Annotated in this window: 46 protein-coding genes and 1 riboswitch (2 of these 47 cut by a window edge); of the genes, 19 read left to right on the plus strand and 27 right to left on the minus strand. The window is 34.6% G+C overall.

The window, feature by feature from the left end; genetic code table 11:
• The 17 genes from B6A10_RS04465 to B6A10_RS04545 all read right to left on the minus strand — a co-directional run.
• Nucleotides 1-699, minus strand: partial view of a SusC/RagA family TonB-linked outer membrane protein gene (locus B6A10_RS04465; RefSeq protein WP_188219873.1) — the 5' portion only. Its footprint begins 2,517 nt before the window's first position; only the first 699 of its 3,216 coding nucleotides appear in the window; it begins with the start codon at nt 697-699; its stop codon lies off the left edge, out of view.
• Nucleotides 700-1,567: 868 nt separating this feature from the next.
• Entirely contained in the window at nt 1,568-3,307 is a 1,740-nt protein-coding gene (locus B6A10_RS04470; protein ID WP_188219874.1) for a glycoside hydrolase family 43 protein, read from the minus strand.
• Nucleotides 3,308-3,450: 143 nt separating this feature from the next.
• Entirely contained in the window at nt 3,451-4,815 is a 1,365-nt protein-coding gene (locus B6A10_RS04475; protein WP_188219875.1) for a glycoside hydrolase family 43 protein, read from the minus strand.
• Nucleotides 4,816-4,821: 6 nt separating this feature from the next.
• Entirely contained in the window at nt 4,822-6,756 is a 1,935-nt protein-coding gene (locus B6A10_RS04480) for a glycoside hydrolase family 97 protein (RefSeq protein ID WP_188219876.1), read from the minus strand.
• Nucleotides 6,757-6,762: 6 nt separating this feature from the next.
• The gene (locus B6A10_RS04485; RefSeq protein ID WP_188219877.1) at nt 6,763-8,106 is read right to left on the minus strand and encodes a glycoside hydrolase family 43 protein; all 1,344 of its coding nucleotides are present in this window, start codon (nt 8,104-8,106) and stop codon (nt 6,763-6,765) included.
• Between the two features lie 12 nt (nt 8,107-8,118).
• Nucleotides 8,119-9,012, minus strand: a complete 894-nt coding sequence (locus B6A10_RS04490) for an alpha/beta hydrolase (protein WP_202986196.1) — start codon at nt 9,010-9,012, stop codon at nt 8,119-8,121.
• Between the two features lie 33 nt (nt 9,013-9,045).
• On the minus strand, nt 9,046-10,200 hold the full coding sequence (locus B6A10_RS04495; RefSeq protein WP_188219878.1) for an alpha/beta hydrolase-fold protein: 1,155 nt from the start codon (nt 10,198-10,200) through the stop codon (nt 9,046-9,048).
• A 12-nt stretch (nt 10,201-10,212) separates the two neighbouring features.
• Nucleotides 10,213-11,337, minus strand: coding sequence for an alpha/beta hydrolase-fold protein (locus tag B6A10_RS04500; RefSeq protein WP_188219879.1), 1,125 nt, complete (start codon nt 11,335-11,337; stop codon nt 10,213-10,215).
• Nucleotides 11,338-11,370: 33 nt separating this feature from the next.
• On the minus strand, nt 11,371-12,579 hold the full coding sequence (locus tag B6A10_RS04505) for a glycosyl hydrolase family 8 (protein ID WP_238929360.1): 1,209 nt from the start codon (nt 12,577-12,579) through the stop codon (nt 11,371-11,373).
• Nucleotides 12,580-12,679: 100 nt separating this feature from the next.
• On the minus strand, nt 12,680-14,239 hold the full coding sequence (locus B6A10_RS04510; RefSeq protein ID WP_188219881.1) for a glycoside hydrolase family 43 protein: 1,560 nt from the start codon (nt 14,237-14,239) through the stop codon (nt 12,680-12,682).
• A gap of 29 nt (nt 14,240-14,268) precedes the next feature.
• Nucleotides 14,269-15,228 carry a glycoside hydrolase family 43 protein gene (locus B6A10_RS04515; protein WP_188219882.1) on the minus strand — a complete coding sequence of 320 codons (960 nt, stop codon included), beginning with the start codon at nt 15,226-15,228 and terminating at the stop codon, nt 14,269-14,271.
• A gap of 53 nt (nt 15,229-15,281) precedes the next feature.
• Nucleotides 15,282-17,873 carry a glycoside hydrolase family 31 protein gene (locus tag B6A10_RS04520; RefSeq protein ID WP_188219883.1) on the minus strand — a complete coding sequence of 864 codons (2,592 nt, stop codon included), beginning with the start codon at nt 17,871-17,873 and terminating at the stop codon, nt 15,282-15,284.
• 18 nt (nt 17,874-17,891) lie between these two features.
• A complete protein-coding gene (locus B6A10_RS04525) occupies nt 17,892-19,829 on the minus strand; it encodes a glycoside hydrolase family 97 protein (protein ID WP_188219884.1) in 1,938 nt (645 codons plus the stop codon).
• A gap of 4 nt (nt 19,830-19,833) precedes the next feature.
• Nucleotides 19,834-20,676, minus strand: a complete 843-nt coding sequence (locus tag B6A10_RS04530; protein ID WP_188219885.1) for a sialate O-acetylesterase — start codon at nt 20,674-20,676, stop codon at nt 19,834-19,836.
• 32 nt (nt 20,677-20,708) lie between these two features.
• The gene (locus B6A10_RS04535) at nt 20,709-23,171 is read right to left on the minus strand and encodes a glycoside hydrolase family 95 protein (protein ID WP_238929361.1); all 2,463 of its coding nucleotides are present in this window, start codon (nt 23,169-23,171) and stop codon (nt 20,709-20,711) included.
• A gap of 304 nt (nt 23,172-23,475) precedes the next feature.
• The gene (locus B6A10_RS04540) at nt 23,476-25,425 is read right to left on the minus strand and encodes a RagB/SusD family nutrient uptake outer membrane protein (protein ID WP_188219886.1); all 1,950 of its coding nucleotides are present in this window, start codon (nt 25,423-25,425) and stop codon (nt 23,476-23,478) included.
• A 12-nt stretch (nt 25,426-25,437) separates the two neighbouring features.
• On the minus strand, nt 25,438-28,536 hold the full coding sequence (locus B6A10_RS04545) for a SusC/RagA family TonB-linked outer membrane protein (RefSeq protein WP_194431812.1): 3,099 nt from the start codon (nt 28,534-28,536) through the stop codon (nt 25,438-25,440).
• 491 nt (nt 28,537-29,027) lie between these two features.
• Here B6A10_RS04545 and B6A10_RS04550 point away from each other — a divergent pair, with 491 nt between their 5' ends.
• The gene (locus B6A10_RS04550; protein WP_188219888.1) at nt 29,028-29,750 is read left to right on the plus strand and encodes a hypothetical protein; all 723 of its coding nucleotides are present in this window, start codon (nt 29,028-29,030) and stop codon (nt 29,748-29,750) included.
• Between the two features lie 85 nt (nt 29,751-29,835).
• Here B6A10_RS04550 and B6A10_RS04555 read toward each other — a convergent pair whose 3' ends face one another.
• Complete coding sequence (locus B6A10_RS04555) at nt 29,836-30,501, minus strand: DUF3826 domain-containing protein (protein WP_188219889.1); 666 nt, start codon at nt 30,499-30,501, stop codon at nt 29,836-29,838.
• 197 nt (nt 30,502-30,698) lie between these two features.
• Between B6A10_RS04555 and B6A10_RS04560 the strand changes: the two genes are divergently transcribed.
• Nucleotides 30,699-31,199, plus strand: coding sequence for a tetratricopeptide repeat protein (locus tag B6A10_RS04560; protein WP_188219890.1), 501 nt, complete (start codon nt 30,699-30,701; stop codon nt 31,197-31,199).
• Between the two features lie 69 nt (nt 31,200-31,268).
• Here the strand turns inward: B6A10_RS04560 and B6A10_RS04565 are convergent, their stop codons facing one another.
• Nucleotides 31,269-31,796, minus strand: a complete 528-nt coding sequence (locus B6A10_RS04565; protein WP_055093559.1) for a DUF4252 domain-containing protein — start codon at nt 31,794-31,796, stop codon at nt 31,269-31,271.
• A gap of 196 nt (nt 31,797-31,992) precedes the next feature.
• Here B6A10_RS04565 and B6A10_RS04570 point away from each other — a divergent pair, with 196 nt between their 5' ends.
• Both B6A10_RS04570 and B6A10_RS04575 read left to right on the plus strand, forming a co-directional pair.
• Entirely contained in the window at nt 31,993-33,450 is a 1,458-nt protein-coding gene (locus tag B6A10_RS04570; RefSeq protein ID WP_188219891.1) for a S41 family peptidase, read from the plus strand.
• Nucleotides 33,451-33,504: 54 nt separating this feature from the next.
• Nucleotides 33,505-34,119: an N-acetylmuramoyl-L-alanine amidase family protein gene (locus tag B6A10_RS04575; RefSeq protein ID WP_055093331.1), complete on the plus strand. Its 615-nt coding sequence runs from the start codon at nt 33,505-33,507 to the stop codon at nt 34,117-34,119.
• Between the two features lie 67 nt (nt 34,120-34,186).
• On the opposite strand, the gene B6A10_RS04580 is transcribed toward B6A10_RS04575, so the two are convergent.
• From B6A10_RS04580 to B6A10_RS04610, 7 genes are all read right to left on the minus strand, one after another.
• Nucleotides 34,187-36,100, minus strand: a complete 1,914-nt coding sequence (locus B6A10_RS04580) for a TonB-dependent receptor plug domain-containing protein (RefSeq protein ID WP_055093333.1) — start codon at nt 36,098-36,100, stop codon at nt 34,187-34,189.
• A 99-nt stretch (nt 36,101-36,199) separates the two neighbouring features.
• A riboswitch (cobalamin riboswitch) is annotated at nt 36,200-36,530 on the minus strand.
• A gap of 98 nt (nt 36,531-36,628) precedes the next feature.
• Entirely contained in the window at nt 36,629-37,150 is a 522-nt protein-coding gene (gene cobC, locus B6A10_RS04585; RefSeq protein WP_055093336.1) for an alpha-ribazole phosphatase, read from the minus strand.
• Entirely contained in the window at nt 37,135-37,920 is a 786-nt protein-coding gene (locus tag B6A10_RS04590; RefSeq protein WP_055093338.1) for an adenosylcobinamide-GDP ribazoletransferase, read from the minus strand. The genes cobC and B6A10_RS04590 overlap by 16 nt, the downstream gene beginning before the upstream one ends.
• Before the next feature lie 24 nt (nt 37,921-37,944).
• Nucleotides 37,945-38,382 carry an IS200/IS605 family transposase gene (gene tnpA, locus B6A10_RS04595; RefSeq protein WP_055093340.1) on the minus strand — a complete coding sequence of 146 codons (438 nt, stop codon included), beginning with the start codon at nt 38,380-38,382 and terminating at the stop codon, nt 37,945-37,947.
• Nucleotides 38,383-38,588: 206 nt separating this feature from the next.
• Nucleotides 38,589-40,265, minus strand: coding sequence for a nicotinate-nucleotide--dimethylbenzimidazole phosphoribosyltransferase (cobT, locus tag B6A10_RS04600; protein WP_084817127.1), 1,677 nt, complete (start codon nt 40,263-40,265; stop codon nt 38,589-38,591).
• 40 nt (nt 40,266-40,305) lie between these two features.
• The gene (cobU, locus tag B6A10_RS04605; RefSeq protein ID WP_188219892.1) at nt 40,306-40,815 is read right to left on the minus strand and encodes a bifunctional adenosylcobinamide kinase/adenosylcobinamide-phosphate guanylyltransferase; all 510 of its coding nucleotides are present in this window, start codon (nt 40,813-40,815) and stop codon (nt 40,306-40,308) included.
• 105 nt (nt 40,816-40,920) lie between these two features.
• Nucleotides 40,921-41,307 carry a DUF5522 domain-containing protein gene (locus tag B6A10_RS04610; protein ID WP_238929362.1) on the minus strand — a complete coding sequence of 129 codons (387 nt, stop codon included), beginning with the start codon at nt 41,305-41,307 and terminating at the stop codon, nt 40,921-40,923.
• Nucleotides 41,308-41,382: 75 nt separating this feature from the next.
• Here B6A10_RS04610 and B6A10_RS04615 point away from each other — a divergent pair, with 75 nt between their 5' ends.
• From B6A10_RS04615 to B6A10_RS04660, 10 genes are all read left to right on the plus strand, one after another.
• Nucleotides 41,383-42,525: an ABC transporter substrate-binding protein gene (locus B6A10_RS04615; RefSeq protein WP_188219893.1), complete on the plus strand. Its 1,143-nt coding sequence runs from the start codon at nt 41,383-41,385 to the stop codon at nt 42,523-42,525.
• A gap of 6 nt (nt 42,526-42,531) precedes the next feature.
• The gene (locus B6A10_RS04620; protein WP_188219894.1) at nt 42,532-43,563 is read left to right on the plus strand and encodes an iron ABC transporter permease; all 1,032 of its coding nucleotides are present in this window, start codon (nt 42,532-42,534) and stop codon (nt 43,561-43,563) included.
• 366 nt (nt 43,564-43,929) lie between these two features.
• Nucleotides 43,930-45,318 carry a dihydrolipoyl dehydrogenase gene (lpdA, locus tag B6A10_RS04625; protein ID WP_188219895.1) on the plus strand — a complete coding sequence of 463 codons (1,389 nt, stop codon included), beginning with the start codon at nt 43,930-43,932 and terminating at the stop codon, nt 45,316-45,318.
• A 379-nt stretch (nt 45,319-45,697) separates the two neighbouring features.
• Complete coding sequence (locus B6A10_RS04630) at nt 45,698-46,543, plus strand: RES domain-containing protein (protein ID WP_188219896.1); 846 nt, start codon at nt 45,698-45,700, stop codon at nt 46,541-46,543.
• A gap of 81 nt (nt 46,544-46,624) precedes the next feature.
• Complete coding sequence (locus B6A10_RS04635) at nt 46,625-47,125, plus strand: hypothetical protein (protein ID WP_188219897.1); 501 nt, start codon at nt 46,625-46,627, stop codon at nt 47,123-47,125.
• Nucleotides 47,091-47,552: a hypothetical protein gene (locus B6A10_RS04640; RefSeq protein WP_188219898.1), complete on the plus strand. Its 462-nt coding sequence runs from the start codon at nt 47,091-47,093 to the stop codon at nt 47,550-47,552. Before B6A10_RS04635 ends, B6A10_RS04640 begins: the two co-directional genes overlap by 35 nt.
• Before the next feature lie 642 nt (nt 47,553-48,194).
• Nucleotides 48,195-50,924: an MG2 domain-containing protein gene (locus B6A10_RS04645; RefSeq protein WP_188219899.1), complete on the plus strand. Its 2,730-nt coding sequence runs from the start codon at nt 48,195-48,197 to the stop codon at nt 50,922-50,924.
• A gap of 395 nt (nt 50,925-51,319) precedes the next feature.
• On the plus strand, nt 51,320-51,595 hold the full coding sequence (locus B6A10_RS04650; RefSeq protein WP_055093352.1) for a hypothetical protein: 276 nt from the start codon (nt 51,320-51,322) through the stop codon (nt 51,593-51,595).
• Between the two features lie 124 nt (nt 51,596-51,719).
• Nucleotides 51,720-52,013, plus strand: coding sequence for a hypothetical protein (locus tag B6A10_RS04655; RefSeq protein ID WP_055093354.1), 294 nt, complete (start codon nt 51,720-51,722; stop codon nt 52,011-52,013).
• Nucleotides 52,014-52,068: 55 nt separating this feature from the next.
• Nucleotides 52,069-52,449, plus strand: a complete 381-nt coding sequence (locus tag B6A10_RS04660) for a group I truncated hemoglobin (protein WP_188219900.1) — start codon at nt 52,069-52,071, stop codon at nt 52,447-52,449.
• A 120-nt stretch (nt 52,450-52,569) separates the two neighbouring features.
• Here B6A10_RS04660 and B6A10_RS04665 read toward each other — a convergent pair whose 3' ends face one another.
• The gene (locus B6A10_RS04665) at nt 52,570-52,878 is read right to left on the minus strand and encodes a winged helix-turn-helix transcriptional regulator (protein ID WP_188219901.1); all 309 of its coding nucleotides are present in this window, start codon (nt 52,876-52,878) and stop codon (nt 52,570-52,572) included.
• A 181-nt stretch (nt 52,879-53,059) separates the two neighbouring features.
• On the opposite strand from B6A10_RS04665, the gene B6A10_RS04670 reads away from it, so the two are divergent.
• The 5 genes from B6A10_RS04670 to B6A10_RS04690 form a co-directional block, all read left to right on the plus strand.
• Complete coding sequence (locus B6A10_RS04670) at nt 53,060-53,971, plus strand: ClpXP adapter SpxH family protein (RefSeq protein ID WP_188219902.1); 912 nt, start codon at nt 53,060-53,062, stop codon at nt 53,969-53,971.
• Between the two features lie 203 nt (nt 53,972-54,174).
• Nucleotides 54,175-55,026: an energy transducer TonB gene (locus tag B6A10_RS04675; RefSeq protein WP_188219903.1), complete on the plus strand. Its 852-nt coding sequence runs from the start codon at nt 54,175-54,177 to the stop codon at nt 55,024-55,026.
• A 179-nt stretch (nt 55,027-55,205) separates the two neighbouring features.
• Nucleotides 55,206-56,105 (plus strand): lipoyl synthase, encoded by a 900-nt coding sequence (gene lipA / locus B6A10_RS04680; protein ID WP_194431813.1) that lies wholly within the window; start codon nt 55,206-55,208, stop codon nt 56,103-56,105.
• A gap of 66 nt (nt 56,106-56,171) precedes the next feature.
• Nucleotides 56,172-57,170 (plus strand): type I glyceraldehyde-3-phosphate dehydrogenase, encoded by a 999-nt coding sequence (gap, locus tag B6A10_RS04685; protein ID WP_188219904.1) that lies wholly within the window; start codon nt 56,172-56,174, stop codon nt 57,168-57,170.
• Between the two features lie 4 nt (nt 57,171-57,174).
• Nucleotides 57,175-57,671 carry the 5' end (the start) of a tetratricopeptide repeat-containing hybrid sensor histidine kinase/response regulator gene (locus B6A10_RS04690; RefSeq protein WP_194431814.1) on the plus strand. The gene runs 1,690 nt beyond the window's last position, so only the first 497 of its 2,187 coding nucleotides appear in the window; its start codon is at nt 57,175-57,177; its stop codon lies off the right edge, out of view.

Consider the following 57,671-nt stretch of genomic DNA (forward strand, 5'->3'; position numbering starts at 1 on the left):
AACAGAAACAGATTCAACTGATCCAATATCTACACTGTTCATTGGGCGCTCAATACCGTCAACTAAGATAAGTGGAGAGGAATCATTCCAAGTACCTGTTCCTCGTATTACAATTCTCGGATCTTCTTCTCCCGGCATACCTGTACTGGCAGTAGTAATCAAACCAGGAGCGTTACCTGTTAAAGCTGCACCAATACTTTGAACCCCTCCAGCTCGTTCTAGTGTAGATCCTGAAACCTGAGAAATGGCAGCAACTAAACTTTCCTTCTTTTGTTTACCATAACCTACAACCACTACCTCTTCTAAAGAAGTCTGATCAGTAGCCATTACAATATTAATCACAGTTTGCCCGCTTACTTTTTTCTCTACTGTTTTAAAACCAATACTACTAAATATTAAAACTGCATCCGAAGAAGGCAGGCTAATCTTATATTTCCCATCAAAATCGGTTATTACACCTAATTTAGTATTTCCCTTAACAGCTACAGTAACCCCTGGAATAGGCAACTTATCTTCGGCGGAAGTAATTGTTCCAGTTATAATTATCTGCTGGGTATTCTGATTATTCTTTGTTACTAAAAAAGGTAAAGAAGTACTCCCTTCACTAGCCAACAATACATTTGAAAACATAAACTGAAACAAAACTCCCATTACCACGAACTTACCTTTTCGCGGAATTTTAATTAATTGTTTTTTCATATTAATATTTTGACATTTTTTAATTTATTAAAAATTAGAATTTGACTTGATTTCACATAAGCTGCTTTTCTCTTTTAAATAAAAAAACAATTAAAACCATGCTTCTGAAAACTTTTATACAGTTTAATTTCATGATTTATATAACTAATTGTTTTTCTTCGCATTTCAGTATGCAAAAAGGATTAAAAAGCGATGCGATTTAGCTACTAAAAACAACTTTAACAATTTTTAATTTCTGTAAAAGAAATCTAATTTGAAAAGACCATATTTATCTCTTTCAAAACAATACAAGACAACTATATCTCGATTTTTTTTACAAAAAAACAAACCCTTATAAAAGCTGTTCTTCTTTGGTGTTTTATTCTTTCATAGGCGTTGTTATTGGTTGTTATTGGTTAGTTAATAGTGTTTATATGGTTATTTAGTTGATTCATTTTTTCAAATACCTCTCCATTTGCAGTTCCCAATATTTTGTTCAATACTAGCTCTTTATAGCTCATTTCTTTTTAACAAAAATCAATTACGCAATCGGTTGTTTGTTTTCGGAAAAATATTAGTGTCTTTAAGACACTAATATTTTTTAACACAGTATTTTGATTAAGTGTTAAGCAAATGTAAAATAAAAAAATGTAAAAACAACCGATTGTGATGTTTTTTTTTGCAATAAACGAAAAAATAATAGGTATAAAATATTTATTACATATTAATATACACCATTAAGTATCACAACCACAATAAAAGGCTTTTTTTATAAAAAAAAACAATAGTTAATTTTAACAAAAACTAATTGAAATGAGAAATCAATAAAATTAAAACTTTTGTATCCCAAACCAAAAATATGGTTTGGGATTATCATCATCATCTATAATTATTCTGGCAAAGCATCATTATTTGAAGTTGCATACAATCCTAATAAGCAACCTGTAAATCCTCCTGCTACATCAGTTGATAGTATATCCCCTGAAACAGGCCCTCCAAGGGTAACAAAATTGACTCCATCAAGAGAATAACTGAAGTTGTATTCGTCTCCTTTGGCTTTTATTTGTAATTGTATTGGTTTCTTAAGATCAATTTTAGCACTTGCCACAATGGTCGAATTTACTGCAGCATCCCTTCTTGTTTTTTGATTTTTTTGTAAAACCACATAATAGTCTTTGTCTTTCATCGTAATTCCAAAAACATAATTAGAACCTTCATTTTGCAAAGCCACAACACCTGCCAAATCTTTGTCTGATTTTGGTTTATAATCAATCGTAGTCGTCAATGAAAAACTATTATGTTGTTGACGATAAAACAAAGTAGAAGTTGGTTTCACTTCCTTGATATTAGTATCAAACGGATTAATTGTTAATCCTTTTTTCGAAGTTGTGATAAATTTTTCACGTGGACCTCTTAGACCAATCCAACGATAATCTAACTTAGTTGCGGTAAAATTATCATTGAATGTAAAATTTCCATTAGGGAAGAATCCTTCTTTTCCTGTTTTATTTTCGCTAACTCCTTTTGGCATTTTTAATTTTGGCTCTAATGGAATTAAACCATTTTCAAAAACCGGAAATTCTCCAGACCAATCTACAGGTAGAATAAAAGTTTCACGTCCTGTATTTACTCGGTTTTTTTCATTTGGTCTCACTGCCAGGAAAACTCCGTAGTATTTATCTCCAGGTCCTTTTACTAAATCTGCATGACCAGCCCAATCAACTTTATTGGCTCTGTCTCTTGGAAAGAAACGCTGAGTCAAAATTGGATTGCTTGGAGCAGGAATGAAAGGCCCTTTTGGACTATCACTTTTAAAAATAACTTCGGTATGATTCCCGCCTGTACCACCTTCAGCACACATTAAAAAATATTTTCCATCTTTTTTATACAGATGTGGTGCTTCGATCCAAATTGGCTTTTTAGCCGGATCTACTCCTCCATCCACAATAATTTTATCTGTTCCTGGAATGACCTTGTCATTTTCAACATCATATTCCCATACTTTAATCACACGGTGGCCATTGTAACGCTCTTTTCCTTGATCAGGAGCATCATTATGAACAATATATCCTTTTCCATCATCATCGAAAAAGATACAAGGATCTATTCCTCCAAATCCTAATTTTATAGGGTTACCCCAACCTTTCTTAGGATCTTTAGTTTTTACAATAATATTGTTCAAACCTCCGGAAAAAGCGGTTACAATCATATAAAAAGTATCATTGTGAGGATTATAAGTAATCCCAGGTGCATAAACACCTGCACTAATACCTGTATCGTGTGGATCAAATTGAGTAACATCATTTAGCACACCACCTAAATCTGTCCAGTTTACTAAATCTTTAGAATGAAATATTGGTACTCCGGGAAACATGGCAAAGGAAGAGCAAACCATATAATAATCATCCCCTTTTCTGGTAATGGCAGGATCAGGGTAGCAACCCTGCAAAATTGGAGTATAAAATTCATCCGATTTTAAGGGGTTATCTTTATATACCTGATCATCTCCTTGGTAGGTAAAATTCGAAAATAATGGTGCATTATTCTTTGATTTACTTTGACTGTTGGCTCCCATAAAAGAAAACAGTACTAACATTAATAACAATTGCTGCACTTGAGTTTTTTTCATTACATTAATTTTAATTGGTTTATTTATAATTCATTTATTAAAAAATAATTTTTAATAGCATTAATTTATGGTGGTTTAAAAAATCTAATTTATACTTTTTTCAATATAAAAACAACCGATTGCTTAAATATTTAAAAAGAGGATTATTTCGAAAACATCCAATAATCAAAGTACATGATTTGGTTCGTTGCTTTACCTTTGAAAATAAAATATAAATCGTGAATTCCCGTCACTTTTTTAATATCAATGGTTTGTAGCGACCAACGGTCATTACCTCCCGTCATAGGTACTTTTACCGTTCCCAATAGTTCTCCCTCTTTGCTGTCTAATCTTATTTCCATTGATACATTTCCATTATGAGTTGTACCAATTCGTGCAGTAAATTTTGAAGCTCCTTCTTTACGAAAATCTACGTCTTTGACTTTAGTATAAGCATCATTGTATTTTGCGGTAATAAAATTCCCCACAACATCATTTTTCATTGATTTTATTCCTTCCGACCAGGCAATAGTCTCAGCTTCATTTTTAGCATAAGGATTTAATAAACTTAAACTCTGCTTGATCCCTTCGGTCATATTCATTGGAATAATTGAACCATCTTTATTAAATTGAAGTTCTTCTACACATACCGAACGGTTAAAACCACTTCCTCCTGGCAAACCTGCATTATGATAGAAAAAATAACTTTTCCCTTTAAAATCGATAACACCGGGATGATTGGTAAATGATCCGCCTTGTGTAGGCATTACCACACCCTGATATTTCCAAGGTCCTGTGATACTTTTACTGGTTGAATATCCAATATGTTCCGATATTGGACCGGCAGCAAAAAATAAATAATACAGCTTATTGCGCTTATAAATCCAAGGACCTTCTTCATAAGTCGTTGGTCTTTGTTCGTTCACTTTTCCTTCTCGTTTACCAAATGCTTCTATAGTATTAGGAATTTGTTGGATATCACCTTTATAAGAAATCATATCTTCATTCAATTTCACATAGTGACAAACAGGATTTCCCCAAAATAAATACCCCTGTCCATCATCATCAATAAAAACGGTTGGATCAATATCGGCATTACTGTTTGAGATCAATGGTTTTCCTAAAGCATCTATAAAAGGCCCATAAGGACTATTAGAAACAGCGACACCAATACCATTTTTTCCCTGGCGATCGGTAATGGGTACATACATGTAAAATTTTCCATCGCGCTCGATACATTGCGGAGCCCAGGCATTCATTTTTGCCCAAGTAAATTCTTTATAAGACAAAACAGCTCCGTGATCCGTCCAATTGACCATATCTTCTGTGGTATATAATCGCCAATCATTCATAGTGAACCAAGTCGATTCATCTTCGTCGTGACTGGTGTATAAATATACTTTGCCATTATAGACCATCGGTGCAGGATCGGCCGTATAATTGGTTTGTACAATAGGATTTTGAGCTTCTCCTATTGTACATACCAAAAAAAATACAACTGTTACTATTACTTTATAGCTATTTTTCATTTTGTTTTAGTTTGTTAATACAAATCCTCCATTAGGTTGTATTGTAATTATAAGATCTCCTTTTTTAGAAACTTTCGCAGTAGTTGTATACGTTTCTTTATTTGCCTTATCATTATACATATTGATTGTTTGACCAGCAAGCATTGGCAATTTAAGTTTTAATACTTTAGCTGTTTTTTCGGCATTCACCCCGGCAACATACCATTTTTGATTATTTCTTCGGGCAATTACACTGTATTTACCCGGATAACCATCAATAAAAACAGTCTCATCCCAAGTGGTTGGAACTGATTTCAGAAAATCCAATTCGAATGCAGGTACATCTTGAAGGTTATTAGGAGTCAAACCAAACATTTGTACAGGATTTTGAAAAAGAACTGCCGTTGCCAACTGAAAAGCATCAGTGGTTAAACGTTCTTGTCCTTTTTTATTTCCTTTATTTAAAAATTTATTTAACAATACCCCACCAAATTCCATACTTCCAACCGCATTTCGAATAAAAGGATGTAATGACGCAAAATAAGCTTCTTTTTCGCGAACATCCTGCGAGAAAATTAGCATTTCGGAGGCAAGCACAGCTTCACTACCTACAAAATTGGGATACATTTTTTCCCAACCACGTGGAAGAGTTGTACCGTGAAAAATAATCATTAAACCATAATCATTCGCATCTGAAAGAATATCTTCGTACAATTTCATTGTTTCTTGCTTATCACCTCCAAAGAAATCTACTTTCAGTCCTTTTACACCTGCTTCTTTAAGCCACTTCATTTCATTTTTTCGGGCAATGGAAGTATTCATTTTATTGAGCGGGGTCTGAAACGCATCATTTGCAGAACCATTTGAATTGTACCACAAGAATACCTCTACATTTTTAGATTTAGCATACTGGATTAATTCCTTCATTTTTTCGTAGCCAATTCTTTCATCCCACCAGGCATCAATTAGAATATATTCGAGTTTCATTGCAGCTGCCAAATCAATATATTTCACCTGATCATCGTAGTTCATACTATTATCCTGCCATACAATCCAACTCCAACTTCCACGACCCATTTTATACTCTTGTGATGGTTTATAAAGTGGTTTTACAACATCAAAAGGGATTGTTGTTTCAACAATTGGCTTTAAAGTTTCACCAACAGTAATCGTTCTCCAAGGTGTTACTCCAGGAAGGCTTATTTGTGCTCCTGAGCTTCCAAAACCGTTATTTTGTTTCGGATTTGGATATTCTACAGTAAACAATCCATCTTTATACTTACTCAAATGTGAGCCTGTATATAAACTACTAACTCCTGTTTCGGATAACAAAACCCATGCTTTGTCTCCTAAATGGAAAAGTCCCGGAAATACATAACCTTCAGAAGATGTAGCCTTATCCAATGGCAAATCGGCTTCGTAACCACTTTCATAACTAGGTGCTGTACGTGCAAATCCAGTCATTGGTCGCATCATCGGAGAAAGAAATGTAGTTGTTGAAGATGGAAAGTTAAATCCTGTCTTTTCTTCAGTAACGACACAAACTTTAGTATCTCCCCAAGAAGGTAATTCGTATCGAAAAGCAATATTATTATTACTCACTTGAAACAAAACAGCTATTTTTTGTTCTTTAGCATTCGAAAACACACAATTTAAAGTATTTGCTTTATAGCTTACCTGCGATTGTTTAATTTTTGTTTGATTGTAATTTTCCTCCACTTTAGCTGTAGCTGAACTTACAAAATTCATATTAGCCGTAAAATCACCTGCATTAGTAATTAGTCCCAATGGAGAATCTTCTAGTACAATTCCTCCTTTATAGGTTACTGAATAAACAGCTTGACCACTTTTGACCAATACATTCAATATCAACTCTCCATCAGGACTAGAAACTGACATTGTGTTTTGCGAATAAACTGCCGAAGCTATTATCAAGCAGTATAAAACAATTATTTTTTTCATTTTTATCTATTTACTGAATTTCCATGCATCAAAATTAAACAACTCTCCTTCTCCTCCTTTAAAAATAAAAAACAAATCATGCACGCCCTTTACTTTTTTTACCTTGGTCTTAAAAGTTTTCCAATTTTGCCATCCACCAGTATTTTCAATTTTTAGTGTTCCAATAATTTCACCAACTTCATTATCCAAACGAACCTCAACCGTTCCCTCATTTAAAGAAGCAGCTATAATTTCTATTTTTTTAGCTCCTTTTGCAAAATCAACTCCTCTCACCTGAATGAAATCACCATTGTGAATTTGGGTGACATAAACTCCCGTATCCTCACTTTTATCTGTTTTAACGCCTTTACTCCAAGCCATCGTTTCGGCTTCAACACGTCTAAATGGATTGACTGTTTCTATTTGTTCTGGACCTTCATTTGTAAAATAAGAATGATTTTGAATGGTTCCGTCCTCGTTATAAATAATCCTGTCAGCATCTACAGAACGTCTTTCATAAAAGGTAGAAGTTTCACTTTTAATCAAATCATAACTGTGCCCAAAGACATAAGATTTCCCCTTATAATCAATAATTCCGGGATGATTTCCTCTTGTTTTTTCGCTTGCATCTATAATCATTCCTTTGTATTCCCAAGGTCCTGTAGCGGAATTACTCATTGCATACCCAATACCTTCCGGACAACAAGTAGAAGCATATGACAAATAATAATGATTCTTTCTTTTCCAAACCCACGGGCCTTCCTGATAATTTTTAGGTTTTGAATCTACTTTTACAACTTCCCCTGAAGTAGAAATCATATCTTCATTTAGTTTAACATAATACAAATGTGGATTCCCCCAGTATAAGTAAGCCTGACCATCATCGTCAATAAACGGACTTGGATCGATGTCGTCCCAAATATTATGATCAGAATACACTAGTCTTTTACCCAGAGGATCTTTAAATGGACCATAAGGACTATCCGAAACTAAAACTCCTATGCCTCCACCATGCATGGGACAATACAAATAAAATTTTCCATTGCGCTCAATACACTGCACTGCCCAAGCTCCATTATCCTGTCTGGCCCAGGAAAAATCTTTTAGAGAAGCAACAATTCCGTGCTCCGTCCAATTAACCATATCTGTTGATGTATACAATAACCAATTGAGCATTTTAAAACCTTTGGCATCATCTTCATCATGTGAAGTATAAAGAAATATGGTGTCATTGTGAACCATAGGCGCAGGATCGGCCGTATATTTAGTTTGAATTATTGGTTTTTGAGCCATTACTGCTGCAAAATTCAAAAGAAACAGAACTCCTAAAACCAGTATTTTTTTTGTGCTACATTCGAATAATTTAATCATAATTGATGTTTTTTACTCTCCTTTAGAGGTGTTATCTAAAATAGTGTATTTGTTTAATGAGGAAATATCAACAGGCTTGAACAAAAATTGAGAATACATGTATAAACCATTTTTCCAAACTTTAAAATCATGCCCCCCTGGCTCTAAGTAATACACATGAGGTACATTATTTTCCAATAAATAATCATGCAGACGCTTACCATAAGTAATTAGGTTGTCTTTATCTCCACAGGAAATCCAAAGTAAATTTAATTTCTTTTTCGTTTCTTCTGGATTAGGTACCAAAACCTCCGGCATTTTAGTATTTGGTGCGGAAGAAAAACCTCCTACCCAGGCAAATTTATCTAAGTTCCCCAAACCAAAATTCAGAGATTGTCCACCCCCCATAGAAAGTCCGGCAATGGCACGGTTTTCTCTATCGGTCAAGGTTGGATATGTTTTTTCGATAAACGGAATTAAATCATCCAAAAGATCTCTTTCAAAAGTGGCAAATCCCTGCACTTTATCAGGAGCCATTATATTTCCTGTAGCTCTATCGTCTTTAATGGCGCGACCATTTGGCATAACCACAATCATCGGTTTAATTTTTCCTTCAGCGAATAAATTATCCAATATTATTTGCGGAGAACCTCCTTTTAACCATTCTTTTTCATCACCACCAATACCGTGCAGCAAATAAAGAACAGGATATTTTTTACTTTTCGAAAAACCAGGAGTAGTATAAACCAAAGCTTTTCTGGTTGTGCCTACTGTTTTTGAATCATAAGAAATGGTGTCAATTTTACCGTGCGCAATAGCCGCTCTTTCCTGGTCAAATCCTTTTGGTCCTTCTTTTTCAATTTTTTGGGCAACAACAATTAGGTTGCACATAAAAAGCATGCTTGCTGTAGCGATAACTTTTCTCATTATTTTATTTTTAGATTGATTGATAATTTGTTTTTATTTAAAAATTTTAGCCGCAAATTGGTTCAAACACCTGCGCCAAGTTAGCCATTCATGAGCCGTTTCTGCTGACTCATAATAGGTGTATTTAATTCCTTGTTTTTCTAACATGTTTCTAAATGCACCCACAGAACCCGGAAACGGACTAGGTTCTTTAGTTCCCAATCCTAACCAAAAAAGCTTTATTTTTTCGTTAACCGATTTTCCATCTTTATATTTCCCATCCAAAAAAGTGTTCACATCAATGGCATCTGCACTCGGATAATTGGATGTTCCACTAAATCCTCCGTAATATGAAAAAACATTTAGATTATTCATCATAATTCTCATTGTTTGATTAGCACCCATAGAAAGCCCTGCAATAGCCCTATTCTCACGATTAGCGATAGTTCGAAACTTGGTATCTATCATTGGAATAATTTCATTGATTACCACTTCTTCAAAAACAGATTCAGGTCTAGAATTATCTACTTGAGGTTTGTATGCATATCCATTATCCATAACAACAATCATCGGATTCGCTTTTTGAGCAGCAATCAGGTTATCTAATATCAAATTGGCTTTTCCCTGAACAGACCATCCTGTTTCATCTTCAAAACTTCCGTGTTGTAGATAAAGTACAGGATATCGTTTGTTTTCATTTTGATAATATTCAGCAGGAGTATAAACAAAACAACGCCTAAAAGAATTCGTAATTTTTGAAAAATAAATATTTTCGCTAACAAGTCCGTGAGGAACATCTTTCAAGGCATAAAAATCCTGATCTACTGCAGGAATTTCAATACCACTTCCTAAACGACCAGCTCCGTAAAAATAAACTGTTCCCGGATCTGGGACAGAAGCCCCGTCAATATTCAGTTGATAGTAATGAAATCCTTCGTCTTGTGGGAGTGATTCACCAGTCCAAATTCCTTTAGCATCTTTAACCATATCATATTTAATACCGCCAAGATCTAACTGTACTTTATTAGCCTCTGGAGCAAGAATACTTGCTCTTACTCGTCCTTGTGAATTTACTTGTGGAAATAGTTTCCCTTGCTGATTAACTGAAGAAGGCTTGAAATCTTCTAAAACTTCTTGAGTTTTTGTTTGAGCCAAACTTATAGTAGCCGAACAAACAAAGGTTAAATAAACAATCCTTTTATAATTCATAACAAACTTTTATTAATTTTTGAAAAGCAAAGGAGCCAATTCTTTTAAGCTACGACGCCAAGTTTGAAACTCGTGCCCTGTTTGATCAGAAACATAAGATACAGCATTCAATCCAGCTTCTTTAAGCCCTTTTACAGCAGTTTGAACACGATCTGGATTTTCGCGGCTTCCACAGCTTATGAAAATTAGTTTTACTTTGGATTTATCTTTAATCTCTTCCGGAGTATAAATGCCTCCACTTAACAATGCATATTGAGAAAAAACATCTGGTTTATTCAACGTTATGGTGTGTGTTTCCATTCCTCCCATAGAAAGACCAGCCATTGCACGATTGGGTTGGTTAGCTATCGTACGAAAATTAGCGTCCACATAAGGAATTAATTCATCTACCAAAACCGTCTGAAATGGTTCAATCTTGAAACTTGCCATACCTCCCCATTTAATTTCATTAGTCATTCCGTAAGTCATCACAATAATGAAAGGTTTTATTTTACCTTCGGCAATTAAATTATCCATAATCAAATTAACTCGACCTTGGTTGCTCCAAGCCGTTTCGTCTTCTCCCCAACCATGTTGCAAATACAATACAGGAAAGCGTTTTGATTGTTCTTTTGAATAACTTGGTGGTGTATATACATAAGCTCTTCGAGAAGTATTGGTACTTTTTGATGGAAAAAGAATTTGCTGTACATGACCATGAGGTACATTTTTCAAAGCATAAAATTCCTGATCATGAGCCGGAATTTCGATACCACTTTCCCAACGAGTAGAGCCATAAAAATTTAGTGCTCCAGGATCATTAAAAACACCTCCATCAACTGTAACGTGATAATAATGAAACCCTTCATCCATAGACCCTGCAGTAGTTCCTGTCCAAAATCCATTTTCTCCTTTAAAAAGTTCAGTCCCTCCTTTAGCTCCACCCAATCCAAGACTTACCACAACCGATTTAGCATCGGGTGCCTTAATTTGGAATCGGGCATAGCCTTGAGAGTTCACTTGTGGATATTCTTGCCCCGGTTGATTGACTGTTGAAGGTTTGAAATCTTCAACAATGCTTATTTGACTTGTTTGTGCTGTACAGAATGCACCACAGGAAGTCAAAAATATAATTAAAATAGCGGAATACTTTTTCATATTTTTTTGTTTTTTTCTAGTTAATAGATAATTTTATTTTGGAGTAATAATTTGATATTTACCACTTAAGTGCATTAAACTAAATAGGTGCATCAAACCATCATAATAGGGATCAAAATAACCATCTTCATAAGGTTCTAATTTTGCATTCCAAATAGCGTGAACAAAATCCAAACTCGCTTTATCATTATTCATCAATGAAGCGGTTGCTGTGGTTGAAACCAATCCAACAGAATGTCTGAGCTTTTTCACCGGTCCTGCTTGTAGAATAAAATCGGGTGTAGAACCATCTAAATTAAACTGGTCGTCATAAACATCTAATCCCTTTGATCTCAGGAAATTTTGAAATTTCTTAGTATATTCTTCTTGCCATTTTTTGTCTTTTCCGTACCATAAATAATCCATAGCAATATTCATTGGCACACGCCATGAATCGTATCTAAAGGCTGCCGGCATCCAAGGTGTTGAATGTGGTGTTCCATCAAAATTTGTATAATCTGCATTTAAACCTGTTACAGGATGGCAAGCTTTATGCAAAAATTCGCGAGAAACTTCGGCACATTCTCTATAAAATTGTTCATGACCGTCTTTGGCATACAATGCCCAAATTTCATAAAAAGCAGGCAAATGATACGAAGGGTCAGTCCATAGGTACGCACCTCCTTCCGGCACAAAAGAAATTTGTTTGTGCTCTACATTAATTATATTATAAATGTTTCCAGTACCATCTTTTTTCCACATCGCATCCAAAATACGTCGGGCTTCTTTGTAATAATTAATCCCTGTATCATTTCCCCATCTGTTTGAAGCAAAAAGTAAACTCGTTATATAATACAATTCTCCATCAGAGGCTGAACCCGGTGAGTTTTGTTTTTTAGTTTCCGGATTTACACTCCAGGAAAAATAGGCTTCTCTAGGCCCTTTTTGATGTTGCATATATTTTACAGACCATCGCCAAAGACGATCAAAAACATCTTTTTTATCCAATTGAACTGCGACCATCATGCCATAGGACATACCTTCAGTACGGGAATCTTTATTTTTAACATCAGAAACATAACCTAAAGAATCTCCATCCTGAAAATAGACACGTGTTGGACCTTCAAAAACATCATAATAGGCTTTCGCTAATTTATTGTCTATTTCTTTTTGGCTATAGCCTGCTTCTTTAAAAAGGTTACGGTATTGAGGCCTTTTGGATTCCGATTTATCTTTCTTATTTTTATTTTGACTATTGCCCATAACTGGAACAATTACTAGCAAAAGCATTATCAAAACTCGCATTCTAACCAAGTATACACTCCTGAAATTTTTACCTACATTCATTTTTGTCTTTTAAAATTTAATTTTTAAACCTAAACCAATCAAAATCAACATATCCTCCTGGATTTTTAGTTGCATAATTAAATAATCCAAAACGATACCCCATGAAATGCGGAAGTGTATAAGGTAGGTTTATCGTGTTTCCAATAGGAGTCCATTTTTTTCCGTCAAGACTGTAATAAAACCGTCCTTTATCTGCTCTATTTTTAAAATCACATACTGCTTTAAAATATACTTTGTCCTGATTTAAAGGAACACTTTCGATTTCTTTTGGAATGTCTTGTGCGGCATCAATCATTACAATTTTTTTAGAACCGTTTTCAATTTTGACAGCAATCAAACCATATTGCTTTTGTAACAAAGAAAGTCCGGCAAGATCTCCTTCATTCATTTTAGAAACATCAACAAGTGTCGTTGCGGAACTTTCTGGTCCAAAAGTTCTTTGAGTTAAGGTATTTTTGGCTTGAACAAAACTACTGTCTATTCTTGATGTTTTTAATCTTAAATAGCCTTTTCGCTCTGTAACCGACCAAAGTGAATTATCCGGATTATGATTCCACTGCCAAACCAAAGGCAAAGCTGCATCTCCTTTTTTACGATTAAATTCATCAGAATTTACGATTCCAGGAATTAATCCTTTGCTAGTTGGCAAATCTAAATATTCAGGAACTTTCCCATTTTCTCCCAAAATTGGCCAACCATTTTCCCATTGTACAGGAACTAAGTATGGAATACGACCAACGCCTCCATTATCTTTAAATAAATACGAAAACCATCTGCCATCCGGAGTATCTATAAGTCCGCCTTGAGCCACACCCTGATCTTGTAATCCCACTTTTCCTTCCCAAGGACCATTGATGTTATCGGCACGATGGATAACTACAGTTCGCATTCCGCCACGAGGCCAACAAATATTAAATAAATAGTATTTCCCGTTTATCTTAAAAAGTTGAGAACCTTCAGAATTTAGCATAATGTTATTTCCAGCAGGTGCGCTGGCATTTTCAATCAAGACTCTTTTTGTTTCTTCTTTTACACCTGAAAGGTCTTTACTTAGCTCTATAATTTCAAGTTTTCCTGCTCCCCAAACCAGATAAACTTTTCCATCATCATCAAAAAGAATAGAGTGATCGTGATAAGAACTATTTAAAACTATTTCTTTCCAAGGTCCTTTTTCGATATCTTTTGTTGAATAAATATAAGTTCTACCTGTCGTTCCTGAAAAAGTACTGACATAATACATTCCGTTTTGGTAACGCAAACAACTAGCCCAAGAACCTCTGCCATAATCATTTTTACCGTTATCTAAATTGAGTCTATCGTTATTATCTTCCAATGTTTCATAGGCATAATTAACCAATTTCCAATTGACTAAATCAGTAGATTTCATAATTGGAACCCCTGGATTCACGTGCATGGTAGTGCTACTCATATAATACGTATCTCCTACTCTTATCATAGACATATCCGGAACATCAGCATAAATAATTGGATTTTGTGCTTTTTTTTCTTGTGCAAAAGCGACCATTTGGATAATTATAAACAAACATGAGAAGATAAACCTGTTCTTATGTATCATTGGATAAAAGATTTAAATTGAATTAATTATTACTCGATTTTTTTAACGCCATCAGTAGTTTGTATTACTTTTTGAATCGTTCCGTCCTCATTATAATACATATAATCTACACAAACAGAGCGTCTATAACTACCTCCAGTTGGTAAAGTTCCGTTGTGGTAAAAGAAATACGATTTTCCTTTATAGTCAATGATACCTGGATGAGTAGTAAAACTATTAGGTACATTTTCCTGAATAATTCCTTGATACGTCCAAGGTCCTGTAATGCTTGTTGCGGTACAATATTCTATCATTTCTGGTTTTGTACCAGCACTAGCATATACTAAATAATAAAGCCCTTTTCTTTTGTAAACCCATGGTCCTTCGATATAGTTTTTAGGTTTGAAAACAGTAATCGAACCGTCTATTTCAGTCATATTCTCTTTCAATTTCACCCATTTACAACTTCCATTTCCCCAAAACATATAAGCCTGTCCGTCATCATCTACAAAAACAGTAGGATCAATATCATCCCATGCATGCGGTAAATCTTTAGTCATTTCGTTAATAACAAGTGCTTTTCCGATGGCATCTTTGAAAGGTCCTGTAGGCCTATCTGAAACAGCAACTCCAATGGCAGCTCCGCCGCCACTAACATCATCTTTTTTATGAAAAGTAGAAACAAACCAGTAAAATTTACCATTTCGCTCTATACATTGAGCAGCATAAGCATCACCTGTAGCCCATGAAAAAGTACTTGGTGAAAGTGGTACTCCGTGATCTTTCCAAGTGGCCATATCCGTTGTTGAAAATACGTGCCAATCGGACATTTTATAATTGGTATCTGCTTCTGTTGCCACGTCATGACCAGTATACAAAAACAAAGTATCATTATGTACAATTGGAGCCGGATCAGCAGTAAAAATGTGTTTTATAATGGGATTTTGAGCTGTCATTTCAATCATTGGCAAACAACAAAATGCCAATACAATCTTAGTTTTCAATTTCATATTTATAATTATTTTAGGTTGGTTATAATAGTTATTACCTAATGGTATTTATTTTATTCTTTTGTTAGCACTACTTTCTTCGCTGAATATTTAATTGTTTTACTGACCGTTTCTTTTTCTGAAATCCATTTAATATTCATCGTATAAGTTCTTAATTGATTTTTATAATTTCCTTTTTGATCATCAATAGTTAACACTTGACTCTTTTCGTTCCAACTTATAGGTATTTCGATGTGTTTGCCCTTTTCGTAATTGTAATTATCTCCTTCATCATCATACAAAGTAAAAGTTGCATCTTTACCTGTATAAATTCGGATTTCAAGTTCATCTTGCTTCTCTTGAGTGCTTTGAATTACTTTGCCCATTGGAACAATAGAACCTTCTTTTACAAAAACCGGAATTTGATTTAATGGAGCAGCGGTTGCAATTGTTTGTCCTCCTTCAAATTGTTTTCCAGTCCAGAAATCATACCAAGCGGTTTGCTTTGGTAAATACACATTCCAGTTAGTAACATTAGCCTCAGTCACTGGTGCTACCAGAAATGCTTTTCCAAACATATATTCATAAGCTTGACTTACCGCTTTGGTATCTTCTTTAAAATCCATTAACAATGGTCGCATCAAAGTAGAATTATTACTGGAAATCTGCCAAGCTTCAGAATAGATATAAGGCATCAATTGGTACCTTAAATTCATCATTGACCTCATATTATTTTCCACTTTTTCTCCATATTTCCAAGGTTCCGTTTCCGTTTGATAGCCATGCATACGGAATATTGGATTGAAAACGGCCCACTGAAACCAACGCGTTAGTATTTCGTGATACTTTTCGTCTTTATATTGTCCTGGACCAGGACGGAAAAAGCCTCCAATATCAGTGGTCCAATAGGGCATTCCGGTAAGATTATAATTCAATCCCGCCACTATTTGACGTTTGTATGTATCCCAATCCCAGCCAATATCTCCTGACCAATTGATGGTACCAAAACGTTGTTGCCCTAAAAATGCCGAACGGGTCAGGGTAACCACCCTTTTGTCCGGATTCGTGTTTCTTTGTCCTTCATACACCGCTTTGCTGACAAATAATGGATACGTTAATCGATAAAAATCACCTAAACCAAAAAAGGTTTGTTTGCCTTTTAATGCATCATTTTCAGGTTCCGTTGCATCCATCCACCAAGAATCCACACCAAGAACAAACAGATTTTTGTCGAGTGCATTCCAATGTGTTTTTTGGGCTTCCGGATTATAAATATCGATCCAAGGACTATTCGGGATGAACAAATTTTTGGCTAAATAAGGTTTTGCAATTTCAGATTCTTTATTCAAATTTTCCCAAACAGAAATAGAAAAATGAGTGTTCAAATCGTGCAATTCTTTGATGAATTTTTCTGGTTTAGGATAATGAGTTTCATCAAATTTTGGAACTCCCCAACCGTATTTGCCCCAATATTGCCAATCCTGAACAATGACATCTACTGGTAAATTACGCTTTCTAAATTCTTTGATAGTAGAAACCAAATGCTCTCCAGAAGTATATCGTTCGCGACATTGCCAAAAACCAAAAGCCCATTTTGGTAACATAGGTACATTTCCTGAAAGATTTCGGTAATTCGCTATAATTTCATCCGTATTTTTCCCTGCAAAAACCACATAATCCAGTGATTTGGCATTGGGAGAATTAAAAACGGTTTCATTATTTGATAATTTTAAACCAAGTGTTGGTGTGTTACTCGATTTACAAACGACTTTTACGGTATGTTTTCCTGCTTTCAAATTCACTAATTTACTCACCGCCGGCGGAAGCCATAAATTAGATTGATTAATAACATCTATATCATCAATCAAAACCAAATGGCGGCTGTCCATATCTCCCAGATCAAGCATAACAGAATATTCTCCTTCTTTTGCTACTAAAAAACTACCCGTATAAATGGATTGCTGTTGGGAAACACGCTGTGTTCCAGAAGTAGTTGTTACTTCAACTTCGCGTTTTTCGCCGTCTTTTATATCATTTTTAACCAATGAAATGTTTTGGTTACTCGGATTAAAATTAGTCAAACCATATTGATGCCATAATAAACCATAGCCTTTATTAGAAACTAAAAATGGAATGGCAATTTGTGTATTGACCTGAATTAACTTTCTAGTAGTATTTTTTAAATTGTAAAAACCATCCTGAAATTGTCCTAATCCAAACAAATATTCATCTTGAGGCGATTCAAATCCTTGTTCAGCTACAAAACAAGATTCTCCCATAATGGTATTTGGTTTCAATGACCTTGTATTAGCTTTTTCGCTAAGGAATACTTTTCCAGATTTATCCAAATACTGAATTACTGTAGTTTTTTTATCGAATGTAACCGTAATTTCTTTTGTTGAAAGTTTTAAATCATTGGCACTTTCTTTTAATTTGAAAATTGGTGTTTTTGGTTTATTTATTAAAACAAACTGTTGCGTTTCTTTTGCATTTCCAATTTCATATTGTACTCTTACGGATTGATTTGTAAGAGGAATTATTTTTAAAACCCCCTCAGATAAATCTATAGACAATCCTTCTTTCGTTAAAGTGTGCTTTTTATACTGCTGGGCACTAATTGAAGTAGCCAGAAGGCTTAAAAACAATATATGTAGCAATCTTTTCATTCAGATTTATCGTTAATATTAATTTCGAATTGGATTTAAAGAAACTACAAAACCACCTCTACGGAGTAGTTTTACGTCAATAGTATTTGTTTTATCTACTACCATTACTTGTGAATTAAAATCCTTATCGTGCTTACCATCAGCAATGATAACGGCTCGATAACTCATCCCTTCTTTCAAAAAGTCCAACTTGATTTTCTTTGTTTTTTCCTGACGCTCAGAAGCACTAATTCCACCAATATACCAAGTATCCCCTTTTTGTCGTGCCATAGTAACTTCTTGCCCCGGATAACCATCAATAAGTTTGGTGTTATCCCAAGCTGTTGGCACGTCCTTCAAAAAAGTTTTGGCTTCATCAGGAAGTTCATAATAGCCTTCTGGTCTGTCTGCCAAATGTTGCAAAGGTGATTCGAAAATTACGGAAAGTGCCAATTCATGTCCGTAAGAAGTATGATGCGGAAATTGCGAATTGGTAAACGTAACAGGCGTATAATCCATTGCTCCAACAATATTTCTTGTAAAAGGTAAAATAGTATTATGCTCTGGTGCTGTTACACTGAATTCAGGGCCATTATTATACCATTCGGCTCCACGTACAGCTTCGTAAGTCATCAAATTAGGATAGGTTCGAGACCAACCACGAGGTACAATACATCCATGAAAATAAACCATCATTTCAAATTGGGCAGCATCTTCCAAAATATCAAGATAGTATTGTATCATATTTTGCTTTTCGCTTTCAAAAAAATCGATTTTAACCCCAGCAACACCTAATTTTTTCAATTTTGTAAATTCTTCCACTCGATTTTCATGGGTAAGCATACGGTCTTTTGGAGTAGAAGAAACCCAGGTATGATCTCCTCCGGAATTATACCACATCAACGGTTTTATACCTTTAGAATGAATGTATTTCAAGGCGTCTTCAAGATTTCCGCCGTTTGTCATTCCGTCCCATTCCCAGTCTAAAAGGGTATAAGGCCAATTCATTTTTACAGCCAAATCAGCAAACTCGCAAACAATTTTATAATCTTTCGTTCCGTGATTACTCGACCAATAATTCCAGGATACTTTTCCTGGTTTCACCCAATCTGTATTTTTAAAACGAGTAGGAGTCGATACATCTTCAACCAAAGTGCTTTCTACAATATCAGCCAAACTACCAATTGTAATGACCCTCCAAGGTGATTGCCATGGAAGCGTAATACTCGGATTTGATTCTCCTGTTCCTCTACCATCTCTGGGATCCGGAAAAGTAAGTTTATATGTATTTACATCCTGCGTATTACTTAATTTTGTTCCACAATAATTGCGGTCTAAATCAGCTTCGTGTAGCAAATACCAACAGGATTTGTCAACAGAATTGAATAAGGCAGGATAGCACCACTCTTGTTGCTGCAATTTATCTTCACTAGAAGCAGCATACAAACCTTCATTGGCAGAATTCCATTTTTCTAACCATCGCATACTTTTATTTGGAATTTCATACGCAGTAAATTCATCTTTTAAACTATAAGTTCCTTTTTTTTCAGGAAATTCATATCGAAAAGTAATTCCGTCATTATAAGCTCTAATGATAAGATTTAATTTAGCTTTGCTTGGATTTTCAAATGAGATCACCACTTCGTTGGCTTCATTATCACGCACTGCTTTTTTTCCAAAGGGAAGTTCATAATGTTCCTTTATGCTTTTTGATTTACTTGCCTTTAAAAAAAGAAGTTCTTTCGAAAAATCCTGATCATTTCGAGACAGTCCAAGATGTACTTTTGGAAGAATTTCAGATGTATTATTATCTGTATTGTAGGATACTTTCAGATACCATTCGCCTCTATTACCAGCATTCATAGAGAACAATTCCACCCTATTTTTTTTATTTGGGGATTGTAATTTTAATTGCTGGGAAAAAGCCGTAAGTATTCCAAAGAAAAATCCAATAAATACATATATTCTGAATTTCATACTCTTATTTATTTTTCGTTAATTCAAGCATTTTTGCAGCATATCGTTTTCCTAACATTCTATACCCTTCAGCCGTGAAATGAAGATTATCTTTAGCATCTGGACAACCGCTTGAAGAAATCACATAAGAATTTGGAATAACTTCTGGTAAAGTAGCAATGATTTTGTTCATGCTGGCACATACTCCCCCTTGATCTGCATGAACCACTTCTCCGGCTAATAATGGAGTCGATTCGGCTTTCAGATTTAAATCTTTCAACAAATTATCATACACCACTTTTACTTTTTTGGTCCAAAGTGTATCACCTGTATTAGATTCTCCCTGATGTAATAATATTCCTTTTATTACACCCGTTTTTTGAGCAATTTTAGCCATTTCCACTAATCTGGCATAAGGATTTCCATCATACTGTGCCACCGTGTTTTTTAACCAATCTGGCGATGTACTTACATAGGATTCATAATTATCTTTGTCAAAAAGTTCAATTTTACAGCCACCAACAGCTACATTGATGACTCCAACTTTTACATCATCAGGCAAATTAGCTATCATTTCTCTTCCAAAATAATCGGATGGAGTCAATCCTGTAGTACAACGGCTTAAAGGCGGAACAGCAGTATACCAATTGCCTTTTTTTCTATGCAAATTATCACAATCTACAGCTTCCAAAACCTGAAATCTACTATTTACAATGGTATCTTGTGGTTCAAACTTAGCATTCCCTTCCATATTTGATTGTCCAAGGCACAAATAGATATAAAATTTTGGATTAGGCTTTTGGGCAAATAAATTGACTCCTAAAAGCAAGATCATAATAAAAGAAAGCTGATGTAATTTATTTTTCATAATTCAAGTTGGTTATGGTTAATTTTAATAGATTATTCAGATTCAAATTGATATGTAGAATCTTTTTGAGTAGCTAAATCGACTAAAATAGTTGGTTTTAATTCCAAAGATTTTATACTTGATTCTTTAGAAATAATCGGCGGCATTGTTTCATCAACAAAATAAAAAGGATTTAAATTTTTGCCCTTTGCTTCCAATAAAACTTCACCTGACTTTAGTTTTATTCCGTTAGGCAAACGCAATCGAAGGTTTCCTCCTAGATTTGATTTTATAATCAGCTTTTTAATTTTAGCATTTTTCCAGCGCATTTCTACAATCTCAAATCCTCCTCTTGCTTTAATTCCTTTGACACTTCCTTCCTGCCAAACTTCTGGTAAAGCCGGAAGTAAATGAACAGCTCCATCGGAACTTTGCACTAACATCTCGGTAATTCCGGAAGTGCAACCAAAATTTCCATCAATCTGAAAAGGCGGATGTGCATCAAATAGATTGTTATAGGTTCCGCCTCCATCGGCATTTACTCCTAAAGGTGTTAGTTGATTCTGTATTAATTGATACGCATGATTTCCATCCTGCATCTTTGCCCACCAATTAATTTTCCAACCCATACTCCAACCAGTAGATACGTCTCCACGCTGCAATAAAGTATTTCGGGATGCGGCAAATAATTCGGGAGTTCTGTAAGACGAAATTTGATTAGAAGGAAACAAACCATATAGGTGTGAAATATGACGATGATTATCCTTTGGACTATCAATATCATCAAGCCATTCCTGAAGTTGATTATGTTTACCAATATGCATTGGAGCCAAATGACTTCGCTTTTGCTCTAATGTTTCGATTAATTCTTTATCATAATTTAAAATTTGTGCCGCTCGAATTGTCGTACTAAAAACATCATAAACAATCTGCGTATCCATTGTTGTCCCGGCATCTAACGAAGTGCCATTATGAGCAATCGGAGCATTCTCAGGAGAATTGCCCGGGTTTATCACTAACCATTTATATTTTGGATGCTCCACTAAAAAATCGGCGTAAAATAGAGCCGCACCTTTTAAAACCGGATAAACCGATTCTAAAAACTTCTGATCTCCTGTATAAAGATAATGTTCCCATAAATGCTGACTAAGCCATCCGCCACCCATTGTCCAAAGTCCCCAGAATGCACCATCTACAGCTCCGGTAATGCGCCAGATATCTGTATTATGATGAGCCATCCAACCACTGGCTCCATACATTGTTTTAGCTGTTTCTTGTCCGGTAACTGCTAAATCTTTTATCATTTCAAATAAAGGCTGATGCATTTCAGACAAATTCGTTTTTTCCGCTGGCCAGTAATTCATTTCTGTATTAATATTGATTGTATATTTACTATCCCAGGCAGGTCTTAAACTATTATTCCAAATTCCCTGTAAATTAGCAGGTTGTCCTCCAGGCTGAGAAGACGAAATCAGTAAATAGCGACCGTACTGATAATACAATGCTACAAATTGAGGATCATTGGTATTTCTAAAATTTTTCAAACGCTCATCTGTTGGTAAATTAGCAGCTGGAGTCGTTCCTAAATCCAATTGCACCCTATTAAAATATTTTTGATACGCTAAAACATGTTCCTTTTTTAATACCGAAAAAGATTTACCTGAAACTTTTTTAATTTCCTCAATTGCTCTTTGATTTTCATCACCGTTTACATCTTGATAATTATTAAAATTTGTTGCAATGCTTATAAATAAAGTTGCGGCATTGGCTCCTTTTACGATAAGAGAAGAATCTTTTTGAATTAATTTTCCTCCCTCTAATTTTACACGAGTAATTCCTTTAAATCGAATCAAACCTTTCACCCCTTCATGATCGCTTGTAGTACCTGAAATTTCGAGATCTTTATTTTTATTTACTTTAAATTTCTTTATTTTATGAGGAGAAGTATAAGCAGTAGTAAACGAAATGCTTCCTTTTTTGCTACTAGTTAGATGGAGTATTATCACTTTATTGGTAAAAGAAACAAAAGCCTCTCTGGTATAAGTTACTCCATCAACCTGATAAGAAGTTTTTGCTATTGCTTTTTCTATATCCAATTCCCTTCTGTAATTAGAATATTTTTCATGCCCTTCAAAATTTAAATTCAAATTTCCAACCGATTGAAACATTTGCCCGTGTGATTTTTTAGATACAAATGCTTCATTAGCTAATTTTTCTGCCTCTTTATATTTTCCTTCAAAAATCATTTTTTGAAGTTCCGGTAACACTGCTAAGGCTTTCGGATTGTCGTTTCTGTTAGGGCCACCACTCCAAACCGTGTTTTCATTTAATTGAATAATTTCATTGCTCACATTACCATAAACCATTGCACCTAAAAATCCATTTCCAATTGGTAATGCGTTTTCCCAAACCTTTCCCGAGGGCTGATTATACCACAATTTAAGCTCCTGATTATATTGAGGATAAATGAAAGACACCCTAATTAAAAAAAGCATTACTATTATTTTTCTCATCATAAATTTTATTTTTTATTCGAGTTAAAACAATCCAACTCTTCAAAATATGTGTTTAAAAAACACTTATAAAAAAGAGCAAAAAAATTTATCGCATTAACTTAAAATAACTTTTGTCCAACTCTAAAACAAATTAATTAAAAAGCCGAGAGTAACCAGCTCCCGACTTCTCACGTAAAAAACAAACATTAACCAAATTATTAAATGAATTCTTAAATTCTTTTACTATTTCTTTAATTTGAAAAGTGCTTTTAATTAACCAGTTGGATGAAATTATTTTTTGATAATTTCACCCAACGAGTTTTAATTAATTATTATATCCCGGATTTTGATAAGCAGCTTTCTCTGCATCACTCATTTCCATTAAATCTATCTGTCCCTGAGGAATAGGACGTAAATAGTGATAAGGCTCAATAGTTCTGGTAACAAGCTGTGGCGTATGCTGACCATAATTCGAACCACCAATCGAGTAAGTGCCTGCAAGTTCATTCCATTTTTGAGTTCTTACTAAATCATACCAGCGATAGCCTTCTCCATAGTATTCGCGTGAACGCTCTGCCAAAATATAATTAATATCAATTATTGCAGGGGTCGCACTGGTTAATAAAATACTATTATCTGCATTTTTAGCCATATTACCATTATTATCCCAACGCCATTTTCCTGCACGAGCACGAATTACATTGATAAGATTTCTCGCAGTCATAGAACCAGTCGCTCCTTTTACTGCTGCTTCAGCTGCAACAAAATAAAGTTCTGAGAATTTAGCTATCGGGAAAGGTCTTGTACTTCCTGCATTAGGTTGTCCTAATCCTCCATCATTATCGGTACGATATGGTCCTAATTTCCATAACCCAGGATACACAATTCTACTTATTCCTTGTGGAGAAATAACATAATCAGACCTGCCTGGTAAAACTCCTGCGCCTACACCACTATCACCTGCTCCTGAAGGATATGAAATTGCTGTGGTTGGTTCATCATTTAAAAAAGTTAGAATTGCACTATTAGGAGTTACAGCTAATGAATTAGCATTAAAAAGAGTTGTTACATCAGTCAAACCTGTACCTTTTAGATTCCAGTTTCCACGATATACTGCTGTAAATGTTCCATCATATCTGGAATCATTAGTTTTATCAGCAAACGTTTTAGTGAATACTTCTATAGGTGGAGCCATTCTTGTCCAAGGTCGTCCTAAAAATTGATCCGCGGCACGCTGAACGCTAGAAACTGATGTCCCAGATGCATTTTTACTTCTTATTGCGGTATAATTCCATGTTCCCATCCAACCTGCAAAATTATCTGGTGAGCCACCACTTCCATAAGAAAGACTTCCTCCGTTGTAATATTCACTTTCTTCAGTATGATCAGCATATAACATCATTTCTTTATTACGATCATTAGCCCCTAAATTAACATCATAATAATAATCTAATAAACCATATGAACCTGGATTATTAATACCCTCTAATGCAATATCATAAGCTTTTTGAAAGTACCATTGTGAATTATGTCCGTCTGGATCAGTTCTAGGTGTATCTGGATAAGTTGGAATATTATTTGGATTTTCTAACCACCAGGCATATGTCAAATATGCTTTTGCCAGATACAAACGAGCTAACGTTTTTGTTGCTGTTCCTGTTAATCTTGGAGTATCAGGCAATTCATTAACTGCAATTACTAAATCCGGAAAAATAGCTTTAGTGTAAACCTCAGATACTGTATTTCGTTTAGAAGATCTTGATGGTTTAGTATTAAATTTCAATTCGCCAGCTCCTAAATCTAAAGGTACACCGCCAAAATTCTGCACTAGTAAAAAATAATCAAAAGCTCTAAAAAATCTGGACTCAGCAATTAAGCTGTTTGCCACTCCCACTGCTGCTCCATTTTCAATAATTCCGCTGGCAGTATTGATATCATTATAGGAATTATTCCAAACAACATCAGCTCTACTAGACGTTGGGTTGATTACTCCAACACCCGACAAATCGTGATCTTTAAAATTACCATCAGCACTTTGTGCATAGGTATGTTCATCTGTACCCGTTTGGACAGAATTGTAATAATAAGCTTGTCCGTAAATCCAGCGCAAATGTGCATAATGTGAAGTTAATCCCTGTATTACTCCCTGCTCTGTTTTAAAATAGCCTGGCTCATAAAAATCATGTGGCTTTTCTTCTAAAATATCAGAGCACCCTGCAAAAGAGAATAAAACTACTGAGCCTATAATTATTCTTCTTAAAATATATCGTTTCATAGCTCTTGCAAATTAAAATGTTAAATTAAGTCCAAATAAATAATTTCTAGTTGAAGGCGTGTTTGTACCAATAATCGGAAACCTGCTATTGTATGACGCTACTGCCTGATTTTCATTTCCTAATGAATTTGGTTCCGGATCCATTCCAGACATTTTATGGTACGGAGAGAACAGTACAAAAGGATTTTGTGCTGTAACATAAAGTCTTAGTTTTTCAATACCTAAATCTCTTATAAACTGCTGATCCAATGTATACCCTAGCGTTATTGCTCTGATTTTTACATACGATGCGTCAAAATACCCCATAGTTGACATATACTTCGGATTATCTCCACTTCTAATACCTCTTGGATTAGGGAATTCAGCATCCCTATTATCCGGTGTCCAGTAATCTACATCAACATTACTTCTTCTACCATTAAGAAGATTAAGATAACTCGCTCCACCATAAAGTGTACTAATTAAAACTCCGCCACTTTTAAACGCACCAACAGCCGAAAAATCAAAACCTTTATATGTCAAATTAGTATTAAATCCACCTTGAAAATCAGGATCTGTATCAATAATTTGTCTATCACTAGCATTAATTGCACGTGTTGGTGAACCATCTGGATTAAAATCTCCTGTATATTTAACTTTAATAGATCCAACCACCGTTCCTTGTTGATCAATTCCGGTAGGACCTGGTTCGTATATAGACATATAAGGATCCCCTTCCTGCCAGATGCCTACTTTTTGATAATCATAAATAGAATTGATATTATGACCTACAAACCAGCTATTTCCCTCATCTTTTGTAGCTCCTGACGCCAGTTTAACTAGTTTGTTATTGTTAGCATACAGGTTAAAACCAACTGTCCAAGTTAACCCTTTAGGATTATCTAGAATAACACCGTTTAATGCTATTTCGAAACCTTTATTTTCAGTCTCTCCAATATTTGCAACATAACTGCTCACACCTCCTGTTGGTGGCAGATTCACACTTTGCAGGACATCGGTTGTATGTGTTGTATAATACTCAATTGTTCCTGATAAACGATTATTAAAGAACCCAAAATCCAATCCATAATTCCAGGTTGTAGAGAATTCCCATCCTAAATTCGGGTTAGGAGCTTGAGTAACATATACTCCTGTAGAGTTTGTACTTCCAAAATTATACGGTCTGGTACCTAAAGCCCCTAAAGTTGAATACGGAGCTACTGCCTGATTAGAAGTTTTTCCATATCCCGCACGCAATTTCAATAGATTAATCCATGATTTTTCTTTCATAAAAGATTCATTCGAAACTGTCCATCCTGCAGAAACAGCTGGATAAGTAAACCATTTATTGCCCGGAGCCAATCTTGACGAACCATCTGAACGAACTGTTCCGGAAATAAAATATTTATTATTATAGGAATACATTAATCTCGCCATATAGGAGGTTAACCCCCACTGTGTATAATCCTGGTCTCCAGGGTTTATAACGGCTTCTTCTTCACTCTGACCTAAGTTGTAAAACTGAAATGCATCCGAAGTAATGCCGTTTCTTGTTATTCGGGAACTGTTGCTAGTACGTTGTTCATTTGAATATAAGCCAACAAAATTGATGGTATGTTTTTCGGCAAAAGTCTTATCATAAGTCAACAGGTTCTCAATAAGCCATTGTGTTGACAATGTATTACTAATGGATGCATTTGAAATCGTTGTTGGATTTACATCAAATACACCAAAACCTTCATAATATCCACTGTTAGAAGTACGAAAATTTAATCCGGTATTTAATCGGTACTTCAATCCTTCTATTCCGGGTATTTTTACCTCTGCAAAAATATTATTATAGGAACTAAATGCTCTGGTTTGATTAACATAAGAATCTCCTAACCCCTCGATAGTTTTTCTGGTATAAACCCAGTTTTCATCAGCCCCCATTCTAACAGTTCTTTTCAAAGATCCATCTTCATTATACGGATTAGCTAAAGGAGATGTTCCTAAGATAGTACCTGTACCAATATTATCTCCATTAGTGACTGCATAGTTACTATTTGTGGTGAATCCAATACGAAAAATTTTTCCAATTTGTTGGTCTAAACTTCCTCTAAGATTAAAACGTTCATATTTTTGACCTGGTAAGACAGCCTCTTCTTTATAATAGCCCAAACCAGCACTATATGAACCAAACTCAGTACCACCGGAAACACTTACATCATGACTTGACATTTCACCAGAACCATATAACAAATCCTGCCAGTCTATGTTAGTATTTCTTGATTCATCAACCCCGTCTGAATATAAAGTTGAATAATCACGTAATGCAGCAAACTTAGTACCATCCATCATATCATATTTACCAAAAGTCTGTTTAATACCACTAAATCCATTATAAGAAAATCTGGCTTTTTGATTTTTATAACCTTTATTCGTAGTAATCAAGATAACTCCATTTGCTCCTCTGGAACCATAAATTGCAGTTGCAGAAGCATCTTTTAAAATATCAACAGACTTGATGTCAACAGGATTAATATCTCCTATCTGACCTCCGAATGGAACTCCATCAAGTACCACCAACGGATCATTATCCCCTGTAAGAGATCTGGTTCCTCGAATTCGAATTTGCATAGCAGCTCCAGGTTTACTAGAGGTCTGAGTTAATTCAACCCCTGCTACTCTACCTTGTAATGCTTGTGTCACGTTTGCTGCTTGCACTTCATTTAACTCTTTTCCTCCTATCGAGGCTACAGATCCGGTCACAGCTTCTTTTCGTTGCGTTCCATAACCTATTACTACAACTTCTTTCAAAGTTTTAGCTCCTTCTTGTAAAGTTACATTGATCTTCGTTTGTCCTTTTACCACAACTTCTTTACTCTCCAACCCCACAAAACTAAATACAAGAACTGCATTCGAAGGTACTCCTTTAATAGAATATGCCCCATCAAAATTTGTCATTACACCTGTATTAGTCCCTTTGATTAAAACATTAGCACCAGGAATTGGACCATTAACATCCGACACTACTCCTGAAACAACCGATTGCGCTTTTGCTCCAATAGAAAAAACAAAAAACATCAGCACAATAAAACTAAACTGTCTTTGATAAAGAATTTCCCTCTTAATATTAAAATAGTTAATCATAAAAAAAAATTAATTGGTTAGTTAATAAATTATTAAACTATAAATACTTCTACGAATACATAAAATCAATTTTAGCTTAATAAGAATACAAATATATAAAATAACGCAATCGGTTGTTTGTTATTTTTTATTTTTTTATAAAAAATATTCTTGTCTTTTTTTTACAATTATAAAATAACAACCATAATAAATTAAGAAAACAATAATACAGCTATCCATAAATGCGCAAGACCCCTTTACTAATCAGCTAACAAACCCATCTGGCATAAACAAATGTTTATTTTATTTTAAATGCATAAAATTATTCTGAAAGTATTCTTAAATCTTCTAAAAAATAGTTCGAATTTCATTCTAACTTATTCGCAAAACAGCAATCTTAAAAATTAAAGATTGCTGTTTTTTTTTTATTTATTGCTAATTTATTTTTATTTATTCTAAATAAACAAATAATTTTATATTTGCCATTCCAAATTAATTTAAATCACACATTTATGAAAACAAACTTTTTGAAAAGTATAATTCTTTTTTTGGCACTAACAGTTAGCCCGTCACTACTTGCTCATGCTTTATGGATTGAAACCAAAGCCACAGGGACAAAGGGAAAACCTCAGGAGATCTCGGTGTTTTTTGGAGAATTTTCAGAAAACGACATTACTAAAACCGAAAAATGGTTTTCTGATTTAAAAGATTTCAAATTATTAGTAATTAGTCCATCTAAAAAAGAAATCTCGTTGAAACCAAATGCTTTAGAAAACAAATACCAGGTGTTTTTTACACCTGAAGAAGAAGGTGTTTACACCGTTGTAATGCAACACACTGTAAAAGATGTTTACGGAACAATGATTCTGGATTACAACTCCAGCGCTACTATTGCAGTAGGCAAAAACTTGGTCGGAAACGAAGCCGTTTCTAACACGAATAAAATAAGCGTTTTTACTGAAAATGCTGTTGCTTTGTCTAAAAACTCAAAAATAACCTCCATTGCCCTATACAACGAAGCCATCGCTAAAGAGCAAAAAATTAAAGTTATTGCGCCAAACGGTTGGGAAAAAGAATTGTGGACAAATGAAAATGGTGAATTTTCATTTACACCAATCTGGTCTGGAAATTATATGATTGAGTTCACACAAACCGAGAAAAAAAGCGGAGAACACAACGGAAAACCTTTCGATTCCATCTGGAAAATGGCAACATACCAAATTACTGTGAAATAATTTTCCCATTTTTACCCAAAAAAGGTCTTTAATTTTAACGTTAAAGACCTTTTTTTATGAATATTGTCAAAAGACAATTCTTCCTTTAGTTCTGCTTTTTAGCTGCTGCAGCTGCTTTTTCAGCTTTTACTTTCTTAACATAATCACTAAACATCTGACGCCAGTTACGACCGTGATTATTTAAATATTGCTCCGCCTGTGTTTTATAAATTTCGAAAATTGCCGAAATCTCTTTCATACTTTTATAATCCACCGCCTGTTCACGTGCTTTTTCTAACATTTTTTGAATTTCAGCTCTTTCTGTTGCTGTCAAATTAGGCACGATTGCTTCATATCCTTTCATCGTAAAAGCCACCTTTCCGATGGTATATTTATCCAAAACCAAAGCCACCTGTTCCTCTGATAAATCTTTACGCAATCCATCCATTAAATTTTGATGTACCGTAGAAGGCATGGCCGAATCAGCAATAATTTGTCGGTGTAAATCAGAAAGCGGTTTTCCGTCTAGTGGATTAATTCCGGCAGGAACCGTCGAAAAAGGATGCGAATTATGCCATTCTTTCACCGTAGCCAAATGAGTTGACACTACCTGAACCAATCGGCTTTCTTTTTCACTATTATTTAATTCTAAAGAATGAATCCACTCTTTTGCTTTTGCAGCATCTTCATCAGTAACGGTTTGCGCATTTGCAAACGCACTAAAAGCCATAAAAGCCACTAACAGGGCCACTTTAATTTTTTTTGTTTTCATATACTATTAATCTTAGGTTGGCTATCAATATTTTGACAGCAAATTTTTATAGGTGTTAAAAATACAATTTTAAATACAATTGCAGAATTGTATCAAAAATGAAGCCTAAAAGAACATATTTAAAAAAAAAACACAAAATAAAATTTACTAGCTAACAATTTTCTCTTTGCACTTCCCGTTACCTTCAAAAAATCATCATGAAAAAACCACTTTTAATCTGCTTACTGTTTTTATCCGCTTTTAGTTGGAGTCAAACAGCTGAAAACTATTTTGACCAGGCATTAAAAAAATCGAAAGCCGGAAATCCAAAAGCCGCCATTGCCGATTATGACAAAGCCATAAAACTCCGACCTGCTTTTGATAATGCTTATCTGAACAGAAGTATCGAAAAAATTAAACTAAACGACCTTAAAGGCGCACTGGAAGACGTTAATAAAACCTTGGAAATACAAGACGACAATATGTATGCTTACACCACCAGAGCCAACATTTATTACAAACTTCAGGATTACAAAGCGGCTCTAAAAGACTGCAATGTAACCATAAAATATAATGCCGCTGATTATCTAACGTATAATCTGCGGGGATTGACTAATGTACATCTGAAAGATCCTAAAAGTGCCTGCGAAGATTTTCAAAAAGCCGCTCAAATGGGAAGTCAGAGTGCCGTTAAAAATCTGAAAAATTTCTGCAAATAAAACATAACTTCTAAAACTAAAAAAGCTGTTTCCGATAAGAAACAGCTTTTTTTATGATTTGAAATTAACTTATTTTTGGGTAAGTTTTTTAAGTTCGGTTCCTCCCGGAATTTGCATTTTATCGGTTAAAATTGGAATGTCATTTAAACTAAAAACCCCGGTTAACGACATCAAGACCGAACGGTTAATTCCATTAGCATCGTCATCAATAAACATCACAAACTCTTTGAGTTGGTTGTTATTTCCGGCGCGTTTCACATCAATAGTAACTTGTTTTCCGTTTTCATTTACTTTTTTCAACTCTTCCAAAGAAGCTGATTTAATGTAACTATCGGCAACATCTCTCATTTTTTTAGCCGCCGTACTATTAGTCGTTGAAAAAACTCTTAAATCGTCTAAATTTTGAATTAATTTCAAATATTGTAAGGTCTCTTTGTCGGAAGCATCCACTTTTACCTTACTCATTAATTCAAACATTTTTTTATTCACTATTACCGAAACAATCTCTTCCTGACCGTCAAATTGGTCAAAAACCGTCTGACCGTAAAACGAACCAGAAGCAAAGACAATCAACAAAGTAATCAGTATTTTTCTCATTTTCATGTTTTTATATTAAAATTATTCTCTGTTTTATTGAAAGTATTACCATTATTGTGCCAAAAAAATTTTATCTACACAGCCGCAAAATAGGTAAATTTACACTCTGATTTTAATTTTCTTTGTTATAAAAATCACAAATTATAAAACTAAAGATAGTACTTTTACACTTAAAGCCCTAATCGATATTCGAATTATGAGAAAACAACAGCTTTATTTACTCTGCTTTTTTGCTGCATTTTTGTCCTTCCAAAGTTGTCAGGATTATGATGATAAATTGCCTGAACCAACCGATTTGGATGTTCAAAAATTTATTTGGAGAGGATTAAACGAACTCTATTTATGGCAGACCGATGTTCCTAATTTAGCAGATAACCGATTCAATAATAACTTAGAATATTATGATTTTCTGGAACAATATACTCCCGAAGATTTATTTCAAAGTTTATTATACCGTCCTCCTGGATCGGATGATGCAGCACAATATGGTGCTGTAGATCGCGACAGCTGGATTGTGAGCGATTATCTTACTTTAGAACAACAATTAGACGGTACTTCCAAAAGCAATGGTATTGAATTTGGCCTTAGTGCCCTTCCTAATAATAGCAATCAAATAATTGGATACGTACAGTATATCATCCCTAACTCTGACGCCTCAACAAAAGATATAAAAAGAGGTGAAGTCTTTTATGGCATCAATGGAATAAGCTTAACTCAGAATAATTTTCGTAGCTTATTATTTAGTTCAAACGAAAATTATGTTATGAATTTTGCCGATTTAACTTATGATTCCAATAACAATCCGGTAATTACACCCAATGGAAAAAGCTTTGATTTAACCAAAACAACGCTAGCCGAAAATCCGATTTTCCTAAAAAAAGTAATTACAAATGGAACACATAAAATTGGTTATCTAATGTATAATGGATTCTATCCCTCTTACGACACTCAACTCAATGATGCTTTTGGCTATTTTAAATCAGAAAACGTTACTGATTTAGTTTTAGATTTAAGATACAATGGAGGAGGCTCTGTAGCAACTGCAGCCCGCTTGGCCAGTTTAATTACCGGACAATTCACCGGGAAAATTTTTAATGAATTGGCTTATAACGAAAAAAAATCCTTCCTTAACCGAAAATATACTTTTGTTAGTACTCTAAGCGGAAATCCTTTAAACAGTTTGAATCTTTCTACCGTTTATGTATTAACTACCAGAAGTACAGCATCAGCCAGCGAACTTATTATTAACGGTCTTGATCCTTATATCAATGTTATTCAAATAGGCGATTATACCTATGGGAAAAATGTAGCTTCGGTTACCCTTTATGACTCTCCTACTTACACTAAGGCAAATGTAAACCCCAGCCATCGTTATGCCATGCAGCTTATAGTTGCCTACTCTGTAAATGCAGCAGGTTTTGGAGATTATTTTTATACGGGTTTAAAACCGGATTACCAACTAACCGAAAGAATAAAAACGCTGGGGGTTTTGGGAGATCCCAGCGAACCTTTATTAAGTACCGCCATTGGAAAAATTACCGGAACTTCTAAATTCATTGTCCCTGAAAAAACAATCCCTGATTTTAAATATTTAAATGATTCTAAAATACTTAGAGGACAAAACATGATGTATTTTAGCACAGAAATACAATAATTTTATTAAAAAATAGTTTACATTAGTAACAATCAACCATTTAAAACAAACCTTATGAAAAAAATTGTTTATTTGTTACTAATTTCACTAGTAATTGTATCCTTTGGATTTGAAAAATCAACAGATTTTGCCCCAAAAAAAATCAACGTAGTCATTGATTTAGGACATGGTGGTACTGATTTTGGTGCTACTATTAAAAACATTCATGAAAAAAATATTGTAGAACAGATCGCAAAAAAAATTAAATCTACCAACAAAGATGTTCAACTTTATTTTACCAGAACTGAAGATCAATTTGTAAGCTTACAGGATAGGGTGAATTTCATCAATGAACTTAAACCGGATTTAGTTTTATCGATACATGTCAATGCCAATAGAGATAATCAAAAATCCGGGGCAGAATTCTTTATTGCTACTCAAAATGATTTTTCAAAAAAATCTACAGAAATAGCAAATGAGTTAAGCACGAAACTTTCAGAAAATAATTTTATCAAAATAAATACACTTAAAACAGCTCCTTTTTTCATACTTAAAAATACCAAAGCTCCTGCATTACTTTTAGAACTGGGATATTTAACCAATGAAAATGATTTTAAATACTTAACTGACGGTGATTCTCAAGATAAAATTGCTAATTCGATTTCAGAATATCTTTCAAAATTACAATAAAAACAGAATCCTATACAAACAAAAATGCCGCTATATAGCGGCATTTTCATTTGTAAAAGAAAATCAATTACAAATTGATATTCAACCCTAATTTAAAATTTCTTCCCCGGGTATTATACCCAATTACTTCATAAAAGTCTTCATTTAAAATATTTGTCGCTGAAGCAAATACTGTCATTCGATTTTTGATTAGCTCGTACTTAGCCGTTGCATTCAATAATTTATAAGCAGCTGTAACAACCGAAGTTTGTTCGTAAGTCACCGGATCAAACAAAGCATCCGGCTTTTTATCCACAAACTGATAACTTACATTAAAAAAAGTTCGGGTCGTTGGTTGATACTCAACTGCAGCATTTACTTTGTGTTTTGGCACATACAAATTCAAAGCTTTTTCTACCTGAGTAAAAGTATAATTTCCTATCAGATTTAATTGTTTAGTTACAGCATAAGTAAACATAGTTTCAACTCCTTTAGCATTATACTTCCCGTCGATATTATCATAAGCAGCTGAGACAAAAACAATAGAATTATCTTCTTCTCTATAAAATGCCACGGCATTTACATTGATTTTTTTATTCCATAAATCCAATTCAAAACCAGCTTCAACCGTACTGTTTTTCTCTGGTTTTAAATCTAAATTCCCATAAAATGAAGCATACAACTGATACAAACTTGGCGTAATATAAGCGGTACTGTAGGAACTCACCAATTTCAAAGGAATCTCTGAAAAAGAAAACGATGGATTGATGTTGTACACAAAATTATTCCCGTATTTACTATGAATATTTAACCTTGCTCCGGCATTAACATTGAATCCAAAATCCGAATTATAAACCAATGTAGCATAAGGATCTATAATATTGAATTTGGCCAATTCATTTTGAATATCTCCATAAGGCGTTAAATTAACCATATCAAAAAACTGAAATTGCGCCCCGCCAATAACAAATAATTCTTCTGAAATTTGGTATTTATTAAATGCATCTGCATTTACATTTCTTGACTTATAAGTCGATAAACTTTCATAACTATATGAATCTCTGTTCATCCACCCCACGGCAGTATTAACCACTAATTCTCCTTTTTCATATTTATACTTTGGAGAAAAACCTACACGAAATTGCTCTGATTTTCCATAATTACTTAAATTATCAATAAAAGAATCGGTATCAAAATCATATTTAAGACGATCGTAATTGGCAAAAAAATCAAAACTTAATTTTTTTGTTGGTGTAAATCCAAGTTTCACAATACTATTTACTCTGGAAGAATAATCATCTTCAAATTTTTCAGCATCATTAGTCGGTCTGGCCTGAGACATTCCGCCAACTTCAGAACTGTTTAAAGCTCCAAAATAATTAAACTTTTCTGTTTTTCCATTAAATGAAAATCCCTGATTGTATTCCTGAGCTGAATAATCTTTTTCCTGAGCTGTGGTTTGCGTACCCACATTCAGATACACATTTCCGGCAATAGCTTTCTTCTCGGCCTTTTTCAAAGTAATATTAATCACTCCTGTTGCCGCTCCCGTACCATAAAGTGTACTCGCCGCCCCCTTCATTACCTCTATACTTTCAACCTGTTCCACCGGAATTAAACGTAAATCGTATTCTAAATTAATATTAGACGCATCAGTTACCGGAATCCCATCAATTAAAATTAAAGTTTGACGATTGCGTCCTCCACGAATTGAATATTTCAAATCCTTTCCTGCGCCACTCTGATTTCCGTTAATTTCTACTCCTGCAACAGTACTTAAAACCTGAGCGATGGATTGTCCCGGCCTTTTTTTCAAATCATCTGAAGTGATTTTAACAATTACTTTTCCCGATTTTTCTTTTGGCAAAGCAAACTTAGAATCCGAAATAACCACCTCATCTAATTCATTGGTTCCCGACAAAACAACTCCTTTTTTTTGTGCAAGAGCACAAGTACTTATTAATACGAATAACGCACTAATACGAACGATTTTTTTGTTCATTTTAATAAAACATTTAGTAACAGTACTACTGCTACATGACTACTAATTGGGAGAAAAGCATAGAATTACCCATACCCAAACCTTTTTTCCCGAAAGTTTGATACTCGATGTAATAGGCAGGTCTCCTGGCTTGCGTCTTGTTGTTGACCTTCCCATCCAATTTTTGATTTTAGATTTTTGATTTTAGATATAACCTAAAATCTGAATTCTAAAATCTACAATTAAAACAGTGGTTTTGTAGATAACAACAAGCTTGATAGCTTACAGTTGCGGGTACAGCTCAAGATTTTTGATTAGTAATCCTTAATTTTTAGATTGCAAAAAAAATTCTGAAATCTAAAATCGTTAATCAACATTCATCAATCACTTGATTCCCTTTTAATGCTATTTTCCTAATCGAAAAACAGCAACCTCAATACGGCGGCAAAGATAAAACTTAATTCAGCTAAAAATCAAATTTATCTATACATTTGATTCCAGCAAAACAAAACACTAAAAACCAACACCTTAACAAAAAACAAGTTAAAATTAAAGTTCTAATTTTAAGACAGCCCCAAAATCTACTTTATTCATAAAAGCATCTTTTAAAGGCAAATTAGAAATCGCACAAAGAATACTTCTAATCACTCCGGCATGAGTCACTATCACTATTTTTTCTGCACTATTTGGAATAATTTTTTCCTTCCAAAAATCAGTCACCCGATGATGTAAATCCACAAAAGATTCTCCGTTAGGAACACTAACATTTACAAAATCATTCATCCAGGGAGTAAAATCAGTTTCCGGAATAGCATCCCATTTTTTCATTTCCCAATCTCCAAAATCCATTTCCATTAATCGGAAATCAGTCGTAATTGAAGAGGCTAAAAAATCAGCCAATTGAACACAACGCTTTAACGGACTGGAATAAACAATAGCTTCATTAGGAATTTGCGTTCTTATAGATTCAAATTGTTCTAAAAAAGGTTCTTTCAAACCCACATCTGACTGACCGTAACAAATGCCTTTTTCACAAATTGTTTCGGTATGACGCACTAAATAAATTTCCATATTGCAATTGCTGATAAATAAAAAACCACTTCACAAACTTGTTGCGTTGCCCCCAGACAATCGCCTGTATAACCGCCAATCCATTTTTGAAAATATCGGGCTAAGAAAAATCGGCTAAGAAAAACCGGAAGTAAAACAGCCCAAATTTGCCAATAAAAACAGGACAACAGCAACAAAGGAAACAATCCAAAAAAGAAAGCGCCTAAAACCTCTCTCCAACTGTAAGCCTTTGCAATAGGCTTACTTTTGCTTGTGGCATCTTCTCTTGAATATTCATGGGTAAAAACAATGGAGATAGCAGCCAAACGACTTACTGCATGAGCAGCCAAGAATAAAAGCAAAATCTCAAAATTTGAACTTTGATTTATCCTTATTAATTCGACCAAACTTTCAAATTTCAATAAAAAAAGCAATACTAAACCAATCGCACCAAAAGCCCCTATAGCACTGTCCTTCATAATCATCAGGATTTTTTCCTTAGTCCAGCCGCCGCCAAAACCGTCACATACATCGGCAAAACCATCTTCATGAAAAGCTCCGGTGACTAAAACCCCAGTAATCATTGAAAGCAACACCGCAATTTCAACTGAAAAAAGAAAGGAAGTCATATAAAAAATCAAAAAACTAATTCCTCCTACAATCCAACCAACTAATGGAAAATATCTGGAAGCTTTATTTAAGTAATCCGGATGATGATTTATGTTTTTAGGACAGGGAATCCGGGTATAAAACATTAAGGCTGTAAAAAATATATGGAGTTCTTTTTTCATTATTTATAGTTATCGCTCTTATTTCTAATTTATCATTTTTTTAAATCCATATCTCAGTATAAACTCATCATATTCCTCTTGGAAAGTTTTCTTTGTATGATGTGTCTCTTGATTTTTAATGTAATCCCTAACTTTATCAACAATAGATTCTGATACTGAAACTGCAAAATATTCATCCTGCCATTCAAATTTCTCTTTCGTTAACTCATTCTTATTAATCCAAAAAGAAGATTCTCCTTTTATAAGTTGCATTACTTTTTGAATATTTTGATCAACTCCTAACGAAATAAGACAATGACAATGATCAGAATATCCATTTATAAAATCTATAAAAATTCCTTTTTGATTGGCATTTTCCCGAATATACTGCCAAACTTTTTGACGCAATTCAATTGAATCTAAATAAGGAATTCTGTTTTTAGTACTCCAAACACAATGAATATAGACTTTTACAAATGGCATCTCTTTATTTTTTTAATTGTTTTTAAAAATTTGGCTAAAGCCCAATCAAAGATTATCTTTTGTTCCAATAGCTAAAGCTATTGGCAATCCATAAAAAGCTTCATAACTCAAATAATTATCTCTTCAAAAATCAAATCCAGTATTGAATTGCCTCCAGATTTATCTGGAGGCATATGGAGTTCTTTCCAAAATTGGCTTTAGCCAAACTATTTCTCACTCACTCCGGCACTTTCAAAACTTGCCATTTCATTTAAAAAAGCCACCGCCGATTGCACAATTGGAAAAACCAATGCACAACCTGTTCCTTCTCCTAAGCGTAAATCCAATTGAAGGACAGCATTTACGCCCAAATAATCCAATAGTTTTTTATGTGCTTTCTCAGCCGATTGATGACTAAAAATAGCATTTTTTAAAATTTCCGGATTCTTTTTAAAAGCAATTAAAAAAGCTACGCTGCAAATAAAACCATCCACCAAAAAAATCATATTTTGCTGAAATGCTTCGAGCATTCCGCCTGCCATTTGTAAAATTTCAAATCCTCCAAAATGAGTCAAATAACTATCTAAATCCTTTGAGCCTTTATAATTTTCAATCGCTTTTCTTAAAATATCAATTTTGAATTCCAGTTTTTCGTCAGTAACTCCCGTGCCTCTGCCCACACAATCTTCGATGGAAAAATTACACAACACACTCATCAAAACCGAAGCCGTAGCGGTATTTCCAATTCCCATTTCGCCAAAACCAACACAATTACTGCCCTGCTTGGCGATATTCGTCACAATTTCAGCGCCTTTAGCAAAACAGAATTCCATTTGCATTTTGCTCATTGCCGAACCACTCAAAAAAGAATGTGTTCCCTTATCAGCCTTAGCCGAAATCAATTTTGTATTCGAAGGAAAATCATAATTCACCCCCGAATCTACAATCGAAAGAGCAATTTTATTTTGCTTGCAAAACACATTAATTGCCGCACCACCTTCCAAAAAATTAGTAATCATCTGGCGGGTTACATCCTGCGGATAAGCGCTCACCCCATATTGTGCAATACCATGATCGGCTACAAAAACAACCAAATGAGGCTGTTTAATTTCGGGCGTTAAGGTTTGAAAAACCGTTCCTATTTGTAAAGCCAATTTTTCAAGAATACCCAATGACCCCGTTGGTTTGGTTTTTTGATCTATTTTATGTTGCAAAGCAATTGCCGAAAATTTACTATCCTTTTGCAAAATCGGATTGTTTTCTTTTACTTTTTCATCAATTAAGGAAAGAGCCTTAATCTCAGTTACACAAGGCGCTTCTGATTTTTGCTTCCAATGCAGTTGTTGCAACATCGGCTGCTTATCATAATCGGTTGCCGGTTTGCCTACGCAAAAATACCCCAGAGGTTCGATATGTTCGGGCAACCCTAGTATCTTCTTGAATTGGTAATAATTCAAAATCGAAACCCAGCCCATCGAATAGCCTTGCTCCGTAAGTGAAAGCCAAATATTTTGCGCCGCACAAACGGCACTAAACTTAATCGCTTCGTTACTTCCTACGGTTCCAATTGTAAAATGATTCAGCACCGAACGATCATAACAAATTACCAAACCTAAAGGAGCTTCTTCAATAGCTTCGAGTTTTAAAGCCTGATATTGCGCTTTTTGCAATTCGTCATCGGTACTTTTAGCGGCTTTTTGATCGTATTCTAAAAACAAATTCTTCACAGCCTTTTTAATTTCAGCCGAATGAATTAAATAATATTTTGTCGCTTCGGTCAAGCCTACTGATGGTGCCCAATGTCCCGCCTGCAAAGCTTTTTCTATCACCGCATCAGGAACAGGATCTGAAGTAAAATGACGGGTGTCCCGGCGTGATTTTATTATTTCATCTAATGTTTTCATCAAATTTGCTTTTCGTTTTTAACCAACTAAAAAAACCGAATTACCCTTTTATTGTTACCGGAATTCCGGAAACCATCAACACAACTTTATCGGCTTTTTTGGCTAAATATTGATTCATCCAACCTTGTAATTCGGTGAATTTCCGACCAATGTGTGTATCAGCATGAACCCCCATTCCTATTTCATTTGAAATAATAATGATAGTAGCATTCGGTTGATTTGCCACAGCTTCAAATTCAGCCTTTGCTTGACTCAAACTCAGTTCCACATCATTTTTTGTATCCACAAAAAAATTAGTCAACCATAAAGTTACACAATCAATTACAGCAACCTGACCTGAAAAATCAATTTCGCTCAAAAACTTTTCTTTTTCAACATTAATCCAACGCTCGTCACGATCTTTTTGATGACGGTCAATTCGTTTTTGAAAATCATCATCCCATTTTCGAGCCGTTGCTACATACATAGGTCTTTCCGATAATTCTTTGGCTATATTTTCAGCATAACTGCTTTTCCCGGAGCGCTCTCCTCCTGTTATGAAATAGATCATTTTTAATTATAAATGGTTAATTATACATCTTAATTTCTAATTGTATTCCCTAAATATTAAACTCTCCTGTACCTCACAACTCATTTCCCATAACTCATAACTTTTTTAGTATGGACAATGACGACAACCATTGCCGCAGCAACTGCCTCTTTTGAGATGAAACCAGGCTTTGAAAACATAATTCCCGTTTTCTAAATAATAATCAATTCCTTCAATTAAATGCGTTGTTTTAGGCAAATCTTTCGCTTTGTTATCTAAGGCTTTTTCCGGAGTAATTGTGCTAACATATTCGTCAATTTTGAGCGAACAGCTATTTTTAAAACATTCGGGACACAAACAATCGGCTCCTTCAGAAAGCGAAAAAATGGGCGGAAAATCATTACACCAACACTTTTTATCCGTGCTGCTATCGCCACAGTTAAAAGAGATGCCACAAGAAGAACAACATTTGACTTTTATAGTATTCATGAGGTAAAGATAGTATTTGTTCATTTTTTTATCCTAAAAAATAAACAGGAACTTTTTTTATATTTTCTTTTACCTTTGCTCAAAATCCCAAATGGCAATATGAAAACTCTTTTTCAAAAAATCATTTTCCTGATCCTTTTTAGTTTATGCTTAAGCTGTAAAAAGACCGAAAATAAAAACACGCAAACCATTCAAGCTGTCAAAAACGAAATTGAATATTCCAGCAATCTTTCCATTTACAAATACGATGGTTATTCGATTGTGCAGGTTTTAAATCCCTGGCCGGATGCCAATAAAGATTTCACTTATATCTTAAAAGAAAAAAATGCTACTATTCCGGACAGCTTGCAAAAATATACCCAATTAAGTATTCCTCTAAAATCTATCGTGGTTACTTCCACCACGAATATTCCTTTTTTAGAAATGCTAAACGCAGAAAAATATTTGGTTGGTTTTCCACACACCGATTACATTTCTTCCATTAAAACCCGAAAATTGATTGATGCCGGGACAGTGAAAAATGTAGGTCAAAACGAACGTTTAAACATCGAAAAACTGATTGATTTAGCTCCCGAAGCTATTGTAACTTTTGGAGTTGATAATAATAATCCGATGATTGCTAACTTAGAAAAAAGTGGTTTAAACGTACTCATTCAAGCTGATTGGATGGAACAATCCCCGCTGGGAAAAGCCGAATGGATTAAACTCTACGCAGCTTTATTTGGCAAAGAAAAAGAAGGGAAAGAACTTTTTGATGACATTGTAAAAAACTATAATGAAGCTTTAGAATTAGTCGCCAATGAAAAAGCTGATTCAACCGTTTTATATGGTTCGATGTATCAAAATCAATGGTTTGTAGCCAAAGGAAACAGTTGGGTTGCCGAATTTATGAAAGACGCCAAATCCAATTATTTATGGGCTGATGTTGAAGGCAGTGGAAGTCTGGGGCTAGCTTTTGAAAACATATTGGAAAAAGCAAAAAATGCTGATGTCTGGATCGCTACAGGATCGTTTAAAAACCTAAATGAATTAGCCGGTAACAACCCTCATTATAAACAGTTTAATGCTTTTACAACTAAAAACGTTTATACTTTTGAAAGCAAGTTTGGTACTACCGGAGGGACTATTTATTATGAATTAGCTCCAAGCCGACCGGATTTGGTTCTGAAAGATTACATCAAAATTTTCCATCCTGAATTATTGCCCGATTATAATTTTACTTTTGCACAAAAACTAAATTAATTTCCATTGAGAAATCAAAAACAAAATACTATTCTATTCTTCTATCTTGTTACAGGACTGCTTTTTTTGTTTTTCATCAACATTAGCCTGGGGTCAATAACAATTCCTTTCAAAGAAGTCTATCATAGTTTAATTGGTGAACATGCCAGCAAATCGACCTGGGAATACATCATTATGGATTACCGCTTACCGAAAGCCATCACGGTAATTCTGGTTGGAATCGGACTATCCATTAGTGGTTTACTGATGCAAACTTTATTTAGAAATCCCTTAGCCGGACCTTATGTTTTGGGATTGAGTTCCGGTGCTAGTTTAGGAGTTGCTTTTGTAATTTTAGGAGCAGGCTTACTTCCAGCTTTTTTACAGGAAATCGTCCTTTCGTCCTACGGTATTGTACTGGCTTCCACCATTGGAAGTTCGGCGGTTTTATTGGCGGTTTTATTAGTTTCTGTTCGGCTGCGTGACACCATGAGTATATTAATCGTCGGATTGATGTTTGGTAGTTTAAGTACAGCAATTGTAGGCACTTTGAGTTTTTTTAGTACTGCCGAACAACTGCAAAAATTCACCTTTTGGTCTCTGGGAAATTTAGGAAATCTTTCATGGACTTCTATCGTTATTTTATTTGCTTGTGTTATAACAGGATTACTTTTGAGTTTAGCCAGTATCAAAGCTTTGAATGCTTTGCTTCTTGGCGAAAATTACGCCCGAAGTTTAGGATTGAATTACAACAAAGCAAGGTTGGTTATTATATTTGCTACGAGTATTCTGGCGGGAAGCATTACTGCATTTGCCGGTCCGATAGCCTTCATTGGCCTGGCTGTTCCGCATATAGCCAAATTGGTTTTTCATACCAGCAATCATACTGTTTTGTTTTGGAGCACCTTACTGCTGGGCGCCATAATCATGCTTATTTGCGATACCATTTCGCAGGTTCCGGGTGGTGAAATCACCCTGCCGATTAATGCCGTAACTTCTATTTTTGGCGCACCAATTGTAATTTGGTTACTGATTAGAAAACAAAAAATGGTGGGTTGATTATAAATTTTGACCACAAATTCGCAAATTATTTATTTATAAAATGTTTTTAAATTTGCGAATTTGCGGTCAAAAAACAATATAGACAGATACTCAGAAAACGCTCTTATTAAACTATAATTTTCGAAACTATTAGAAACAATAGCATTGATGGATTCCTAAAAATATATAAGAAACCGAATCTATTTTGTTAGATTTCGAAAAATCACGGTTTATAAACAGCATTCTGTTAAAAGTTTGTGCTTTTGGGAGTTTCAAAAACAGAATAAATCCTTAAATTCGCAGTCTCAAATATTTTAGAAATTAATATAAAATGAAAATGCCTCGGCAAAATTCATTTTTTTATAACCAAATAAAATACATAAAATGAAATACGACGTTATTGTTTTAGGAAGTGGTCCAGGCGGATATGTAACTGCTATCAGAGCATCACAATTAGGCTTTAAAGTAGCCGTAGTTGAAAAAGAAAACTTAGGTGGAGTTTGTTTGAACTGGGGTTGTATCCCAACAAAAGCATTATTAAAATCGGCTCAGGTTTTTGATTATTTAAAACACGCTTCTGATTACGGATTAACTGTTTCTGAATTTGACAAGGATTTCCCTGCGGTTATTCAACGTAGCCGTAATGTAGCTGATGGAATGAGCAAAGGAATTACTTTCCTGATGAAGAAAAACAAAATCGACGTTATTAATGGTTTTGGAAAATTAAAACCAGGTAAAAAATTAGACGTTACTGCTCAGGACGGAACTGTTACTGAATACAGTGCGGATCATATTATCATTGCAACTGGCGCACGTTCTCGTGAGTTACCAAACTTACCACAAGATGGTGTAAAAGTAATTGGTTACCGTCAGGCAATGACTTTGCCAGAACAACCTAAAAAGATGATTATCGTTGGTTCAGGAGCTATTGGAGTAGAGTTTGCTCACTTCTATAACTCTATGGGAACTGAGGTTACTATCGTTGAATTTATGCCAAATGTTGTTCCTGTAGAAGATGAGGATATTTCTAAAGAATTTGAAAAAGCTTTGAAAAAATCCGGAATTACTGTAATGACTAATTCTTCTGTTGAGAAAATTGACACAACAGGAAAAGGAGTTAAAGCATTTGTTAAAACAGCTAAGGGAGAAGAAATTCTTGAAGCAGATATTTTATTATCAGCTGTTGGAATCAAAACGAACATCGAAAATATTGGTTTAGAAGAAGTAGGTATTGCTACTGACAGAGATAAAATTATCGTAAACGCTTACAATGCTACTAACATTCCTGGTTACTACGCTATTGGTGACGTAACTCCTGGACAGGCTTTAGCTCACGTTGCTTCTGCTGAAGGAATCAACTGTGTGGAAAAAATTGCAGGTATGCATGTAGAGCCTATCGATTACGGAAACGTACCGGGTTGTACTTATGCTACTCCTGAAATTGCTTCTGTAGGTTTAACTGAAAAAGCAGCCAGAGAAAAAGGATACGATTTAAAAATTGGAAAATTCCCATTCGTAGCTTCAGGAAAAGCAAAAGCTTCAGGAAATGCGGACGGATTTGTAAAAGTAATCTTTGATGCTAAATACGGAGAGTGGTTAGGATGTCACATGATTGGTGCCGGAGTTACTGATATGATTGCTGAGGCAGTTGTAGCCCGTAAATTGGAAACTACAGGTCACGAAATCCTTAAAGCAATCCACCCACACCCAACCATGAGTGAGGCGGTTATGGAAGCAGTTGCTGCTGCTTACGGTGAGGTAATTCACATTTAGTAGTCATTGCGAGGAAGGGGGCAATCTCATCCTTATAATTATAGAAATCCGATTGGTGCAAACCAGTCGGATTTTTTTTACGACTTTTTTTTTGGGCGTGACCCTGCTTCCACTCCGTTCCATCAGGGTCGGGTTGTACACTCCCGCTTCCCGATGAAAAATCGGGAGAGCTCCGCTCGCTGCCATCCCTCACGCAAACCCTGCTACAAGGAAAATTTTATTTCACAAACAGAATATTTTGTAAGAATATTTAAATATATTTGAAAAAAGAAAAAGCGAAACAAACCTTCGATAAGCTACCCAATTTTGGGTGTATAGGCACTAGTTTGGAGCGAGTATAAAAAAATTGTGCGCAAGCTTAAAAAAATCAAAACCGAAAATGACTGTAGAAAAAGTACAAAAAGCAATTGCGCTATTAGAAGCAATTAATCCGGAAAATGAATATGCTTATGAAAAAGCAGTTTTGGCATACTTAACAATCGGAGGTCTTCCAGTATTGCAATATGAAATTCCAGAAAAATCAGTTTTTTTTAGAACAAGAACTCACGAAACAGATGATTTTTTTCCATTAATATCCGATATTGCAATTACACCAAATCAATTCGTTAAAAGTTTTGCGAGATGTAATCGTCCAAATCAATCAAAATTCTACTGTTCGGAAAACAGACCAACTTCATTTGCAGAGTTAGTAGAATATTGGTCTGACACAAAAGATTTCGGGGACAAGGTTTTTGTCACTATTGGTCGTTGGAAATTAAAAAAGCCTTTGATTGGAATAATAATAACTACACCAGACAAGGAAAACAGAGTTTCAGAATATGACAAAGAACACGGAGCAGTTATGGAAACTTTTCTTGAACAAACGGACTCAGAAAAAAGAGGTGCAACAATTCTATTCTATAGATTTCTATTTGATAAATTTAGAAAATCTGCCAAAAATGATCCCAAAACTTATATAATTACAACTGCTTATTGCAACGTTGCTCTTGCACATTCACAAGGAAAGGTTGACGGAATTTATTATCCAAGTGTTCCATTTGGTGGACAAGGAATTAATTTCGCCATTAATTCAGATTATGTTTTAGGCAATAATCTTGAACTTACACATATTTTGAGAAATGAATTGACCGTATCCGAAAATGATAATGGAAAATACGGATTTACTGAAACAGGAAAAGTTGAAGCTAAAGGATTTGACGTTGAAAATAATTTAATAATTTGGTAAATCGTTAAGAAAAGCCAGCGCAAAACACTTGCTACAAGAGAACGCTGGCGGTAATGCTACAAATCGTAAATAATAAATATTATGGAAAGACAAGACTTTTGGAGTAATATTGATAATGTTTTAAAAATTCATGAAGAACATATTTTATCAAATGATCAACGTAAGTTTATTCATGAAGAAGAACAAAAAGCTTATGAAACCAATATTAATTCGATCCAAGAAATAATTGATGAATTTGAATCAAAATTAAAAGAAAGAAATTTTTGGACTGAAAAACAAATTGACAAAAAAGGGTTTAGATTTCGATTCAATAAAACTGGATATTATGGACCTAGAGGATTTTCTAGCCAATTTCATATTGCTGGACCATTAGTCTTAGGCGTTATAAATCCTACTGGAGATTCTTTACAATCTTTTTATAAAAATAGACTTGAAGATAACGTGCAAATTGGATGCAATTTCGATAAAGATGAATTAATCAAGTTTATTGAAAAAATTATTTTAGATTTTGCATCAACAAATAATTTAATAATTTCAAAAGAACAATATGACTACCTACGAAACTTTAAAAATAATAATTGAATTACTAAAGATTATTACTTGGCCAATTGTTATAATTGTAATACTTCTTATATTTAAAAAGAACATAAAACAATTATTTGGTCGGCTTGCTAATATTGAGGGAAGTTTAGGATCATGGAACATTAAAATTCAGGCTAAGGAACATATGGAGCAAACCATTAAAGAAGCAATAGATTTAGAAAAGCAAGGTAAATCAAAAGATGCAGAAAAATTAATTTCTGATAATACCGAAATTATTTCAAAAGCTTTAGGCCTAACCGAAAGTGATATCAAAGATTTAATAGATATAAAGCAAGGAAAAAACAAAAATCGATGGGGAAAAATTCATTTGGTGAATGCTGGACTTGTAGAATTAGATGGAAACAATTTAACTGAAGCTGGGCAAATTATTATCGATAGATTTTTAAAACACAACCAAAAAAAATAAGCACAACCGCCAACAGGCATCAAAAGCAATCGCTAGTTTTTAGTTGAAAATTAGTTTCTTTTTCCTAATTTCGTTTTCTCCTAGTGGAGAAAAACCTGATCGCTCGGATTTATAATGAATGTCTCAGTTGGATAGCGTTCCCTAGCTATCTCACAATGTCATTAAGTTAAGGAAGACACACCTTGTTTTGTCATTCCGAAGAATGAGGAATCACACAAGCTGTTCACGTTATGTGATTTCTCCCTCTGGTCGAAATGACACAAAATACGCTTAACTTAATGACATTGTGCTCGCGCGAGCATCTTGCTCGTGCCTGTAACTAATTAGCTAAATCAAAAAACATTATAAGTACGAGCGAGACGCTCGCACTAGCGGTGAATTCCTTTTCCTGGCTGGATTTGCTTGCTTATGTTACGGGAATTCTCAGTGTTCTTATCATCGAAAAAAACTACCTCAAAATTTCTCACTAATTCACAATGTGACTTTGCATTTTGTTTACCAATAAAAAATACGAAAAATCGTATTTTACAACGATTTATTTTTATATTTGATAGTTTTCAAAAAAGTTTTCACGGTTTAGATCAAAAACTATTTAACTGACAAGCAATTAATTACTCCAAATAATTAGTTTTTAAAACTATCATGAGAAAAACATCAAATAGCATTACTACCGGAATCAGCATTTTCCTTTTTTGGATTTTAGGGTTATTGCCTACATACACTTGGGCGCAGGAAAATATTTTTAATGTTTCCAATACTTCTTTTGCTGAAAAAATATACCTGCAATTGGATCGAAAAGTTTACACTAATGGCGATACGGTTTGGTTTAAATGTATCGTGGCAAATGCTTCCGAACATATTCCTTCTCCTTTAAGTGGCGTTTTATATGTAGAACTCATTAATGCTAATGAAGTTATTCTTCAAAAAAAAATAATCAAAATTGAAAACGGAATTGGTCAGGGCAGTTTTGAATTGGATAAAAAAATACTCAAAGGCAATTATCTGATTAGAGCTTATACGCAATGGAATCAGAACTTTGATAATACTTTTGTTTTTGAAGAATACATTCAGGTATTTCCAACTGAAACTCTAAATACAGTGATCGAAAATGTTAAACTTGTCAAAGATGAAGCTATTGGCGATCATCTGGAAGTATTTTTCAACCCGCAAGTTATTGACTCTCTGCAAAAAAACAAACTCAATGTATATGTCACAATTGATGATAAAAAAGACAGCTTGATTATTAAAAAAGGGAAAAATGACAAATACATTCTGGATTATACCGTTGAAAAAGAAAGCCAATTTGCTACGATTAAAATAGAAACCGAAAACCAGAAAAATTACACGAAAACATTTGTTTTAAACAAAGATTATCTGGACTTACAATTTTTTCCTGAAAGCGGAGAACTGGTTCACGGACTCAGTAGCAAAGTAGGCTTTAAAGCTTTGGACGCTAATGGGAAAGGGAAATATATTGAGGGCGAAATAATTGATGAACAAAAAAACAGTATCGCTTCATTTAAAAGTAATTCGCTGGGAATGGGAAGTTTTTTTATTGCCAATGCCGATCATTCTAAAAAATATTATGCCCGATTAAAATTCCCTTTTTTAAACAAAAATTCAATACGTTATCCGCTGCCTAATGTTGCAGCTACCGGAAATACTTTGGCAGTCAACAAACAGGATGATAAAGTACTTCTTAAAGTTTCATCCAACTACATGAAAAACGATAGTATCATTGTACAAATTTCATTTAGAGGTATTGATGTATATGAAAAAAAAGTCGCGCTAAATCAGGGTTTTTACCAATCATTACTTGCTACCGATCAAATTCCGGAAGGAATTATTGCTTTTAGCATTTTGGATAATTCCAAAAATCCCATTGCCAGAAGACTTTATTTTAATGAAAAACCACAAAGCCGATTAAAAATTAATCTTTCAGTTGATAAACAAAACTACAGTAAACGTGAACTAACTCATTTGGATATCCAAACCTCAACTTTTGATGAAAAACCGGTAAAATCCAGCACTTCCCTATTGGTTATCAACAAAGAAGAATTAGGAACAATGCAAAGCTTACGTCAAAACATATTGTCTTATTTTTTAATAAACTCCGAATTAAAAGGAAACATAGAGAATCCGGGTTATTATTTCAAGGACAACAACAGCAACACTTCTGATTTAGACGCCCTATTACTCACACAGGGATGGAGTAAATACAATTATTCCAAACCAAATCCTTCTCTTACTGTTAATCCCGAGAAATCATTAACGCTATCAGGCAGAGTAAACAAGCTCTTTTCTGAAAAAAAAGGCGTAAAAGACATCCAATTAACCCTAATGACTAATGGAAAAAACAAAGCCTTTTATACGCAGTCAACCGACAGCTTAGGGCGATTTAATTTTAATTTGAATGACGAATATGGAAAGGAAATCGAAATCCTTATTCAAACCAATAAAAATTCAGATAGAAAAGTAAGTAATTCAGTTGTTTTTGACCAAAAAAAATTGCCTGCTATTCTTTTTGAACGCAATAAATCCATTGAACCAATAGACAGTATTGTTGAAAAATTTATCAATAAAAGTAAAAAACAGAAAGAAATAGAAGAGAAATTCAAACTGCAATTTGGCGGAATTCTTTTAGACCAGGTAACAGTTAGTGGTAAAATGGCGCCCAACAAACAAAAAGTAACCGAAAAATACGGCAAACCTAATACCATAATTAGTGGAAAAGAGATTCTCTCCAAAGAAAAAAAATGGTCGTATGGGTTGTACAGTGTTTTACTGTTTAATTATCCTGATAAAGTCAGAATAGAAAGAATGCCGGATCAAAATTTATATGCCACGGTCAACAATGAAGCGACCTTAGTACTTGTGGATGGTATTGCTGTTCCTTTTTATGATTATGTTCATATCCCTAATATTTCTCCAAGTGAAGTAAAAAGTTTTGAAATTATTGAATATGCCAGCGGTTTTTCAACATTATTTTGTGAAGTACATACTGAACTCAATAATTGTGCTTTCATAGCTCCTCCTTGGGGTAATATTATAGCTATTTACACCCATGCCGGAATAGGTTTGGCAGGCGCACAAAAATCAAAAGGACTAACCAAAACAACTATTCCTGTTTTTGCTACGCCTCAGGAATTTTATGCTCCAAAATATGAAAACATTCAGCCCGACAGTTGGCAACATCCGGATATTAGAACTTTAATACACTGGCAACCGATATTAAACACAGACGATTCAGGTAAAGCAGCTGCTTCTTTTTACAATGCCGATAACAAAGGAGAAATTATGGTAGTTGTTGAAGCTATTTCAGATACCGGAGAAATGGGTTATCAGGAACTGAATTATGAAATAAAGGATTAAAAATAGAGTTACCGATTCTTCCAATCATTAAAATCACTTTAGTAGTCATTACTAAAAACAAAGCAATAACCTCCTTAATAAATAACAAATCCGATTGGTTCTAAAACCAGTCGGATTTTTTTATTTCATAAACTCTCAAACCAGAAATAAAACCTTATTTTCCCTACTAAAAAACGTATTTTTTTTGTACTTTTATAAAGCTTAGTTCAAACTAAACAAATCAATACTATATGCTTTATTTAAGTATATTAAATTTTCTGAAGCCCCAATAAACTGACGGCGCATCGAAACCCTTCACAACTTCAAATATAGAATGGGTTGAGATTTAATTTATTCTCTTCGATATATAAATCGGTTATATACAACCGAAAATAGTCCATTAAAAAAATAAAATCATGGCTATTGTAATCAAATTTAAACATTTGGGGTTTTCCAGAGCCAAATATCATGAAGTCATTAAACAGCTTGAAAATGCCGGACAAGGGAATCCTGTAGGTCGATTTTATCATGTATGTTACGGAAGCGACAATGAAGTAGATATTCTGGATGTTTGGGATAACATGGAAGATTTTAACGCTTTTGGCAAAACATTAATTCCCATACTTGCTGCTATGGATGTTCAACTTGGAGAACCCGATATTCAGGAAATTTTCGGCGTCATCATTGGCTAAAAATTATTTTAAAAAAACCTGATTATCAAAATCTCTAAGAACCAACTTACTGTCCTACTTAATTCATTTTAAATATAAAATGAATCTCATTCTTTTCTAATTATTAACCCTAAAAATTAAAATCATGATTATCGTTCAGGACACTTTTATCTGTAAGCCCGGAAATGCTTCAAAACTTGCCAAATTATTCAAAGAAATAATGAATGACAGACCCGAGCATCTTAATATTTTAACCGGCATTTCGGGAGAATTTAACAAAGTAGTTATGCTTAGTAAATACGAAAGCATTACTGCTTACGAACACTCTTATGACGAATACATGCAGGACAGCGAGGAAGTAAAAAGAATTAAAGAAAAAATGAAAGGCTATCATGACATGTATTTTACCGGTTCTCGTGAAATTTATCAGGTTTGGTAAACTCCTTTCTAACAAAAGCAATCCAAAAAAACACAAACCATCAAAAAATTAAATTATGGAAAACACTACATCCCTTTTTGAAAGACTTGGCGGCCTCAAAGGAATTGAAGCCATCGTTGATGATATTGTAGAATTACACATGAGTAATCCCAATGTAAAATCCCGTTTTTTACCCTTAAAAGACAATCCGGAACATTTTGCTGAAGTTCGCCAGCACCTCATTAGCTTTCTGGCTTTTGGAAGCGGCGGTCCGGTAGAATACAAAGGAAAAGACATGACTGCCGCCCACAAAGGCATGAACATCAGCAACGGAGAATACATGACCGTGGTCGATGATATTATGACTGCACTTGATAAAAATAACATTGATGAACAAACTAAAAAAGATGTTTTGTTTATCGCTTATTCCCTCAAAGCAACTATGGTTCACGTTTAATTTTACTAAAAAGTATTTTGAAAAAATCCCTTTTTATTCCGTTTCTACATTAAAAACAACTTTGTTCCAAAAAATCAGGCAGAGTTGTTTTTTTTTGCAAAAATTATTCAAACAAATTGCCTAAGACAACGATTCCAACTGAAGAAAAACAGGAACTAAAGCCTTCCCTTTTTCCGATAAATAATATTCAATATGCAATGGCTTTTGTTTTACCACCACTTTTTCTAAAATCCCCTGTTCTTCTAATTCTCTCAAAGCCGTCGCAACAGACTGTTTGTTGGATCCTTCCATTTGACGCAACAAAGTATTAAACCGTAACGCACCGTTAAGCGCCAATCGGAATATCTGAGGTTTCCATTTACCGGAAAGCATTTTTAAAAGCCCTTCAGCCGGACAATTACTTTCGTTCATTTCGTTTTTAGCAGTCATCTTTTTTGGACTAATTGACTCATAAAGATTAAGTCATCAACTTTGTACAAAAATATAAATTATAGTGTTTTAAAAAAGTAATTGGCAACATCCGATGTATTTATTCCAAATGAAACTCAAAAACATTTTAATCGTTGCGCTTTTTTATGCCATTTTTTGTCAATCTCAAACAAATACTCAAATGTCTGAAAATCATAATCCATTACTCTGCGATCCTGAAAAAGGAATTTGCGAAATGCCTGCAACTGCCGCTAATTCATCCGAAAAACAATCCTTTGAACAACAAAAGGCAGTTAAAATCATCTATTTTACCGATCCTATTTGTTCTTCCTGCTGGGGAATTGAACCTCAACTGCGAAAACTCAAACTGGAATATGGTTCTCATATTGAAATAGAATACCGCATGGGCGGATTGTTGCCGGACTGGAGTTACAACAGTGGCGGAATCAGCAAGCCTTCGGATGTAGCTCATCATTGGGATGAAGTAAGCCTTTATTACGATATGCCAATTGACGGCGATGTTTGGCTTGAAAATCCGCTTCACTCCTCTTATCCTCCGTCCATAGCTTTTAAGGCGGCTCAAATGCAGGATGAAAAAAAAGCAATTCAATTTTTACGAAAAATAAGAGAAATGGTTTTTCTCGAAAAAAAGAACATTTGTAACTGGGAGCATCTTGCTCAGGCAGCCAAAGCATCCGGTTTAGATGTTCAACAAATGCAAACAGATTACGATACCAAAGCCAAAAAACTTTTTGAAGAAGATTTAACCTTAGCCAGACAAATGGGCGTACGCGGATTCCCAACGATGTTTTTCATGGATAACTCTCAACAATTTTCACAACTTTATGGTTTTAAACCTTATCCGCATTTTGAAGATATGCTTTTAAAAGCATTCCCAAAAGCAACAAAAAAACATTATGATACTTCCTGGAATTCTCTCTTTAGCCAATATACGACTTTAACCGCCAGAGAATTTTCGGAACTCTCCAATATTTCCCGTTCAGAAAGTGAGCAAATTTTAAACAATTTAACTCAGGATGGTAAATTAGATAAATGGCAAACCAAAAATGGCTCCATTTGGAAACTAAAGTAACATTGTTTTAAGCACCTTTTAGGCGCTTTTAGCATTAAAAAAACACTAAAAACAGACGTTTTTGGTTCATTTGTAAATTTAATTAAAATTATTCTAAACAAGCACTAGGAATTTACATACTAATTGCATAATTTAACACTAACAAAAAAATACCACATACGCATACGATTTAACTGAACTCTTAACCATTAAATCTATATCTTATGTCTAAACTAAGTCTTTATGAAAGCAACTGGATTAACCTAGTTTTCGAAAACAGAAACAAAGAGTACGGCGCTTTTCAATTGCGTCAGGAAACCACCAAAACTTCCTTTCGGGCTCTTACTTATGGAATTTTATTGTGTACCGCACTCATTGTCCTGCCCAATTTTTTAAATCTCTTTAAAACATCCGACATCTCAGTCCCTACTGCCGATTGGACTGACACGGTTATACAATTAGACAACATTTATTCACCGGATAAAACGCCTGAAGCTGCAGCTCCGGCATTGCCAGCCGCCAAAGCTCCAGTCGATGTAACAGACTCTAAACAACTTAACAATCCTACTGTGGTAGCAGCTCAGCAAGCAACCCCTGTAGATAATTATACTTTGGAACGCACCAATCCGGTTGAAAATCCAACGACTGGAAACGCCATGTCAGGCTCAAATACCGGTTCTGAAATTGGAATAGCCGGAGGAACAGGAAACGGAAATGGTTCGGCACTCGGCACCGGAAATTCAGACACTAACGGAAGTGAAATCGTAAATAATGTAATGCTGGACAAAAAACCGGAATATCCGGGAGGAATAGAAAAATTCTACCGCTATGTGGGGAATCATTTCAACAGCCCGGTAATGGATGAAAACAAAAACGTCCGCATTTTTGTTTCATTTGTAGTCGAAAAAGACGGCAGCATGACCGATATCAAAGTGCTCAATAAACCGGGAGCTGCACTAGAAAAAGAAGCCATCAGAGTTTTACAATCTATCAAAGTAAAATGGTCGCCTGGTATTTACAATTCAAAACCAGTACGAACAACTTATAATTTACCCATAGTGGTTCAGGTTAATTAATTAGATTTAGTTAAAAAAGGAAAAGGAGTTGTTGCTAAAAAGCCAGCTCCTTTTCTGTTTTTATCCGGCTAAATTTAACATTTAAAACAATCCGCACTATTTTTCTATGAAAGCTTCCCGGTTTAAAAACTATCTTTTTAAATCAACATTCCGTATATTTGTAGCCTTAAAATTGATTTATGGAAACTGTTGTAGAAAACACAAATCCCGTTGCAACTCAAGGTGTAGCCCAACCAAATGTGGCAAAACCGAAATGGCTTAAAGTAAAACTTCCTATTGGAAAAAAATATACAGAACTTCGTGGCTTAGTAGATAAATACAGTCTAAACACCATTTGTACCTCTGGAAGCTGCCCTAATATGGGAGAATGCTGGGGTGAAGGAACAGCAACTTTTATGATCTTAGGTAATATCTGTACACGTTCTTGTGGTTTTTGTGGCGTAAAAACTGGACGACCTGAAACCGTTGACTGGGATGAACCGGAAAAAGTAGCCCGTTCTATCAAAATCATGAACATTAAACATGCCATAATTACAAGTGTAGACAGAGATGATATCAAAGACGGAGGTTCTATTATTTGGCTAGAAACGGTAAGAGCTATCCGCCGTATGAATCCCAATACCACTTTAGAGACACTTATTCCTGATTTTCAGGGAATCGAAAGAAATATTGATCGTATTGTGGAAGCAAATCCAGAAGTTGTGTCTCACAACATGGAAACCGTTCGCCGATTGACTCGTGAAGTGCGAATCCAGGCAAAGTACGACCGAAGTTTAGAAGTATTGCGTTATCTTAAAGAGAAAGGAATCAACAGAACCAAATCCGGAATTATGCTGGGTCTTGGCGAAAAAGAAGAAGAAGTATTCCAAACGATGAGAGATTTACGTGCCGCCAATGTTGATGTTGTAACGCTTGGACAATATTTACAACCAAGTAAAAAACACCTTCCGGTTAAGGAATTTATCACTCCGGAACAATTTGCCAAGTATGAACAATTTGGTTTGGAATTAGGATTTCGTCACGTAGAAAGTGGTCCGTTAGTTCGTTCTTCCTACAAAGCACAAAAACACATATTATAAAAAGTTTATTCGGTTAATCGTTTATTTGCTTAACCGATTAAACCGTTAAACAAATAAACAAGAAACTTGAAAACAAGAATTGCCATAAATGGTTTTGGTCGTATCGGTCGAAATCTGTTTCGTCTTCTTTTAAATCACCCGGAAATAGAAGTAGTTGCTATCAATGATATTGCCGATACCAAAACAATGGCACATTTGATAAAATACGACAGTATTCACGGTGTTTTGCCTCAAAATGTTACAGTAAACGAAACCGGTTTTTCTATTGAAGACAAACACTTTTTGTTTTATCACGAAAAAAGCATCTCCAATCTGAACTGGAAAGATTTAAATATTGATTTTGCAATTGAATCAACCGGAAAACATAAAAGTTACGAAGCCTTAAACGAACATATTATTGCCGGTGCAAAAAAGGTAATTCTTTCAGCTCCTTCAGAAGTGGACACTATCAAAACAGTCGTTTTAGGTGTTAATGAACATATTTTGGATGGAACCGAAAAAATCATCTCAAATGCCAGTTGTACTACGAACAACGCTGCTCCGATGATCAAAATAATCGACGAACTTTGCGGAATTGAGCAGGCTTACATCACTACAATTCACTCATTTACAACTGACCAGAGTTTACACGATCAGCCACACAAGGATTTACGCAGAGCCAGAGGAGCCAGTCAGTCAATTGTTCCTACAACTACAGGTGCGGCTAAAGCATTAACAAAAATTTTTCCTATCTTAGACGGCAAAATTGGCGGATGTGGTATTCGTGTTCCTGTTCCTGATGGTTCACTAACCGATATTACCTTTAATGTAAAAAAAGCAGTATCGATAGCTGAAATCAACGAAGCTTTTAAAAAAGCTGCGCAAAATGAGTTAAAAGGAATATTGGATTATACTGAAGACCCTATTGTTTCCGTTGATATAGTAGGAAATAGAAATTCATGTTTATTTGATGCCCAACTTACCTCTGTAATTGATAAAATGGTTAAAGTGGTTGGTTGGTATGATAACGAAATTGGATATTCATCGCGCCTGATTGATTTAATACTATTGACCAAACCAAACTAACTGGATGCATTTAAAAATCAAATTCTACCTGATTTTCATCTTTCTATTCAATTCAATCCTGTATTCTCAACATGAAGAAACGGACAGTATTGGCTATTACAACAATTTAGCCAATATTCATATCAAAAAAAATCAATACAAAGAAGTCTTTTTCTATACACAAAAAGCCATAAATTATGCTCAGGAAAAAGCAAACACCAAAGAACAAGCCATCCAGACCGCTAAACTGGGACGCTTGTATTACAACTTAAAAAAACACGACGATGCAATCGAAAAACTTACCGAAAGCATTGGTCTTTTTAAAACACTCAGTCCAACTCCTGAATATGCCAAAGCCTATTATTATTTAGGACTGACTTATATTGAAAAAGCAAATTTGACTGCTGCCGAAACCTGCATTAACAAAACTGCAGCAATTTCGAAAGCCTTACAACTCAAAGACAACGACGATTTAATCCTGCTTCAAAAAGCGATTATCAATAGGGAAAATAAAAAATATGA

This window comes from Flavobacterium pokkalii, assembly GCF_014596575.1.
In the GTDB taxonomy this organism is placed as follows: domain Bacteria; phylum Bacteroidota; class Bacteroidia; order Flavobacteriales; family Flavobacteriaceae; genus Flavobacterium; species Flavobacterium pokkalii.

Bases quoted from the DNA above. Each gene is read 5' to 3' on its own strand.
- B6A10_RS04660 (WP_188219900.1), top strand. From the start codon at position 52,069: ATGGAAAACACTACATCCCTTTTTGAAAGACTTGGCGGCCTCAAAGGA.
- B6A10_RS04560 (WP_188219890.1), top strand. From the start codon at position 30,699: ATGAAAAAACCACTTTTAATCTGCTTACTGTTTTTATCCGCTTTTAGT.
- B6A10_RS04670 (WP_188219902.1), top strand. From the start codon at position 53,060: ATGTCTGAAAATCATAATCCATTACTCTGCGATCCTGAAAAAGGAATT.
- B6A10_RS04520 (WP_188219883.1), bottom strand. From the start codon at position 17,873: ATGAAAAGATTGCTACATATATTGTTTTTAAGCCTTCTGGCTACTTCA.
- lipA (WP_194431813.1), top strand. From the start codon at position 55,206: ATGGAAACTGTTGTAGAAAACACAAATCCCGTTGCAACTCAAGGTGTA.
- cobC (WP_055093336.1), bottom strand. From the start codon at position 37,150: ATGGAAATTTATTTAGTGCGTCATACCGAAACAATTTGTGAAAAAGGC.
- B6A10_RS04640 (WP_188219898.1), top strand. From the start codon at position 47,091: ATGACTACCTACGAAACTTTAAAAATAATAATTGAATTACTAAAGATT.
- B6A10_RS04655 (WP_055093354.1), top strand. From the start codon at position 51,720: ATGATTATCGTTCAGGACACTTTTATCTGTAAGCCCGGAAATGCTTCA.
- B6A10_RS04485 (WP_188219877.1), bottom strand. From the start codon at position 8,106: ATGATTAAATTATTCGAATGTAGCACAAAAAAAATACTGGTTTTAGGA.
- B6A10_RS04630 (WP_188219896.1), top strand. From the start codon at position 45,698: ATGACTGTAGAAAAAGTACAAAAAGCAATTGCGCTATTAGAAGCAATT.
- B6A10_RS04490 (WP_202986196.1), bottom strand. From the start codon at position 9,012: ATGAGAAAAGTTATCGCTACAGCAAGCATGCTTTTTATGTGCAACCTA.
- B6A10_RS04525 (WP_188219884.1), bottom strand. From the start codon at position 19,829: ATGAAATTCAGAATATATGTATTTATTGGATTTTTCTTTGGAATACTT.
- tnpA (WP_055093340.1), bottom strand. From the start codon at position 38,382: ATGCCATTTGTAAAAGTCTATATTCATTGTGTTTGGAGTACTAAAAAC.
- B6A10_RS04550 (WP_188219888.1), top strand. From the start codon at position 29,028: ATGAAAACAAACTTTTTGAAAAGTATAATTCTTTTTTTGGCACTAACA.
- B6A10_RS04575 (WP_055093331.1), top strand. From the start codon at position 33,505: ATGAAAAAAATTGTTTATTTGTTACTAATTTCACTAGTAATTGTATCC.
- B6A10_RS04475 (WP_188219875.1), bottom strand. From the start codon at position 4,815: ATGAAAAATAGCTATAAAGTAATAGTAACAGTTGTATTTTTTTTGGTA.
- B6A10_RS04480 (WP_188219876.1), bottom strand. From the start codon at position 6,756: ATGAAAAAAATAATTGTTTTATACTGCTTGATAATAGCTTCGGCAGTT.
- B6A10_RS04515 (WP_188219882.1), bottom strand. From the start codon at position 15,228: ATGAAATTGAAAACTAAGATTGTATTGGCATTTTGTTGTTTGCCAATG.
- B6A10_RS04540 (WP_188219886.1), bottom strand. From the start codon at position 25,425: ATGAAACGATATATTTTAAGAAGAATAATTATAGGCTCAGTAGTTTTA.
- B6A10_RS04530 (WP_188219885.1), bottom strand. From the start codon at position 20,676: ATGAAAAATAAATTACATCAGCTTTCTTTTATTATGATCTTGCTTTTA.
- B6A10_RS04645 (WP_188219899.1), top strand. From the start codon at position 48,195: ATGAGAAAAACATCAAATAGCATTACTACCGGAATCAGCATTTTCCTT.
- B6A10_RS04580 (WP_055093333.1), bottom strand. From the start codon at position 36,100: ATGAACAAAAAAATCGTTCGTATTAGTGCGTTATTCGTATTAATAAGT.
- cobT (WP_084817127.1), bottom strand. From the start codon at position 40,265: ATGAAAACATTAGATGAAATAATAAAATCACGCCGGGACACCCGTCAT.
- B6A10_RS04535 (WP_238929361.1), bottom strand. From the start codon at position 23,171: ATGATGAGAAAAATAATAGTAATGCTTTTTTTAATTAGGGTGTCTTTC.
- cobU (WP_188219892.1), bottom strand. From the start codon at position 40,815: ATGATCTATTTCATAACAGGAGGAGAGCGCTCCGGGAAAAGCAGTTAT.
- B6A10_RS04610 (WP_238929362.1), bottom strand. From the start codon at position 41,307: ATGAACAAATACTATCTTTACCTCATGAATACTATAAAAGTCAAATGT.
- B6A10_RS04675 (WP_188219903.1), top strand. From the start codon at position 54,175: ATGTCTAAACTAAGTCTTTATGAAAGCAACTGGATTAACCTAGTTTTC.
- B6A10_RS04545 (WP_194431812.1), bottom strand. From the start codon at position 28,536: ATGATTAACTATTTTAATATTAAGAGGGAAATTCTTTATCAAAGACAG.
- B6A10_RS04615 (WP_188219893.1), top strand. From the start codon at position 41,383: ATGAAAACTCTTTTTCAAAAAATCATTTTCCTGATCCTTTTTAGTTTA.
- B6A10_RS04570 (WP_188219891.1), top strand. From the start codon at position 31,993: ATGAGAAAACAACAGCTTTATTTACTCTGCTTTTTTGCTGCATTTTTG.
- B6A10_RS04665 (WP_188219901.1), bottom strand. From the start codon at position 52,878: ATGACTGCTAAAAACGAAATGAACGAAAGTAATTGTCCGGCTGAAGGG.
- B6A10_RS04635 (WP_188219897.1), top strand. From the start codon at position 46,625: ATGGAAAGACAAGACTTTTGGAGTAATATTGATAATGTTTTAAAAATT.
- B6A10_RS04555 (WP_188219889.1), bottom strand. From the start codon at position 30,501: ATGAAAACAAAAAAAATTAAAGTGGCCCTGTTAGTGGCTTTTATGGCT.
- B6A10_RS04500 (WP_188219879.1), bottom strand. From the start codon at position 11,337: ATGAAAAAGTATTCCGCTATTTTAATTATATTTTTGACTTCCTGTGGT.
- B6A10_RS04590 (WP_055093338.1), bottom strand. From the start codon at position 37,920: ATGAAAAAAGAACTCCATATATTTTTTACAGCCTTAATGTTTTATACC.
- lpdA (WP_188219895.1), top strand. From the start codon at position 43,930: ATGAAATACGACGTTATTGTTTTAGGAAGTGGTCCAGGCGGATATGTA.
- B6A10_RS04650 (WP_055093352.1), top strand. From the start codon at position 51,320: ATGGCTATTGTAATCAAATTTAAACATTTGGGGTTTTCCAGAGCCAAA.
- B6A10_RS04510 (WP_188219881.1), bottom strand. From the start codon at position 14,239: ATGATACATAAGAACAGGTTTATCTTCTCATGTTTGTTTATAATTATC.
- B6A10_RS04495 (WP_188219878.1), bottom strand. From the start codon at position 10,200: ATGAATTATAAAAGGATTGTTTATTTAACCTTTGTTTGTTCGGCTACT.
- B6A10_RS04470 (WP_188219874.1), bottom strand. From the start codon at position 3,307: ATGAAAAAAACTCAAGTGCAGCAATTGTTATTAATGTTAGTACTGTTT.
- B6A10_RS04565 (WP_055093559.1), bottom strand. From the start codon at position 31,796: ATGAGAAAAATACTGATTACTTTGTTGATTGTCTTTGCTTCTGGTTCG.
- B6A10_RS04505 (WP_238929360.1), bottom strand. From the start codon at position 12,579: ATGGGCAATAGTCAAAATAAAAATAAGAAAGATAAATCGGAATCCAAA.